The organism is Microcoleus sp. w2-18bC1 (assembly GCF_036700365.1).
Classification (GTDB): Bacteria; Cyanobacteriota; Cyanobacteriia; order Cyanobacteriales; family Microcoleaceae; genus Microcoleus.
The window spans coordinates 1-41,458 of record NZ_JAUBOS010000033.1 but is presented as its reverse complement, the minus strand read 5'-3'; the positions used below and the strand labels follow the sequence as shown (position 1 = coordinate 41,458).

Annotated in this window: 29 protein-coding genes and 1 tRNA gene; 15 read left to right on the top strand and 15 right to left on the bottom strand. The window is 46.6% G+C overall.

Going from position 1 to position 41,458, the window contains the following annotated elements; genetic code table 11:
- From QT979_RS17715 to QT979_RS17700, 4 genes are all read right to left on the bottom strand, one after another.
- Nucleotides 1–3,930, bottom strand: a 3,930-nt coding sequence (locus QT979_RS17715) for a DUF4347 domain-containing protein (protein WP_333311256.1), incomplete at its 3' end; no start/stop codon positions are given.
- Between the two features lie 456 nt (nt 3,931–4,386).
- Nucleotides 4,387–5,265 (bottom strand): inositol monophosphatase family protein, encoded by an 879-nt coding sequence (locus QT979_RS17710; protein WP_333311255.1) that lies wholly within the window; start codon nt 5,263–5,265, stop codon nt 4,387–4,389.
- A gap of 98 nt (nt 5,266–5,363) precedes the next feature.
- Complete coding sequence (locus QT979_RS17705) at nt 5,364–6,488, bottom strand: cupin-like domain-containing protein (RefSeq protein ID WP_333214619.1); 1,125 nt, start codon at nt 6,486–6,488, stop codon at nt 5,364–5,366.
- Nucleotides 6,489–6,720: 232 nt separating this feature from the next.
- The gene (locus QT979_RS17700) at nt 6,721–7,581 is read right to left on the bottom strand and encodes a sugar kinase (RefSeq protein ID WP_333311254.1); all 861 of its coding nucleotides are present in this window, start codon (nt 7,579–7,581) and stop codon (nt 6,721–6,723) included.
- A 69-nt stretch (nt 7,582–7,650) separates the two neighbouring features.
- Here QT979_RS17700 and rsmI point away from each other — a divergent pair, with 69 nt between their 5' ends.
- Both rsmI and QT979_RS17690 read left to right on the top strand, forming a co-directional pair.
- On the top strand, nt 7,651–8,532 hold the full coding sequence (gene rsmI, locus QT979_RS17695) for a 16S rRNA (cytidine(1402)-2'-O)-methyltransferase (protein ID WP_333311253.1): 882 nt from the start codon (nt 7,651–7,653) through the stop codon (nt 8,530–8,532).
- 78 nt (nt 8,533–8,610) lie between these two features.
- Nucleotides 8,611–9,828 carry a glycosyltransferase gene (locus tag QT979_RS17690; protein ID WP_333311252.1) on the top strand — a complete coding sequence of 406 codons (1,218 nt, stop codon included), beginning with the start codon at nt 8,611–8,613 and terminating at the stop codon, nt 9,826–9,828.
- 234 nt (nt 9,829–10,062) lie between these two features.
- Here the strand turns inward: QT979_RS17690 and QT979_RS17685 are convergent, their stop codons facing one another.
- A complete protein-coding gene (locus QT979_RS17685; RefSeq protein WP_333311251.1) occupies nt 10,063–11,055 on the bottom strand; it encodes a DNA cytosine methyltransferase in 993 nt (330 codons plus the stop codon).
- 78 nt (nt 11,056–11,133) lie between these two features.
- Here QT979_RS17685 and QT979_RS17680 point away from each other — a divergent pair, with 78 nt between their 5' ends.
- From QT979_RS17680 to QT979_RS17670, 3 genes are all read left to right on the top strand, one after another.
- Nucleotides 11,134–12,399, top strand: coding sequence for a folylpolyglutamate synthase/dihydrofolate synthase family protein (locus tag QT979_RS17680; protein ID WP_333311250.1), 1,266 nt, complete (start codon nt 11,134–11,136; stop codon nt 12,397–12,399).
- 327 nt (nt 12,400–12,726) lie between these two features.
- Nucleotides 12,727–13,458 carry a hypothetical protein gene (locus QT979_RS17675; RefSeq protein ID WP_333311249.1) on the top strand — a complete coding sequence of 244 codons (732 nt, stop codon included), beginning with the start codon at nt 12,727–12,729 and terminating at the stop codon, nt 13,456–13,458.
- The gene (locus QT979_RS17670) at nt 13,455–13,886 is read left to right on the top strand and encodes a type II toxin-antitoxin system VapC family toxin (RefSeq protein ID WP_333311248.1); all 432 of its coding nucleotides are present in this window, start codon (nt 13,455–13,457) and stop codon (nt 13,884–13,886) included. The genes QT979_RS17675 and QT979_RS17670 overlap by 4 nt, the downstream gene beginning before the upstream one ends.
- A 49-nt stretch (nt 13,887–13,935) precedes the next feature.
- Here the strand turns inward: QT979_RS17670 and QT979_RS17665 are convergent, their stop codons facing one another.
- Nucleotides 13,936–15,219, bottom strand: a complete 1,284-nt coding sequence (locus tag QT979_RS17665; protein WP_333311247.1) for a sugar ABC transporter substrate-binding protein — start codon at nt 15,217–15,219, stop codon at nt 13,936–13,938.
- A 380-nt stretch (nt 15,220–15,599) separates the two neighbouring features.
- Here QT979_RS17665 and pilM point away from each other — a divergent pair, with 380 nt between their 5' ends.
- The 7 genes from pilM to QT979_RS17630 all read left to right on the top strand — a co-directional run bounded on the left by pilM (nt 15,600) and on the right by QT979_RS17630 (nt 25,800).
- The gene (gene pilM, locus QT979_RS17660) at nt 15,600–16,694 is read left to right on the top strand and encodes a type IV pilus assembly protein PilM (protein ID WP_333214636.1); all 1,095 of its coding nucleotides are present in this window, start codon (nt 15,600–15,602) and stop codon (nt 16,692–16,694) included.
- Nucleotides 16,695–17,086: 392 nt separating this feature from the next.
- Nucleotides 17,087–17,983 (top strand): PilN domain-containing protein, encoded by an 897-nt coding sequence (locus tag QT979_RS17655; protein ID WP_333311246.1) that lies wholly within the window; start codon nt 17,087–17,089, stop codon nt 17,981–17,983.
- Nucleotides 17,980–18,774 (top strand): pilus assembly protein PilO, encoded by a 795-nt coding sequence (locus QT979_RS17650; protein WP_333311245.1) that lies wholly within the window; start codon nt 17,980–17,982, stop codon nt 18,772–18,774. Before QT979_RS17655 ends, QT979_RS17650 begins: the two co-directional genes overlap by 4 nt.
- 478 nt (nt 18,775–19,252) lie before the next feature.
- Complete coding sequence (locus tag QT979_RS17645) at nt 19,253–21,640, top strand: AMIN domain-containing protein (protein ID WP_333311244.1); 2,388 nt, start codon at nt 19,253–19,255, stop codon at nt 21,638–21,640.
- A gap of 726 nt (nt 21,641–22,366) precedes the next feature.
- The gene (locus tag QT979_RS17640) at nt 22,367–22,657 is read left to right on the top strand and encodes an HU family DNA-binding protein (protein WP_006634837.1); all 291 of its coding nucleotides are present in this window, start codon (nt 22,367–22,369) and stop codon (nt 22,655–22,657) included.
- Nucleotides 22,658–22,672: 15 nt separating this feature from the next.
- Nucleotides 22,673–23,938 carry a threonine-phosphate decarboxylase gene (locus QT979_RS17635; protein WP_333311243.1) on the top strand — a complete coding sequence of 422 codons (1,266 nt, stop codon included), beginning with the start codon at nt 22,673–22,675 and terminating at the stop codon, nt 23,936–23,938.
- A 383-nt stretch (nt 23,939–24,321) separates the two neighbouring features.
- Nucleotides 24,322–25,800: an NAD(P)/FAD-dependent oxidoreductase gene (locus QT979_RS17630; protein WP_333311242.1), complete on the top strand. Its 1,479-nt coding sequence runs from the start codon at nt 24,322–24,324 to the stop codon at nt 25,798–25,800.
- Between the two features lie 256 nt (nt 25,801–26,056).
- Here the strand turns inward: QT979_RS17630 and QT979_RS17625 are convergent, their stop codons facing one another.
- Nucleotides 26,057–26,224, bottom strand: coding sequence for a hypothetical protein (locus QT979_RS17625; protein WP_333311241.1), 168 nt, complete (start codon nt 26,222–26,224; stop codon nt 26,057–26,059).
- Nucleotides 26,225–26,394: 170 nt separating this feature from the next.
- On the bottom strand, nt 26,395–26,544 hold the full coding sequence (locus QT979_RS17620) for a hypothetical protein (protein ID WP_333311240.1): 150 nt from the start codon (nt 26,542–26,544) through the stop codon (nt 26,395–26,397).
- A gap of 353 nt (nt 26,545–26,897) precedes the next feature.
- Here QT979_RS17620 and QT979_RS17615 point away from each other — a divergent pair, with 353 nt between their 5' ends.
- Nucleotides 26,898–32,369: an AAA family ATPase gene (locus tag QT979_RS17615; protein ID WP_333311239.1), complete on the top strand. Its 5,472-nt coding sequence runs from the start codon at nt 26,898–26,900 to the stop codon at nt 32,367–32,369.
- Nucleotides 32,370–32,785: 416 nt separating this feature from the next.
- Here QT979_RS17615 and QT979_RS17610 read toward each other — a convergent pair.
- The 7 genes from QT979_RS17610 to QT979_RS17580 all read right to left on the bottom strand — a co-directional run bounded on the left by QT979_RS17610 (nt 32,786) and on the right by QT979_RS17580 (nt 39,766).
- Nucleotides 32,786–32,872 (bottom strand) — tRNA-Ser (locus QT979_RS17610).
- A 60-nt stretch (nt 32,873–32,932) separates the two neighbouring features.
- Nucleotides 32,933–35,548, bottom strand: coding sequence for a ComEC/Rec2 family competence protein (locus QT979_RS17605; protein ID WP_333213128.1), 2,616 nt, complete (start codon nt 35,546–35,548; stop codon nt 32,933–32,935).
- Between the two features lie 215 nt (nt 35,549–35,763).
- A complete protein-coding gene (locus QT979_RS17600; protein WP_333213129.1) occupies nt 35,764–36,243 on the bottom strand; it encodes a DUF4079 domain-containing protein in 480 nt (159 codons plus the stop codon).
- A gap of 695 nt (nt 36,244–36,938) precedes the next feature.
- Nucleotides 36,939–37,277, bottom strand: a complete 339-nt coding sequence (locus QT979_RS17595; RefSeq protein ID WP_015176985.1) for a DUF1815 family protein — start codon at nt 37,275–37,277, stop codon at nt 36,939–36,941.
- Nucleotides 37,278–37,594: 317 nt separating this feature from the next.
- Nucleotides 37,595–38,326, bottom strand: coding sequence for a RadC family protein (gene radC / locus QT979_RS17590; protein WP_333213130.1), 732 nt, complete (start codon nt 38,324–38,326; stop codon nt 37,595–37,597).
- Between the two features lie 122 nt (nt 38,327–38,448).
- The gene (locus QT979_RS17585) at nt 38,449–38,997 is read right to left on the bottom strand and encodes an excalibur calcium-binding domain-containing protein (RefSeq protein WP_333311238.1); all 549 of its coding nucleotides are present in this window, start codon (nt 38,995–38,997) and stop codon (nt 38,449–38,451) included.
- Nucleotides 38,998–39,523: 526 nt separating this feature from the next.
- Nucleotides 39,524–39,766, bottom strand: coding sequence for a hypothetical protein (locus QT979_RS17580; protein WP_333213132.1), 243 nt, complete (start codon nt 39,764–39,766; stop codon nt 39,524–39,526).
- 239 nt (nt 39,767–40,005) lie between these two features.
- On the opposite strand from QT979_RS17580, the gene QT979_RS17575 reads away from it, so the two are divergent.
- Nucleotides 40,006–41,022 (top strand): succinate dehydrogenase/fumarate reductase iron-sulfur subunit, encoded by a 1,017-nt coding sequence (locus QT979_RS17575; RefSeq protein ID WP_333213133.1) that lies wholly within the window; start codon nt 40,006–40,008, stop codon nt 41,020–41,022.
- A gap of 94 nt (nt 41,023–41,116) precedes the next feature.
- A complete protein-coding gene (locus tag QT979_RS17570; RefSeq protein ID WP_333106934.1) occupies nt 41,117–41,305 on the top strand; it encodes a chlorophyll a/b-binding protein in 189 nt (62 codons plus the stop codon).
- The last annotated feature ends 153 nt before the right edge of the window (nt 41,306–41,458 follow it).

Here is a 41,458-nt window from a genome sequence, read left to right as displayed (position 1 = left end):
AACTGGAGTTGGCGTCGGTGTAACTGGAGTTGGCGTCGGTGTAACTGGAGTTGGCGTCGGTGTAACTGGCGTTGGCGTCGGTGTAACTGGCGTTGGCGTCGGTGTAACTGGCGTTGGCGTCGGTGCAACTGGAGTTGGCGTCGGTGTAACTGGAGTTGGCGTCGGTGTAACTGGAGTTGGCGTCGGTGTAACTGGCGTTGGCGTCGGTGTAACTGGCGTTGGCGTCGGTGTAACTGGAGTTGGCGTCGGTGTAACTGGAGTTGGCGTCGGTGCAGTGTCGTTATCAGTAATCGCCACTGTCACGCCCGGAATCGCGATCGCACTATACTTACTATCAGCACTCGCAGCCGTATGAGAAATACTGCCTGTATGATTTCCTTCAACAACCGCATCGTCGTTAGCGGTGACAGTGACAGTTTTGGCAACATTCCAGTTAGTGCTGTCAAAGGTAATTGTCCCGATCGCATTTATTTCACTTCCGGCATTAAAGTTAATGGTAACAGGAGCGATCGGCTCCGACGTTAACTTAAGCTCATAACTGCCATTCGCCCCGCCTTCTGTAGCAGTTGTGCTCGTAGGTGTAATGCTGACACCTGCTGTGTCGTTGTCGGTAATCGCTACATTGACATCCTGAATTGTTGTGCCGTTATACTTAGTGTCGGTACTGGTAACAGTGTGAGCTATCGTGCCGCTGTGCGTACCTTCGGCTTTGCTATCGTCGGTAGCGGTGACTGTGACCGTTTTGGTAACATTCCAATTCGTGCTGTCAAAGGTAACAGGCGCGATCGCATTTATTTCACTTCCGGCATTAAAGTTAATGGTAACAGGGGCCATCGGCTGCGATGTTAATTTGATGTCATAACTGCCCGCCGCGCCGCCTTCTGTAGCAGTTGTTGCTGTGGGAGTAATAGAAATACCAGCGGTATCATCGTCTTTATTGCTAAGGCTAACATCCGCTGCATCTAGCTTATAATTCGGATCGTCGCTAACAGCAAGCGCTGTGACAATTTTGTAGTCAATATTGCCGTCAACAATGCCATCGTTAACCCCTGTTACTGTTACTGGTTGTGCTGTATTCCAGTTAGCCGAAGTGAAAGTTATGCTAGCAGGGGAAACAGTTCCCTCCGCAACCTTATCACTGCTCAAACCGATAGTCACATCAGCAGTCGGCTGAGTATTCAAAACCACAGTAAAGTTAGCCTTGGTGCCATCTTCACCAGTAGTTAATCCCGCCGTCGGATTCACCGTAATTCCCGGAGTTTCATTGTCACTGTTGGTGACGGTGACATCTTCAGGATCGAGGTTATTGTAATTAACATCGGTACTCACAGCAGCAGCCGTGACAATTTTGTATGCTAGAGGGCCATCAGCTACTAAATCGTCAACACCACTCACTGTTATTGTTTGCGGTTGAGCGTAGTTAGCAGGAGTGAAAGTTAAGCTATTAGTTGAAACTGTTCCTTCGGCAACATTGGAACTGCTCAAACCGATGGTAACGTCAGCAGTGGGTTGAGAGTTGAGTTTGACTGTAAATTCTGCCTTGCCACCAACTTCACTTGTAGTTAATGCTGTTGGGTTAATAGTAAAGCCAGCTTTGTCATCATTAGTAATAGTTGTGGTAGCGGTAGCAGTGGTAATTGTCGGTGTTACGCCCGGGCCTGTGGGATTTGAAAGGGTGACGGCTATGGTTTCGTCGGGTTCACCTTGGGAGTCGCCTAATACATCCAGAGTAATAGTTTTGGATGTTTCATCGGGGGCAAAATTAATTGTGCCAGTAGCAGCAGTTGCGCCTGAAGTGCCGCCGATGTTGTTGTAATCGCTGACGTTTGTAGCTGTTCCGGCGATCGTATAATTGACGCTACTTGCCCCGCCTGTGTTGCCGCTGCGAGTGGCGGTGAAAGTCAGAGGTTTTGTGCCAGTGTTGCCTTCAGGAATGCTGGGAGTACCGGCGGCAATGGCATAAGAAACTGTACCGTTGGCTGCAATAGTTAATGTTGTTTGTTTGGTTGTACCGGCAATGCCTCCGGTGATTGTGCCAAAGTTGAAAATTCCGGTTTCGGCGTTTTCAGCTATGTTGTCAGGTTTGATAGTAACTGCAACATTCTGGGTGAGTGCCGCACCTGTTGTACCTGCGGGGAATGTAATCGAGGTAGGTGAAAAAGTGTAGTCTGAATTAGGGGTGGCTGTGCTACTGGGGTCGATGACAATTGGTACAGTTACATCGGCAAAGGGTGTGCCGCCGCTGATGGTGACAGGAACATTAACTACTGTATCTGTTGTTCCTTCTGTACCAGGGTAGGTTGCCGCACCAAAATTAACTGTATTTGGTGTATTCAGAAAAACAGAAACGTTATTTGAAGAAAAGTTTGTCACCGCTAAATCTGGCAAACCGTCCCCGTTCAAATCTTTCGCAGTAACAGCACTAAGAGTCAAACCCACATCTAAATCCACAGTCTGGGTAAATGTGCCGTTGCCATTTCCCAACAGAGTTGAAACCTTGCCATTTTGCAGGACAGCCAAGTCTTGCTTGGAGTCACCGTTGAGATCCGCAACGGTGACAGAAGAGGGACTCGAACCCACGGGAATTTCCGTAGTAGTAAAGCCCCCACTACCATTTCCCAGCAGAATAGAGATGCTTTGAGACTCGAAATTCGTCACAGCCAAGTCGGGAAAGGAGTCATTGTTAAACTTACCCACAGCCATAGAATATGGCCGCGACCCCACTGTAATATTATTGGCAGCGCCAAAACTCCCACTGCCATTCCCCAGCAGAATTGAAACGCTGTTAGAACTACTAGGTTGAGTGCTCGTCACAGCCAAGTCCTTTATGCCGTTGCCATCAAAGTCATCAACGGCTATAGATTCAGGTAATTTTACTACCAAAAAGTTTTGAGGAGGTGCAAAAGTGCCATCAATATTCTGCAATAGAATTGAGACGATACCATTAGTATTGGTGGAACCCGTGGCGCGATAACTAGCTAAAGCTAAGTCTGTCCGGCCGTCACCGTTAAAATCTTCCGCAGCAATGTATTGAGCGGAAATCAGCGAGTCGAAAGATAGATTGACGGGAACCCCCAAACCACTGCTACTCCCAAAAAATATTGATAGAGAACCACCGCCATTGTCTACAACCAAGTCGTCATAGATATCTGTATTAAATTTAGCGACAGCGAGGGCTTTTTTTCCCTGTGGCAACAGAGTAGAGGTGCCAAAGCTACCCGTGCCATTTCCTAACAGAATTGATGTGCCAGGGCCGCTGCCGCCGCTGTTGGAAACGTTACTGTTCGCCACAGCTAAGTCTTTTTTTCCGTCGGCGTTAAAATCACCGGCATCCACAAAGACAGGATCTGAACCTACGGGAAAATTAGTCGCAGTACCAAAACTATTCAAAACGTACTCGTAACCCGCTAACACTTCGGCTTCAAATACCAGCGGCGTTTCAATTTTCCCGGTTTTGACTTCCAGTTCCCAGTCGCCGCCCTTTGCTACACTTCCGGTGAGGTGTTGGGAAGCCGCAACCGACGCCCCGGTTAACTCACTCAGGCGTTTGACAAATGCTTTACCTGTCTCGCCTGCTGCTACACAGCACCCGTAGAGGAGGATATTAGGTCGATTTTTGCCCAGTGAGTCGGTTTGTGGCGAAAACCATTGCTGTAGAGAATCCCGATCGCACTCTATATCATCTAAACTCAAGCTACCGTCGCCCAATTGCAAGCTACCCGGAGCACCGTGAGAAACGATGTGAATGCTGTCAATATTGGTACGAAGAGCTAAAATTTGAGTAATTTGGTCGATCGCATCTTTATTCCCATCCACAACGACTACTTCCGTACCCGGTTTTACCCCAGCGACTAAACTTTGATAATTTTCAACTTGAGTGTCGATAAAGGCGATCGAACTTGGAGAAACTTGATTATTGAAATTTGGCATATTGCACCTACTAATAGCTAAAAAAAGACAATAATTCCCCTGTTTCGCGACTTGCGTCCGAAACACTTTCTGAATGTTGTAGTAACAATAACTGTTTTTTCTAAAAATCTATATAAAGTTTTCTTTATAAACAGTTTTTTAATTAAAGTTTTGATAAAGATGGGGAAATTTATTAAGTAATATTACGGATGAGCCAGCGCGAGGTGGATGAAGTAACACAAAAGCACTTTAATTGCAAGTGTAATGAGACTCAAATATTAAGATCGGGATTTTTGATAGATATCTGCGATGTAATTGAGCCGCTTTTTTCAAGCCCTGGAGGACTTTCGGGCAAGGATGGGGGCGGGTTTACGAGATAATTGCCTAATACCAATTATCTCGTAAACCCGCCCCTAAAACTTATTCTTGACCATCTTTACGGGCGATTCCCTACGAGATAGCTTCGCACGCGCGGACTTACTTCAAACTCGCATCTATCCGTGCTAAAATCCCCTCAGCTTCCCCACACAAAGCAGCGTGACAACAGCCGTTACTCGCCAACAATCCCCCCCACTGACTGACATCTCCCCGGTTATATTGCAAAGTAGAACCGTCAAAACGAGTAAATTGACCGCCCGCTTCAGTCAAAATTAATTCGGGCGCCGCTAAATCCCAATCTTTAGGCGCAGACTTTCCCGAAAGCGCAATATAAACATCAGCCTTTTGTTCTACAATTGTCGCAATTTTACAGCCTATACTACCGACAGCCAGTTGATTTTGACAAGGCAGTTTTTGTAACAATTGATTAAAGCGATCGCCCCGGTGACTGCGGCTGGTTACTATAGATAAATCTGCCACTATATTTCGCGCCGAAACTTGCAATTTGACCGCAGAAGCGTCCCGACTTTCCATAAAAGCGCCCGCCTCGCGGATTGCGTAATAAATCTTTTGCTGTTCGGGCCAAGCCACAACTGCTAATACCGGTCTTCCCTCGAACGCTAAAGCAATGTGAACGGCAAATTCCCCTGTCCTGTCAATAAAATCTCGCGTTCCATCCAAAGGGTCAATAATCCAAACCCAACTTTGAGGTAAGGGAATTTGACCGTTTTTTTCTAAATAAGATTTGTAAGTTTCTTCGCTGAGATAGCCAAATTCTGCATTCCCTAAAGCCGACTGCAATTCGTCGAGAATGTAAGAATTGACAGCGACATCGGCAGCGGTGATGGGGCCATCTTTTTTCTCCTGGATGTCGAGGTTAGGAGTGTGGCAATCCTGGCGATAATAGGATTGTAGGATATCTGATGCACTCCAGGCGATCGATCGGGCAATTTCGCTGATTTCTTCGAGAGTTTTCATGAATTTCTTTTTTGTGAACCGCAGATGAACGCCGATTAACGCAGATTTCTGTAGAGGCGGTACCCCTGTGTCCGCCCCGGGGAACCATACATTAGCAATTACCAATTAATATGAGGATATTTCCATTCATAATAATTGGGAAACACAAAATTAGTAAAAGAAACCGAAATACTAACCTCCAATGATTTTACATGATGCCACCAACCGACAGGAATAAAGATAGCTTCTCCCGGTTCCAAAATCACTTCAATAATTTTCGCATCTCTGTAAAGCGGGTATTTGTCATAATCGGGATTTTCTCCGTCCACCTTGCTGAAAACCCCGACGTGATTATAAAGCAGAGGTGTTTGTTGCGGAGAAATCAATTTAATTAGTTTGCGACCAGACACTTGAGCTAAAATTAAATTAACTGGGTCATGGTGCAGCGGTGTAATCGTGCCTTTCGGCCCAAACCAAAAGAAAACTCTGCCTTTTGTATCCGTTGGATTTAGGTATTCTGGGAAAATTTCAATGTCGTTAAATAGGGGTTTAAATTCCTCTCTTTCCAGAGTTTGGTTGTTAGCCACCATGTAGTAGTCGTTGCTAGGCCCACCTTTGACCACCATGTCTACATATTTGCGGAACAAAACAATTTTTTTGTGATTTTCTATCTTAATTTCGTAATTCGGGTCAGAGTTGCGGTTGGCTTGAATTTGTACCTCTGCATCGCCGTATTTTTGCTGCAAATACTCCGGCGTCCACAACTGCAACGCTTTCCAGTTGTGCATAATATTGGTAATAATTACTGGAGTATTTTTGGCGTAGTAATTTTCGAGAAAATACTCTCTAGAAAGGCTGCTTTTGCGTTCGATTGTGCCAAACTTGGAAGACAATGCAGCTAATTGATTGCTAATCCTGAGATGCGATTCTAATTTCTGCAATAACTGCACGTACTGACTACCTGCTTGAAAGTAGGGATGAGATGATATTTCCCTAACTTCTGCGGTGGCTGTTTCCGCATCTAGGCCGGTACTTATTAAGGCTTGAATGATTTCTGCGTCGGGTTGATTTAATAATTTGTTGGCCGCCACCCACTGTTTCATATTGTCGGGGACTTCTTGTTTGCTTGGGGTGAGTAGATTGGGCAAGTTTTGTGTCAGCCATTCTAGGTTAACTTGCTGTTGTTCTGTGAGGGTAATCCGCAAAGGGGGAAGGGTGATAGTTAGGGGTTGGGTGTCAGCCATGATTCGGGTATGTTGTTTTGGGAGTGTTTTGTGTGACTTTAACTTGTCTTACTAATATAGCAATTTGGTTAACGAACCGCGAAGGCGCAAAGGGCGCGAAGGAAGAGAAGAGAGAAGTTCACAAATTTTGTCGAGGTTGCTGTCAGGATTTTAACTTAATAGGTGTTGCTAGTTCAACTTTTCTAGCTGGGAGGGGTTTTCCCCGGATACTTTGATTAATTTTTAATTAAAATTAACCCTTATTCATCCAGGCGCGGGTTCCGAAGTTTTTGCAGGAATCGGAAGCGATTTTAGCTGCTGCAGTGAGAGTATCTGTAAAGTTGTTATTTTGCAAAATGTAGTGACAGAAAGCGCCGTGAAAGATGTCGCCTGCGCCTAAAGTGTCTGTGGCTTGAATTTGAGGTACTTGTATCGTGCCGTAACTGCCATTGCTGAGGTATAAAATTGATTTTTCGCCGCGCGTGATGGCAATATGGGAAATTCCGGCTGCTGACAGGTAAGCAAAGACTTGTTCTGAATTGTCGCAGTTGGGCGGATGAAAATTCTCGGAACATACAGCCCATTCAACGAAAGGCAATATTTCCTCTAATCCGGGTTTCCAACTGCCACCGTCGAGGACAATGGGAATGTTTTTCGAGTGGGCAAGTTGAGCAATTTCTTGGCTGGCTGCGATTTGATGTCCGTCAAGCAGTACCATACTAACTGATGTTAAAATATCCTGGTTAATTGTTTGACTGTCAACTTGCGATTTCGTAGCATTGATGGAAATTACCGATCGATCGCCCGTTGCTTCAGTTACAATAATCGAGGAAACTGGCGGCGAGTGCGATCGCCCAGGTTCCAAATCAATTATCCTGACATTATACTCCGCTAAGTCTGCACGAATTAATTGGGCGATCGCGTGAGTGCCCAAAGCCCCAGCCCATGCCGCCGCATTCCCCAAATAGCTAAAAGTGACCGCAGCATTGGCCGCCGGCCCGCCCGCAGCAATGGTACAATCAGAAGCAACAACTTTCTGATTTTCACCTGGAGGCTTCCCGGCTAAATAAATTAAATCTAACGTCGCCAATCCCAAAAACAATCCTGTTTTCATATCTTCTTAAATGTGTGGCATGGGCGTCCCGCCCGTGTCCCATCTGCGGTTAAAAATCCCAATCTAAAAATGCAAGCAAATCCCACCACAGGAACACTTTACATCGTAGGAACCCCGATCGGCAACCTCGAAGACATGACATTTCGCGCCATCCGAATCTTGCAAACAGTAGACTTCATCGCCGCCGAAGACACCCGCCATACAGGCAAACTTTTGCACCATTTCCAAATCAAAACTCCCCAAATCAGCTATCACGAACACAACCAACACCAGCGACTTCCCGAACTCATCGACAAACTGCATTTAGGCAAAGATATCGCCCTCGTCACCGATGCTGGAATGCCGGGAATTTCTGACCCCGGTTCCGAGTTAGTTAAAGCCTGCGCCGATGCTAATATTAACATTATTCCGATTCCCGGCCCGACCGCCTGCATTGTTGGCATAACTGCATCAGGATTACCCACTGAAAGATTTGTATTTGAAGGTTTCTTACCCGTTAAAGGCCAAGAACGCCAACAGAGTTTAGAAGCTTTGCAAATAGAATCTCGCACTATAATATTATACGAATCTCCCCACCGATTGCGGCAAACTTTACAAGATTTAGCAACTACTTTGGGCAGCGACAGACAGATTGTGCTGGCGAGAGAGTTAACTAAAATGCACGAAGAGTTTTGGCGTGGTAGTATAGAAAGTGCGATCGCACTTTACACCAATCGCGAACCCCAGGGAGAATTTACCCTCATAATTGCCGGCATCCAAACAGCAGCCCCAATATTTTCCGAAGACGCCATTAAAGCAGAATTGCAAACATTAATTGCCGAAGGCATAAGTCGTTCCCAAGCCAGTCGCCAGCTAGCGCAACAAACATCCCTCCCCCGGCGCCAAATATACCAACTCGCCCTCACAATTGGCGACAATGAATCATTAGAACAGCCCGTGGATGACTTGTGAATATCTCTCTTCTTCTCTGCGGCCTCTGCGGCCTCTGCGGTTAAATAAAAAAAGCTAGATACTCACACTCAGAATTATATGGTACGCGGAAACTACGATCGACAAAAGCCATATTTACGCAACCCCCACATCAACAAACCAATCGCCGAAATTTATGCAGACTTAGACGCCTTTACCTGGGAGATATTTGAAGACCAACCCCACCGCTTCGATACCGTCAGTTTCTACGTCTTGCTTCCCCCACTATTTTACGAAGGGCGTTTCATCAAAGGAATTTACTTCAGCGAAGCAGTCGAACTCATCAACAAACTATTTCCCCAACTTTCCTCAGTATTTTTCTCCTTCACCTATTCCCCCGGAATCTCCTACTCCTGGGCCCCCATAGCTGACGCCTACTCCAGTTTATACAAAAACCCGCAGCGAGATAAATGGTTTCGCGAAACTTATGTCGATCGCGCCCACAAACCAATCATACCACTGCAAGACACCGACTTCATCAACGAATACTTAATTTCCCCTCGCAACGTCCCCGCCAAAGACATAGACTTGCTAGCCGTCTCCCGAATTTCCGAAGAAAAAAATTTGCCAATCATAGCAAAAGCCTTAAAAGTTTACCGCCAAAAATATCCGCAAAAACCGATTAAATTAACAGTAGTCACCGGCCACGAATTTGATGCTAGCAACCTGAAAACTCTCGACCAGTACGCCTTAAAAGAATGGCAACAAGTCGAGGAAATTTTAACCAATCCCTCGGACTACATTAACTTAGTGCCAAGAGTAGACTACTACAGCGAAATCCCCACATATTATTCACGAGCCCAAGCATTCGTCCTCGGTTCCCTCCTCGAAGGAAAAAACAGGGGAATTACCGAAGCCATGAGTTGCAACGTACCAGTAATTTGTTTTGAAGAATTCAACCAATACGCCAGAGGAAACTCGCCTGTTTTCCCCGAAGGTGCGGGTCTTTACGCCAAATTTGACCCGGAATCTCTCGCAGATACTATATATACAGTATTGGAAAATCAAACAGAATTCAAACCGCGATATCAGTATTTAAAGCATTGCGGGCGCAAGAACTTTTTCAATACTTGTATAGACAGTTTTCCTTACTATCAGCACAACATTCCCGACTACAAACCGGGAGATGCTATTAACAATTTGTGGCTGGATTTAGCAGTTCAGCAAAATTATCAAGTTAGTTTGAATAGCTTTTTGTACGGAGGTTCTCCCTTGTCTCATATTCGCGGGACAAATGCGATTCAGCACAATCTCGGTCAGTTAACCAAGTTTCAATGACAGATAATTCGGAATGATGAAACCACAGAGGACACAGAGGAAGAGAAGAGAGAGATGAATAATTCTAATGTCAACGGGATTTGAGATTAGTCTTCATAGCGAGGACTTTCGCTAAAAGCCCCGTGGAATTCATTCCCTAGCGACTGGTAGATGGTCGGCTTAAGTTGACACCAATGCCCGATGCCCGATGCCCGATGCCCGATGCCCGATGCCCGATGCCCTATGTCCTATGCCCTATGTCCTATGCCCTATGACAATATCCTCAAAAATCTTACTTGCCAAAACTCTAGCCAAATTCACAGGAACAGCATTGCCGACCATTTTGTATCCATCACCAATATACTTGTACCTAAAAATAAAGTCATCCGGGAAAGTCTGAACTCTCGCACACTCTCGCACAGAAAGCCGACGGTAAGGCAAAGGCGAATTAGGGTCAAAAATGCGTTTGTCTTTGCCAACCAAAATCATTTTACTAGCTTGAGGATGGAGAGGTGCGTGTCTGCCGCTTGCCTGAATTGTAAAAGAAGGTTCTGACCAACTTCTAACTCGATTGCGCGACATATAAAGGCTGGAAAACCCCAAATCCGCACATTCGTGATTTGGGACAGAATCGTGATAATTATCTAATTTACCCTTAACTGACATTGGCGCGATCGCCTGCAAATCAAAAATCGCATCTTTCAGCGTCAAAACCTCAGTTCCCGGTTCGGGAAACTCAAAACCAAAACCCAGAGTTTCCCGATAGCCAACAACAATCACCCTTTGCCTATCTTGCGGAACACCAAAATTTCTAGCATTCAACAACTTGTACGAAACCCGATATCCGATGTCCTCAAACTGCGATAATATATAAGTGAAAGCATCCTTGTTTCTGGCAGCTAAGATACCGCTAACATTCTCAGCTAAAAAAAACAAAGGCTGCTTGTCCCGCACAATTCTGATATACTCCCAGAAAAGTTGACCCCGACTGTCATCAATCCCCCGTTTCGCCCCTGCTTCACTCCAACTTTGACAAGGAGGCCCGCCAATTATCCCAATACAGTTAGGAATTTCATCAGATTTGATTTTCCTGATATCTCTGCGATCTAAAATAGTTTCAGGATGATTGAAATTATACGTATCCCAAATAGACTTATCATATTCATTCGCCCAAACCGGATTAAACCCAGCCAAGCGAAAACCCAAATCCAACCCCCCACAACCCGAAAATAGAGAAATAATATTCATACCTATCGACATCTATCTCCTCTCTTCCTTCGCGCCTTTCGCGCCTTCGCGGTTCGTTAAAAAATCCAATAATCCTCAATGAATGCAGAATCCATCCTTCAATCTTACCAACATTTCGGCGTCCATCTCGGCTTAGAAAGAATTCACCAACTTCTCCAAAAACTAGACAACCCCCACCAACAAGTACCCATTATCCACATTGCCGGCACCAATGGCAAAGGTTCCGTTTGCGCTTATCTCTCTTCCGTACTAACAGAAGCAGGCTATCGAGTTGGACGCTACACATCCCCGCATTTAATCGATTGGACAGAAAGAATTTGCATCAACCAAAAACCGATTTCCCCAACAGAATTGCAACAGTGTCTAGAACGAGTTGTCGCCGCTACCGAAAATAACACCGAAACTCCCACTCAATTTGAAATAATCACCGCAGCAGCTTGGCTGTATTTCGCCGAACAAAAAACAGACATCGCAGTCATAGAAACTGGATTGGGCGGTAGATTAGACGCGACTAACGTTTGCGAAACACCTCTCGTTAGCGTCATCACTTCTATCAGTCTCGATCACTGGCAAATACTCGGCCCCACCGTGGCAGATATTGCTGGGGAAAAAGCGGGAATTCTTAAAGCAAAATGTCCGGCAGTTATCGGAGAATTGCCAGAATCAGCTAGAATAGTAGTAGAAAAACGCATTCAAGAATTAGACTGTCCGGCAACTTGGGTAAAACCAGCAATAGATTTAGGACAAGGATTCGCAGAATATCAGTTAAATCAAAATGCGGTTAAAATAAAATATAAATTGCCGCTGCTGGGAAAAATTCAACTAATGAATTCAGCAATTGCGATCGCAACTTTGCAAACTCTCCAAAACCAAGGATGGCAAATTTCTCCAACCGCCATCGAAAACGGTATCGCCAAAACCCAATGGCCCGGAAGACTCCAGCAGACAACTTGGAAAAACCGCAATATATTAATTGACGGCGCGCACAACCCCGCCGCCGCGATCGCCCTGCGTGAATATGTCGATCGCCTGAACAATCACCCGTCACCGATTAACTGGGTAATCGGCATTCTTGCGACTAAAGACTGCGATGATATTTTGAAAGCATTACTCAAAAAGGGCGATCGACTTTACCTAGTACCCGTACCCGATCAAAACTCATCATCACCCGCAGAATTAGCCACCCTCGCTCAAATTATCTGCCCCGAATTAACTTTCTGTCAAGCCTTCCCCGACTTAACAACAGCTTTAGACGCTGCTGTTACAGATGACAACCTAACAATCCTTTGCGGTTCGCTTTATCTCGTAGGCTATTTTCTACAACAACAACAATCCCAAGCTTAAACGCATCCTGCCTTAAGATGAATTCTTCGGGTAAACTGGCAAGAGGTGCTTCATAGACACTGGGTTTCTTGTCGTAACCTCATGTCCGTTAGCAACGAATAGGAGAATAGAATCCGCGTTGTGAAGAGGCGGTAATTTCATCATTCGATAATAACTTAAAAGCTTATATATGCTTATATATGGCGACACAAATTCCCATTATTTAATAATACGTCAAGTAGCATAAAAAAGCAAGAGGTAATCTAAAAGAAAATTAATGCCCCATGCCCAATGCCCAATTTTTGTTACAATACAAGTGAGTTTAGAAAAATTTAGAGATAGAAGTTTATGAGCAGCCTTATATCGGTGCAAACGCTAATTGAATATATAGAAGCTTTGCCAGCCCAAGAGCAAACTTTACTATTTGACGAGCTTTTCAGGCGAAACATAATCAAGCAGCGTCAGGAAAACATCGATTATTCTATAGTCAAGGTATCTGGTGACTCGGCGAGGTGGCAAGAAGCACTAGAAAAGTTCCTCCAGGAAAACACCAAGGATAGAGTAAACATGGTCAAATTTTTGGACGCGGTTCGCAAAGCAGACCCGCTTATCATGGCAGAAAGAGAAAAGTCGCGCCAGGAAAACACCAAGGAGACAGTCAAGACAAAAACACTCTTAACAGGTAACGCTACCTGCGACATTCGCGCAGCCGATCGCACTAACTTTGGGGGCGAGTTCGACAGCTCAACGGCTCACGTAATCATTAAAAACGAATCAGACAGAACAGTCAGTGCAGCGTTGCTGGGATGGCCCGAATGTAAAGCTTTTGGCGAGACGCGATCGCAAGCACTGCAAAATCTTCACGAATTAGTAAATGCCCAGCTAGCCGAAGCAGAAATCGTCTCTGTCAAACTTACTTCTAGTCGATCGAACAATCCTTGGGTGAGGTTAGCTGGTAAGTATGAAAACGATCCGTATTACGATGAGGTATTGGCACACATAGAAGAATATCGCCGCGAACTCGATGCAGAAACCGAAGCTTATTACAGTCAAATTGACGCTGCGGTTGAGACAGAATGAGCCTATACATACTTGATACGAATTGTTTCTCCGAGTTGCAAAAAAAACATCCAGTGATGGTGCAGCGGGTCGAGGTTAACGCAGAAAACCTTGCTGTAACTATCGTAACCGTAGAGGAAGCAATTCGCGGCTGGTTCGATTTTATCAGAAAGGCTTCGACATCTTCGCAAGCGGACAAATTAGTATGGGGTTACACCAGGTTATGGGATACATTAGATGATTTCAAAAATCTCAACATTCTGAAATTTGACCAGAATGCTTTCACTATTTACACTGAGTTCCGTCGTCAAAAAATACGCATCAGCACGCAAGATTTGCGGATTGCTGCTATTGTACTTGCTAATAATGCTATCCTCGTTACGCGCAACAAACAAGATTTTGAGAAAGTGCCTGGTTTAGTGCAGGAAGACTGGACTATTCAACCTTAAAAGCAAGAGGCGAGATCAAAAAAAATCCCGCCCCAGCTTCAATTAAAAACTACCTTTGATCCCAAGCCTTAGCCGCATCAGCAACAGCTTGATCTACCGACTTCTCATCCAACATTGCCGCCTGCAAATTGTCATAAATCGCCTTTTGCAGCTTCTTAACATCCTTGAGAGGCGGAATCAATAGCTCGGCGGAACTCAACCCAGAAGCACTAACAACGCGAGCTCGATCGGCTGCGGGAGCATCAGTCGCAACGTTTTTAAAATAATCGTCCTGCAAAGCTTCAACCGTAGAAGGCAAAACATTAGCAGCCTTAGCAAAAGCCAACTGATTTTGAGAATTAGTCACGTACAAAGCAAACTTGACAGCATCATCAGGGCGCTTGCTGTCGCGAGGCACAACCAAATTCATCACCGCCACAGTCTTCTTACCTGTTTCCCCCGTAATTTGAGGCGCAGCAGCCGAAACAGCACCAATACTCGGAGCATTCTCAGCAATCGCCTTCAAAAACTGAGGGCCGGAAGCCAACAAAGTAGTTTCCCCAGCTTGATAAAGCTCGATCGCCCTGCGATGTCCCTGCACCAAAACATCCTGTGGCAAAAGTCCGTTCTTGTACAAATCCACCCAATACTGAAAAACCGCTTTGCCCTTAGCAGTATTAAAAGCCGCCTTGCCTTTAGCGTCAACCAAAGGCACACCCATTTGCACGAAAGATTGCAAAACTTCCGCCGAATCTTCCGGCACAAAAGTCACAAAAAAAGCAAACTTACCAGTCTTCTCCTTCACCTGCTTCGCAACAGTTGCCAACTCGGCATAAGTAGCAGGAGGCTTAGCAATTCCCGCCTTCTTCAACAAGTCCGTATTGTAAATTGTCACCCCAGTCGTGAGATACCAAGGAATGCCAAAAGTCTTGCCGTCGAGTACACTAGCTTTCCAGATATTTGGGAGATAGAGCTCACGAACTTGCTGCGGAATCCGAGAATCCAAATCCAGCCAAGCATTGCGTCCCGCCAACAGCGAAGCAAAATCCGGATTTAGGTTCACCACATCCGGCGCAGTTTTCGCCGAAACAGCCCCCAAAATTTTGCTTTCCATAGCCGACCAAGGAACGTCCACCCAACGCACCTTCACCCCCGGATTTTCCGCTTCAAAACCGGCGATCGTCTTGTTGAAATACTCAGTAAACTGAGGTTGAAGCTGCATGGTCCAGAACTCGATTGCCTGCGTATTATTTGCCTGGGAATTAACAGCCGGCTTGCTGCAACTCACCACCGCCGCCAGCAGCAGCCCCACCAGCCCAAAAACAGCAAAAAGTTGCCAAGATTTACGTTTCATAGAATAAAATTTGAGAGTTATGGGAACCGTCAGACAAAAAAGCGCTCGCCCGAATCAAGCGCGATGAGTCAGTAACAGAGTTTTGTACCTGGGTTCAGGAGCGAGATAGTCTGTTTTTGTGCAGAATCGGCGGGTTTTTGGTCGATCGAGCTGGAATTTATTGACATTCTCCGCAGAATAGCTATTGTCAAGTAAATTGGATAGCATAAAATCGGAACTAGCGATCGCGCAACACAGACGGAGCTGCGTAGCTACGGCGGGATACCGAGATTACAGCACTCTGGTGGCAGTTGGAAACCAACCCTCCAACAAGCCTGCGCGCTGAATCAGGCTGGCCAACTACAAAAGAAAAAAATAGCAATTATCGGCGACCCAATCACATGGTTAACTTTTTCAAAGGTCTACTTTCCCAACGCCAGCCAGGAATCGGGCTCGAAATAGCCCCAGACCGCATCAACATCATTCAGCTCGAAAAGAAAGCTCAGGCATTAAAATTAGGCATCCTAGCCTCAATAGAAGTTCCAGAAGACTATATACAAGAAGGACAAATAGTCGATCCGCCGGGAATGGCAGAACTAATAAAAGCCGTCCTCGCCGAAAACAAAATCAAAGCCAAGCGAGTAGCCACAGCCATTCCCGGCCGCGAAGCTGTCATCCGCTTAATCCCTGTTCCCGCAGAACTCAACGAAGAAGAACTGCGGGATTACATGAACGCAGAAGCAGGACTGTACTTGCCGTTTCCCAGAGAAGACGCCGACGTAGACTATCAAAAAATAGGCCTATTTGTAGATGACGACGGAGTAGAAAAAGTGCAAGTCGTGTTAGTAGCAACCCGGAGAGAAGTTACCGATACATACATCGAAACCTTCAAAGAAGCCGGACTGATTATAGACGTACTAGAAGTAACCAGTTTTGCCCTAATCCGCACCCTCAAAGACCAACTGCAACAATTTTCCTCCCAAGAAGCCGCTGTTCTCACCGCCATAGAATTTGACAGCACCGAGTTAGCTATAGTAGTGGACGGCATACCTCAGTTCAACCGTACCATCCCGATCGGCACCTACCAAATCCAGACTGCCCTCAACCAAGCCATGAACCTGCCGCCAACCAGAGACACCAGCGAACTGCAAGGCATGACCCTGCCCGTCACAGATACAATGGGCGCATCGGGAGACGCCAATCCGGGAACAAATGCGATGATAAAAGTATTGGGAGAACTAGCAGACGAACTGCGCCGCTCAGTAGACTTTTACCTCAACCAGAGCGAAGAACTCGAAGTAGCGCAACTGCTGCTAGCAGGCCCTGGAGCTGCGATCGGCAAACTAGACGAATTTTTTATGCAAAGATTAAGCTTGCCCGCATCTCAAGTCGATCCCATCGAAACCCTAGGACTCGAAATCAGCCAAGAAATTACCCCAGAACAGCGAGCAGGTTTAGGAGTCGCCCTAGGTTTAGGACTAAGGGAGGTTATGTGACCTAACAGTTTTAGATGAGAGAAAAACCGATTTGAGAATTTTAGGTAAAAACCCCTTCCAAAAGAAGAAGGCAGAAAGCAGAAGGTAGAATATTACAGGTAGAAGGTAGAAGGTAAAAGGTAGAATATATCTGAGGTAGAAGCAGCCCCTTCCTTCAGTAGAAGGCAAAAAGTTGTTTCTTTCTTCCCTAAATAAATCCTTCACTTGTACCAGCAATCTTGGGCTCTGTCAAAAATCTAAAATTTCCCATTTAAATCTATAGCAACAGCCAAGACTGTGAGGACATTCTTAATTGCTCAAACATAAGCGGTAAATCACTTTTTCCTTCTTCCTTGTCTGTTTTACCTTCTACCTTGTGCCTTCTACCTTATGCTATAAAATCGAGTGAAGCCATGTACAGCCTAGATATTAATTTTCTCAACGACCGTCCGGACTACAAACCCGTTGCAACCAAAAGTCCAGCTAAAAAAAGTTCCGGTGGAGTCAAAGACCAACTGCCCATATATGGAGCGGTGCTGTTTGCCCTTGGCATCAACGCCGCAGTCATGGGAGCCTGGTGGTGGGCGACTAACGAAAATACCAACTTGGCCACACAACAAGCAGCCATCGACCAAGAACTGGCAACGTTAAATACTCAAGCCAACACCATCAAAGCCATCAACGCCGAAACCGACCAAGTTACCGCCGAATACAAAGCATTAGCCGGAGTATTCGACCAAATTAAACCTTGGTCGGCGATGCTGCAAGACCTGAGTGCCCGTACTCCGGCGGGAGTGCAAATTGGCAAAATCGAGCAAATCGACCCGAGTCCCTCCCCCGTTGCAGCAGCACCCCCACCCGCTGCAGCAACTCCCGCCGCCTCCCCAGGGGCGAGTCCGTCTCCAGCCAGCCCCGCCCCTGCTGCTGCTCCCGTCCCCGTCGTCCCGCAGCAGCCAGCAAAAGTACAAATTTCAGGAATAGCCAGTACCTTTGCTCAAGTTAACGACTTTATGCTGCTAATCCAGCGCTCTCCTTTCTTCCTTAACACCGATACCAAACTGATAGCGGCCACATTAAAAAACAACCCCGCACAATTACAAGTGCGAAACCAAAACGCAGCACCACCAGAACTTCCCAAACTGCGACCGGTGGTGGAATATAAAATTGAAACGACGCTCAGCCCGACGGGGGCCTCCGAGTTGCTCTCCGAACTGCGAAGCAAGCAAGCAGACGGGCTCGCAATACGGATAGAAACACTTCAAGAAAAAGGAGTGCTAGAACCACAAAAAGGAGAAGTGAAAAAACCATGACAGCAGAGTTTATTTCTAGCGGAAAAGCAGAAGAGACAGGGGCTCAGGAAATATTCGGCATTAAGCTGACACCCCAAGTCCAAGCAATCGGCATCGCGGTTCTCGGCCTCCTCATTGCCGGCGGCCTCGGCTACCAGTTCGTACTGCCCGAATTCCAAAAAAGCGGCGAATTCAAGCAGAAACTTAGCGAAAGCAAGCAAACGCAAGTGCAATTGCAAACTCAAATTCAAAAAAAGGCAGAAGCAGAAGCAAAGCAAGAAGAAGCAAAACAGCGCCGGGCCAACGTGACGGCAATGTTTGCCAGCGACGCCAGCGCCAACACGCTTTTGCTTGACATGACCCAACTCGTTAATAGAATCAACGCCGGCGTGCAAGGAGATGACCTCAAGGCTAAAATTACCAAATTTGAGCCCGATATGCCGCCAGCAGCAGCAACCGCCGCGCCGGGAGCTCCAGACCCTGATATTCTGGCCGATACCTCCTTCGGGCCGTCCCTGGCTGGCAAGCTCAGACGCAAAAAATTCAAGGTAGAGTTTGAAGGCACTTTTGCTCAAACCCGCAATTTTATGCGTAACTTGGAATTGATGCAGTCGCTATTGGTAGTTAGGAATTTGAAATCTGAATTGCTAGCATCAAATCAGCCAATTGAAGTTGACTTTTTGAAAGGGAAAATAGTTCCTGTGGAGCAGCCACCAACTAAAATTAAAACTGCTTTTGACTTGCACGCGCTGCTGCCGTTAAAGCAAGAAGAAAAACCGCCAACTCCGGCTCCGAGTCCTGGTGCTAAGTAGCGGTAGTTGGGCGGATAGATATTAGCTATTGTTCCCAAATGGCTCTTTCACAAGAAGTCAGAAGGCAGAAGTTTGAAAGGGGAAGATTGAAGGTAGAAGTCAAAAAAGTATGAAGGTCAGAAAAATATTTTTTAGATGGCAATCAAAAATTGGCTCTAAAATCTAATTTCTTCTAATACCAGTTTCAAAAAGTAATGGAACTGTATGGCAATCCTTGCAGGAGTCGTAATTTTTTTACCCTACCCCAACCCTCCCATTTGTAAGGGGGGGAGTAAGAAATCCACAAATGATGCGAGGATTGCTGTAGGATAGCTTCTAACCCTTATGTCATCTGTTATTCCCAATCGAAAATTAAAAATCGAAAAGGGCATAACTGCTTCCTTTAAAAAGGCTCGAAGCGAGAATATTTTAGTCAGTTTAGCAGCTAGCGACAAAAGACTGCGAACAACAAATAACAAAGTGTAGTGGAGGAGAGAACGTGAAACAGCATCTACGGTTAAGTGGAGGACTCTTATGCAGTGTTGCAGGAGTTCTGATCGCCCAAGCCCCTGTCTTGGCATTGCCGACTCAGGTCACAGGAGTGCAAGTAAGTCAAGGTAATAATGGCGTAAATATTGTTCTGGCGACAGAAAAGGGCGATCGCCCGCAAGTTTTCGCCATCAATAACGGCAATACTTACCAAGCCACAATTATTAACACCCAGCTCCGCTTGCCACAAGGCAACAGCTTCCGTCAAGATAACCCCGCTCCGGGAATTTCTTCAGTAGAAATCAGCCAGGTAGAGGCTAACAGCATCCGCGTTGTGGTAGCCGGCACCAACGGAGTTCCCAACGGACAAATTGTGCCGGGACAAGGCCAAAGCATCGTCCTTAGCGTTGCCGGACAGGGTGGCACAGCACAGTCTGCCCAAACTCCACCCCCGCCGCCTCCGGGACTGCCACTGAGCCAAACAGCTCCCCCCCCGGCTCCCCAAGTCCGCACCTCGCAAAACCCAGGCGTGCTGCTGCCAAATCCCGAAGTTACTGTTACCAGGAACGATCGCCCGCCCCTCCCCAGCGAAATACAATCCCAGACAAATCAGGCTGCGCCTTTCCAACCGCGGGCAGTTGCTCCGCCCTTGGGAGATATCGCAGTGTCTAACATCGCCCCCGGCGCGGGAAATATTGAACTGAGTTCGGGAGAACGCATCCCCCGCTTGGTATTGCGGGATGCCCCAGTCCGAGACGTTTTAGCTCTGCTGGCCCGCGCTGCAGGATTGAACATTGCTTTTACAGGTGGCGGGGCCCCTGCTCAGCCGGGCCAGCCCGCAGTGCCTGGTCAGCCGGGAGCCACCGGTTCAGATGAAGGGCCGAAGATTTCTTTGGACATCGAAAACGAGTCCGTGCAAGATGTCTTTAATTACGTGCTGCGCCTCAGCGGACTGCAAGCTAACCGCCAGGGGCGGACGATTTTTGTAGGGACTAGCTTGCCGATCGACTCACGCAATATTATCATTCGGACTCTGCGGCTCAATCAAGTTCGCTCTACGGATGCAGCTAACTTTTTGAGCGCTCAAGGGGCGGAAACTCAACTGCCGATTACTCGGGTGACGATTCAAAGCGTCGGCCAGGGAAATGCGGCGCGGGATGTGGAAATTAGGGAACCGGACATTAAGGCGATCGGCGCTAGGGAAGGCACCGGGCCGCTCTTGCTGAGGGGACTGTCGGTGCTGGCGGATTCTCGACTCAATTCCATCACTTTGGTGGGAGACCCGCGCAAAGTTGACATGGCTGTGGCTTTCTTGACACAGCTAGATTTGCGCCGCCGTCAAGTGGCTGTGAACGTCAAGGTGATCGATATCAACTTGTTGGGAAATAACGACACTAGGAGCAGTTTCTCTTTCGGAATTAATAACAATTTCTTTGTCAATGACAATGGGGCGGCAACTCTCAATTTTGGCGGCATCAATCCGCCCAATACAACGCAGCTCGATCAGAGCTTGACCGGTAGGCCGATCATCGGCAACCCTTTAGCAGAACTGGAGCCTTTCTATGATGCGAACGGCCGACGTATCGTGCCGTTTACAGGTCAAGGTCTCGAAGGCCCCGCCAAAGGTGTGTTCCTCCAGCCGACAGCCCCAGTTACTAATGACCCTACGCGAGTTGGAATTACGGATTACGAGCCTGGATCGAGGACAGGCTCAGGAATTGCAGAGTTCGCCCTGTTCCCGGCGTTCCAGTATCCGAGGAGGTTCCTGTCGGCTTTGCGGGCAACTATTCAGAGCCAGAATGCCAAAATCCTGACCGATCCGACTCTGGTGGTTCAAGAAGGAGAAACGGCGAATGTGAATATTACTGATGAAGTGATTACTAACATCACGTCCGACACCGAGACTACCGGAAATACAAGTACCACAACGGTGACGGCAGTCAAAGATAGGGCGGGTTTGCAGTTGGGGGTGGCGATTGATCGAATTGACGACAACGGTTTTGTCTCTCTGCGGGTGAACCCGATTATCAGGACACCCGGCACCACTCAAAACCTTTCGACTGGTCCGAGCACCAATACTATCACTCTGCTGGGCGAGCGTTCGTTGCAATCCGGGCTAATTCGCCTGCGGGACGGTCAGACTTTGATTGTTTCGGGGATTATCCGAGACGAAGAACGGACTACAGCGAACAAGATTCCGATTTTGGGAGATTTGCCGATTATCGGTTCGCTGTTCAGGAGAACCAATAAGACCAACCAGCGGGCGGAGTTGATTGTATTGCTGACTCCACAGATTTTGGATGATAGCGATCGATCGAACTTTGGCTACCAAAACAACATCAGTCCCGACGCCCGCCAACTGTTGCAGCGCAGTCAGCCCGTCCAGCCGAGACAGTAGGAACGAAGGAAAAATGCCTTGCTGTCAACTTTCCACGCTCTTTCCCCTGAGTCCGACAGTCCGACAGTCCGACAGGGGTTGAAACCCCTGCCTCAAAGCTAAAGTCCTCGCTTCAGAGGACTAAAGAACTGATTAGTCCTCTGAAGCGAGGACTATAAATCACTCTTTCAGTCGTCTTCAGACGACTTCAGCTATGAGACAGGGACTTCAGTCCCTGGCTGGCGGGTTTCGGGAGAATGAAACAGCCCTGGCCCACGGGGAAAAGAAAGAAGGAAGAAGGAAAAAACTTTTCCTTTAGCCCTTGACAAATTACATTTTATTCCTTCTATTTCTATTTTTTTTTCGATCATAAATCCACCGAGGCGAGAAATCTTGTCTCCAAGGTGGTATTTTTTTACCTAAATTTTGGGATTAATTACAAAAATTAGCAAGTTCCATATAAATTAAAGGTTCCACCGATCCATAACGGTCGGCAAGACTTTAGAATAATGCAGTGAAAATTAGATGCTGTGGGGTTTTCAGCAGTTAGAAACAAAAATTCCTTCTCTGACCAATTACCCTAGGGTAATTGGTATTCAGCAGGAGTTGTGATTCGCGGAAGCGGACGGGAGCAATCGGGAACCACCCAAACCTCCCAATCCACACCTCAATCCAGTTGATAACTCACAGCTAATAGTTGAACTAACTCTGTTTAACGTAATTTTGCAAATCGAGAAGGACTTCGCAATGAACAAAGGTGAATTGGTTGATGCAGTGGCGGAAAAGGCTAGCGTGACGAAAAAACAGGCAGATGCTGTTTTGAGTGCGGCCCTGGAAGCAATCATGGAAGCTGTCTCCGATGGCGACAAGGTGACGCTGGTCGGTTTTGGCTCGTTTGAGTCGCGGGAACGCAAGGCCCGTGAGGGTCGCAATCCCAAAACTGGAGACAAGATGGAAATCCCGGCAACCAGAGTTCCTGCATTTTCCGCAGGGAAGTTGTTTAAGGACAGAGTTGCACCGCCGAAAAACGCAGAATAGCTGGCGAACTGAGTCTTGATTAGACCTTTACACGGTGGGAATTTAGCTTGGGCAGCCGCACTGGCAGGCTGCCCTGCCTCTGCTATTGTCGATTTTTCTGCGAGTATCAGTCCTTTGGGCCCTCCTGAGTCGGCCTTGAATGCGATTCAAGCTCACTTGAGCAGTCTGACGGCTTACCCAGACCCGGATTATGGAGAGCTCAGGACTGCTTTGGGTGAGGCTTTGAATGTTGACCGGGATTGGATTTTGCCAGGGAATGGTTCGGCGGAATTGTTGACTTGGGCGGCTTGGGATTTGTCCAAGCTGGAGGCGACTTATTTGGTAACTCCGGCTTTTGGCGATTACTCGCGGGCTCTTTCGGCTTTCGGCGCGCAGGTGCTCAAATACCCTTTGGATCTTCAATCTTGCACCATTGTCAAGAACGGCCAAGATGCCCATTCCACAAGAGATGAATTTTGTGGAACAGGCATGATGCCTGTTCCTAAACAAGTAATTGAGCATGGTGCAACCTCTCAGTTGGATCTGAAATCGTCCGACGCGGAGGCTGGAAGCCGGTTAGTAACCGATGATTTGTCGGTTTCTAACCGTTCCCTTGTATCCCCTTCTTTTCGTATCCCAGTTCCTCTTGGTCTCGATGCCGCCTCTCGACGAGGTTTGCTACTGAACAACCCGCACAATCCTACGGGTTTGCTGTTTGCTAGGGAGGCGATTTTGCCTTATGTGAAGCAGTTAGGTATGGTGGTGGTGGATGAAGCCTTTATGGACTTTCTACCGCCTTCTGAGCAGGAAACTTTGATCGATGCTGTTGAGGAGTTTCCGAATTTGGTGATTTTACGATCGCTCACTAAATTCTATTCTCTGCCCGGACTGCGGTTGGGCTGCGCGATCGCCCATCCCGATATTCTGCGCCGGTGGCAGTTACTGCGCGATCCTTGGCCTGTGAATGCTTTGGCTGCTGCTGCTGCTGCTGCTGTGGTGCGAGATACTGTTTTTGAGCAGCAAACCTGGGATTGGCTGCCTGTGGCTCGCCGAGAGCTATTTGAGGGTTTGGCTAATTTGCCGGGTTTGCAGCCAATTGCCGGGGCGGCTAATTTCTTGTTGGTTGAGTCGTCGATGTCGGTTTCTTCGATTCAAAAAAGTCTGTTGGAACGACACCGGATTTTGATTCGGGATTGTTTGAGTTTTCCTGAGTTGGGCGATCAATTTTTTCGGGTGGCTGTGCGCTCAAGGGCGGACAATCTGCGGCTGATTGCTGGACTTAAAGAAGTCAGTAGTCATTAGTCATTAGTCATTAGTCATTAGTCAGTAGTCAGTTGTCCGTTGATAAACCGATTTTATTGGTCGTTTGAGCGCACCTACCCAAGAAACCCGGTTTCTCTGATAAATCTTGGGTTTTACAGCGAAGTATCTAGGCAGAAACCGGGTTTCTGACCCCGCGCGCCGATCGCCCTAAACTACTAACTAATGACTACTGACTAATGACTAATGACTACTGACAATCAAGCATCCAGGATACAAGCTCCCGGATTCATCCGTCCCGAAATAAAAAACCTGTATCAGATGAAACTTGCCCCCCGAATTTATCCGTGGTCAATGCTTCAATTCTAAAATCTAAAATCTAAAATCTAAAATCTAAAATCTAAAATTGATTGACTTCTTTATTTATGCTTGACTATGATTTAGTGATTATTGGTGGAACTCCGGCCGGACGTTATGCTGCTTTGACTGCAACTAATTTCCCGGCCCGCGTTGCTTTGGTGGAACCGCTCAGTAATTCCCAAGATTTGCCGACTGGGGGGAAAGAGTCGATCGACCTTGGTTGGAGATACAGCCAAACTTTGAGGGAGGCTGCTCGTTTTGCTCAGCAGATCAGCCGCCAGCAGTTGGGGGTGCGCTGGGAAGTCGCCAATTCCTCCATGCCGATCAAATTGGGGTTTGACGGGGTTCTCAAGTGGGCCGAGGGTGTTGTTTCTAATTTGTCAGAAATTGATTCTCTCGGCCTTTTGGCTGCTCGCGGGGTGGATGTTATTTTTGGCAACGGCGAGTTTGTTGCGAAACCGGATTTGGCTTTTGTTGTCGGCGGGCGAAAATTGCGATCGCTCTGTTATTTGCTAGCTTGTCCAACTCTGCCGGCGATTCCCAATATTGAAGGACTTTCGTCTGCTGGCTTTTTTACTTCGGAAACTGTTGGGGAATTAGCAAAACTTCCCCAGTTGCCTAAAAGTTTGGCTGTAATCGGCGCAGATCCCAGCGGTGTCGAAGTGGCTCAAACTTTTGCTCGCTTGGGGGTTGCTGTCACTTTGGTGGTGAAAAGTTCGCACATTTTGGCTAAAGAAGACCGGGAGGCTGCTGGTTTGGTGCAAGCTGGAATGGAAGCTGAGGGAGTGCGGATTCTGACTGCTACTGAGGTGACTCAAGCGAGGGTGATTGATGGTAAAAAGTGGATTCAAGCTGGGCCAAGGGCGATCGAAGCTGAGGAGATTTTTCTGGCCGCCGGTAGAGGACACAATTTTTCTTCGTTAAATCTCGAAGCGGCTAAGGTTAAATTCAGTGATCGGGGCGTGATTTTAAATGAAAAGCTGCAAACAACTAATCACCGCATTTACGCGATCGGCGATGTTGCTGGGGGTTATCCGTTCCCTCACATCGCTAATTACGAAGCTGCCGTTGCTGTGAAAAATGCTTTGTTTTTGCCAATGTTTCAAATAGATTATCGCGGGATTCCTTGGGCGATTTTTTCTGACCCGCAGTTGGCGAGGGTTGGCTTGACTGAAGCGCAAGCAAGACGCCGTTTTGGAGACGATCTGATTGTTTGTCGGGAATATTTCAAGAATGTTGAAAGAGCTCAAATGTCGGGGGATACCACTGGTTTTTGTAAGATTGTCGGGCGTCGCAATGGTGAGATGTTGGGAGCGAGTATTGTCGGGCCGCAAGCTGCTGAGTTGATTCACGCGATCGCTTTGGCGGTGCGTCACGGGATGAAGGTTGAGGCGATCGCCCAACTTCCTTATATTTGGTCGAGTTTTTCGGCAATTAACGGTCAAACTGCTGCTGTTTGGGAGTCGCAGCGCTTGGGCAGCAATACTTTTTCGCGCAATTTATGGGAGAATTTGTTTCACTGGCGCAGGTATTGGAATAAGTAAAGAAATCAACTGTTTGTAGTAGGATTTTTTTTAATTTCTATGATGAGCGCAAAGTTAAAAAGTAACTTGCTAATCACATTGCTCCTCATTAAAATTGTATGTAAATAAATAATATCAATTCCGGTAACACTCATACATGATGGGGAGTGCGGAGTGGGTAGCCGTCAGTGGGAGAATGTGGAATTGTGCGACCTTGACTTGATCATTCCCATCCAACTGGAAACGATATCAGACGCTCAGAAACCGGGTTTTTAGCTCACCGAAATGAAAACCGCGATCGGAAAGCGTCGGGGCGATCATCCGTTGGCGTAGGGATATACAGCACTTTCCAGGTAAGTGAAGTACAGAGAAACCAGGTTTCTTGAATAAAACCGATTTCTGGCGAGAAATCCAGAAGAAACCGGGTTTCTGGGGTGTACTTCATAAACCTGGAATCCGCTGTAAGTAAAAAAACTTGTAAAAAAACTTAGCCGACTGCCTCAATTGCCCGATTCCGCGAGGATCGCTGACTAACCCTAATCTGCGGTTGCAGTGGCTGATTGACTTGGGCTAGTTTCATTGTCCGCTTCTGAACTTTGGCATTTAATGCCTGATTCACTTCTGAGAGGGGGCAACTTGTTGTGGCATCTGGGCAAATAATTCAGCTTGCGATCGGGCGACTCCCAAGAGTTCCGCAATCTGGCGCAGAAACTCGATTTCCTCGGCTTCCGGCTTTAAATCCAGAGCCTCCTGAATTGTACTCATGACATTAAATTATGATCTAAACTAGATATTAGATGCTTGAAGGCGATTGCCTTCAAGCATCGATTTCAAAAACACTCTTAAGTACCTGATTAGCGTCTTAAGTTCCTCTGCCATGAACTGCGATCGTTCAATCAGCCTTAGCCAATCCATTTTCTACTTAGTCTCAACTCAAGTATTAACAGCTCTTACATAAAATATTAAGTCGGGTTTTTAAAATCCCTCTTTGATAATTTGAACTCCCCAATATGTTAAGAAAAATGTAATTAATGAATAGCAAGGCAGATAGAGGGACAATAGTAAATATCAACTATAAGAAGCTTCAGCCTTGACAGAAGCAGTAGGAATACGTAGATATGGCTAGCATAAAAAATCTTTTTCTAGGATATCACATTAACGAGCAAATTTACGCAGGCACTCGAACTCTAGTTTATCGCGGCCTTCGGTGTTCAAATGGGCAGCCAGTAGTGATCAAACTGCTGCGAAATGACTTTCCCCGCTTCCACGAACTGGTTCACTTCCGCAACCAATACGTCATTGCTAAAAACTTAGAGATCCCTGGCAGTGTCAAGGCATACAGCCTGGAGACATACCATAATCACTATGCTCTGGTGATGGAAGACTTTGGGGGAATTTCCTTATGTAGCTACCTCGCTCGTCTAGCATCCGAGAGCAACGAACCCCTAGAAGGCTTGCCCGTTAGCGAGTTTCTGCCTATTGCGATTCAAATTGCCAACTCCCTCGACGGACTATATCGCCACCACGTCATCCATAAAGACCTCAAACCGGCCAACATTCTCATTAACCCCAGCAGCAAACAAGTCAAGCTGATTGACTTCAGCATCGCTTCCCTACTGCCTCGCGAAACCCAAGAAATTCAAAATCCCAACGTGCTTGAAGGCACTTTACCCTACATATCTCCCGAACAAACTGGGCGGATGAACCGAGGTATTGATTACCGCACAGATTTCTACTCGCTGGGAGTCACATTCTACGAATTACTAACAGGAAAGTTACCCTTCCAAGCGGATGACGCAATGGATTTGGTACACTGCCACCTCGCCAAACAGCCCCTCCCAGCCTCAAGTGTAAACCAGAGCGTTCCATTGGTGCTGTCTGAGATTGTCGGCAAGCTGATGGCAAAGAATGCTGAAGCTCGCTATCAAAGCGCCCTAGGACTAAAGTTTGATTTGGAAACTTGTTTATTCCAGTGGAAAGAAACAGGGAGGCTAACTAACTTTAAAATAGGGGAGCGAGATTTGTGCGATCGCTTCATCATCCCAGAAAAATTATACGGTAGAGAAACCGAAGTATTCTCCCTGCTATCGGCCTTCGAGCGAGTGAGTGCCGGCAGCACCGAAATGATGCTCGTTGCCGGTTTCTCCGGCATTGGTAAAACTGCTGTTGTCAACGAAGTTCACAAACCAATTGTGAGACAGCGTGGCTACTTCATCAAAGGCAAATTCGACCAATTTGCGCGCAGCCAGCCCTTCTCAGCTTTTGTACAAGCTTTTCGCGATTTAATGGGACAATTGCTCTCGGAAAGCGATGCTAAAGTTGAGGAGTGGAAGACTCAAATCCTGGCAGCATTGGGCGAAAATGCTCAGGTAATCGTTGAGGTAATTCCCGAACTAGAGCGGATTATTGGCTCGCCACCCCCGGCACCAGAACTCCTCGCCAGTGCTGCCCAAAATCGCTTCAATCGGTTATTCGAGAACTTCATCTCTATCTTCGCCACTAAAGAACATCCCCTCGTTATTTTCTTAGACGACTTGCAATGGGTAGACTCAGCCTCATTGAAGTTGATTCAACTCCTGACGAGCGATCGCGATCGGCGCTATCTCTTTTTAATTGGAGCGTATCGAGATAACGAAGTTTTTCCCGCACACCCTTTGATGGTGACATTAGCCAACATTCAAACAAGCGGATCTACGGTAAACACCATTACTCTAGATCCGCTTGAGCGCTTCCATTTGAATTGTCTGATTGCCGATACCTTAGCTTGTTCTACAGCGTTGGCTCAGCCTTTGACAGAACTCGTTTATCAGAAAACCCAAGGCAATCCATTTTTTAGCACACAATTTATCAAATCTTTGCATGAAGATGGGATAATTGAATTTAATTTTGAAGCTAGGTATTGGCAGTGCGATATTGCTAGAGTCCGAACCTTGACACTAACGGATGATGTACTAGAATTTATGGCACTTCAGTTGCGAAAGTTGCCAGCCCGGACACAGGAAGTTTTAAAGTTAGCTGCTTGTATTGGCAATCAGTTCGATTTGGCTACATTAGCAATTGTTGATGAGAATTCACCAACAGAAACAGCAACAGGTTTGTGGAAAGCATTGCAAGAAGGGTTGATTTTACCAGTTAGCGATGTTTATAAATTTTATCAAGAATGTGGTAACAGTTTATCAACATCAATCACTGGAGAAGAATCCGAGCAATCACCAGTTAACAATGACCAATTAGTTAAATACAAATTTTTCCACGATCGCGTCCAACAAGCAGCCTATTCCCTCATTCCTGAAGACGAAAAGCGCTCTACTCACTTAAAAATCGGTCAACTGCTGTTAAAGAATACGCCCGAAGCCGATCGAGAAGAAAGAATGTTTGATATTGTCAACCACTTGAATGTGGGAGTAAATCTAATTACCCACGAGCTAGATAGGGAGCAATTAGCAGGATTGAATCTCGTTGCTGGAAAAAAAGCTAAAGCTGCTACTGCCTATTCTGCTGCGGTTGAATATTTAAATATTGGCACAGAATTACTGGCAGTAAATAGTTGGGATAATCAATACGAACTAACATTAGCGCTGCATACCGAAGCAGCAGAAGCGGCATATCTAAGCGGTGACTTTGACCGGATGGAGACATTAGCATCACTCGTGGAAAGCTGCGCCAAAACGCTACTGGACAAAGTGAAGGTATATGAAGTACAGATAGAAGCTTATATGGCGCAAAATAAGCTACAGGAAGCCCTGAATACAGGGTTGCCAGTCTTACAGCAGTTGGGGGTAGAGTTTCCCTCCGAGCCAAATTTCTCTGATATTGGACAGGCACTAGGAGAAACCGCGTCAATTTTGAGCGGAAAGGGAACTGAGGACTTAATTGATCTTCCTCTGATGACAGATCCTCAACAACTAGCAACTATAACGATTCTGTCAAGCCTATTTACTCCTGCCTACATAGGGCTGCCACCACTCGCGCCTTTGGTAGTTTGCAAACAGGTCAATTTATCTGTCCAATATGGCAATGCTTCTTTGTCTCCCTATGCTTTTGCCATATATAGTTATCTTCTCTGTGGCATGGGAGATATTGAGAGGGGCTATCAATTAGGTGAACTTGCTTTACGTCTAGTGTCAAAGTTGAATGCCAAAGAAATCCAAGCGAAGACATCCGCAATGGTTCATTCTAGTATTCAAATTTGGAAAGAACACCTCAGAAATACCTTACAACCTTTGCTGTCAGATTATTTTTGTGGGCTGGAAACCGGAGAGTTAGAATTTGCTGGTTATGCTATCTTTCAATACAGTTATTACTCGTATTTTATTGGTAAGCAACTAACGCAACTCGAACGAGAGATAGCAAGCTACGCAGATGCCGTTAGTAAAATTCACCAAGAAGCAGCACTTTCTTATCTAAAAATTTGTTGGCAAGCCGTTTTTAACTTAATAGGAATATCACCATATCCCTGCCATTTAAAGGGAGAAGCCTATGAGGAAGAGATAATGTTACAACTGTATCAGCGAACCAATAACTACCTGGGAATTCATTACTTATACTTGCACAAACTTGTGCTTTGTTATTTGTTTGAACATTACCCAGAGGCCTTGAAAAATATGGCTCAAATAGAAACTTATTTGAGCGCAGCTTCAGGGCAGATAACTGTTGCCATATTTTATTTCTACGATTCTCTAGTGAGATTGGCGGTGTATTCTGATACTCCAGAGTCAGAACAACAGGAACTTCTCGATCGAGTACAAGCTAATCAAGAAAAAATGCAAAAATGGGCACATCATGCCCCCATGAATCATCTGCATAAATTCTATCTAGTAGAGGCAGAACGGCATCGGGTTTTAAACCAAAAAATAGAAGCGCTTGAGATGTACGACAAGGCGATCGCACTCGCCAAAGAAAACGAATACCTCAACGAGGAAGCTCTAGCTCACGAACTCGCTGCTAAATTCTATTTAGAATGGGGGAAAGAAAAAATCGCCAAACCCTATTTAATTGATGCTTACTATGCTTACGCTCGTTGGGGAGCAAAAGCAAAGATTGACCATCTAGAACAGCGTTATCCCCAATTGCTTGCTGTGATCCTGCAACAGGAGCGAACTCGCCAGAATCCGAGCGAAACAATTCACACCTCCACCGATAGTGAATCATCCGTATCTAACACGAATAGAACAATTATCGGTAGCACCAGCAGTTGGGGCTTAGTAGATTTGCCGACAGTGATCAAAGCTTCTCAAGCTCTATCGAGCGAAATTAAACTCGATCAATTGCTCACTACCCTCATGCAAGTGGTGGTAAAGAATGCCGGAGCACAAACCGGAGCATTAATTTTGAAGGAAGAGGGAAACTGGAGGATAAACGTCCACTGCACCAACCGTCAAGACTGCCTTCTGCAATCAATGCCGGTTGAGGAGAGCGAAGTAATTCCTCTGACCCTGATCAACTACGTCAAACGTACAAAAGAAACCCTGATTTTTGATGATGCTAGCAATCAACCAAGATTTGTATCTGACCCCTACATAATCCACCACCAACCTCAAAGCCTGCTGTGCACTCCGATCAGCGAGCGAGGGAAAATGATGGGGATTTTGTATTTGGAAAATAATTTAGCAACAGGGGTATTCACGGGCGATCGCGTCGCCATCCTCAATATCCTGTGCTCCCAAGCAGCAATTTCCTTACAAAACGCCCGACTGTATCAACAATCTCAGGAATATGCCCAAAAACTAGAGCTTTATCTTCAGGATCTCAAACAGATGCAGTTGCAATTGGTACAGGGTGAGAAAATGTCGGCTCTGGGAAATTTAGTCGCTGGTGTAGCCCACGAAATTAACAATCCCGTAGGCTTTATCGCTGGCAATTTGCAACCTGCTCAAGAATACGTGGGGGATTTATTCAATTTGATTGATCTCTATCAAGAAAAATTTCCCAATCCGGGAGTGGAAATTGAAGCAGAAATAGAGGATATGGACTTGGAGTATTTGCGAGAAGATTTGCCCAAATTGATTGGCTCGATGCAGGAGGGAGTCGATCGCATCCGCAATATCAGTACGAGTCTGAGAACGTTTTCCAGGGCAGATAGCGATCGACCAGTTGCTTTCAATATTCACGATGGACTTGAAAGCACTCTGCTAATTCTCAAGCACCGTTTAAAAGCCAGCGAGTTCCGCCCTGCCATTGAAGTTGTGAAAGACTATGGTAACTTACCCCTCATAAAATGCTTTCCGGGACAGTTAAACCAGGTATTTATGAATGTGCTGGCGAATGCTATTGACGCTCTGGAGGAGTCAAATAAGGAACGCAGTTTTAATGAAATCAAAGCTCTACCTAATCAAATCATGGTTCAAACTGCTCTGAGCGAATCCAACAATCAGGTTTTGATTCGGATTAAGGATAATGGAGTGGGGATGTCAGCCGAAGTCAAGGAAAACATCTTTAACCACTTATTCACCACCAAGTCTGTAGGTCAAGGAACTGGATTAGGATTGTCGATAGCCCACCAAATTGTTGTGGAAAAACATGGAGGTACATTAGTGGTGAATTCTTCCCTCGGTCAGGGTTCGGAGTTTGTGATTTCTATTCCGGTGTGATCCTTTCGTAGTAGGGCTTGAGGGCAATTAGTGCCGCCTCGCAATTACAGGCCACGTTATTAGAAGAAACCAGAAACTGGGCACGGGGAACGAGCAACAGGCTAGGGGTTTTCGTGGTAGGAACTAGCGACTATGGACTAGGGAAACAAAGAATCTAGACTAATTCCCCCATCCTTCGCCCGCACCTTATTAGTGATGGAGACAGCGGTTTGCAACCGCCCGCTTTACCAACTCTCTTCCCTTTTTTTGTGCCCGGTTTTGAGTTAAGAGTTCCCTGGAGATTTTCAGCCTCTACCTTACCGAAATGAAAGCAGCTATCATGCTACTGAGATTGTGGAGTTGAGTTTCATAATATGATACGCAGCGCGCACCCTACGTTAATAAGGTGCGCGCTTGACGCTTGACGCTGAGATGTACGGAGAGGGTGGGATTTGAACCCACGTTAGAGTTACCCCTAAAGTAGATTTCGAGTCTACCGCATTCAACCGCTCTGCCACCTCTCCAATTGATTTGAGATGTGAGCTAAAAGTATTTTACCGCACAGTGTGCCAGATTGTAAATCTTTATAAAAAAGAAGTTTGATTTTCTTCAGATTCCAAAGTGGTCTTAAATCCCCCTGCTGGAGTCCACTGCAGGGCTCCGTCGCGGCCTGTCCAGAATATCTGAGTTTTGCTTTGGCGCAGTTGGGCTGCGGTTTCTGGGTCGATTTCGTTAGCAGATGCGATCGCCACTTGTGGCCCCACTGCGCTTAATAACTCAGCCGTCAGGGCTTTTCCTGACCACCACAGCACTTGAGCCGGCTTCAAGGTTCCCGTTGCTGCCAATTTTTTTTGCATTTCCGGTGTCATTTCACCGACGAGCAACCAAGTTCGATTTCCCACCAGGAATTCTACCACCGGAATCTCCGCATTCACGAACTGTAACCGCGTCGAACCCAGATCAACTGTACTGTTAGTTTCTAAAGGAAAGTAAACGCCTTGGCGAGATTGCACAGCCGTCATAAATTCCTGATTGTTGCCACGGTGAATTTGTTTCGGAGCGTTGTTATCATAAAATGTTTTAATTGGCAAGCGTTCGAGTAATTTTCCCCAACCACCGCTCAAACCTAAATGACCGTGAGAGGCGATCGCAAAATTCACAGAATTAACTCCTTGCTGCTGCAAAAAAGGCAACACTGTAAACCTTACAGTATTTTCATCACCGCTATTAATTAGCGCCACTTTTCCCCTATCTTGAATTACTAACACTGGTTCGCCAGATGTCGCCAGCAAAGTAACTTGAAATAAAGAGGATTGAACGTGCCAAGCTGGCAAAACTATGATACTTACTCCCGCCACAAGAGCCAGCGGTAAAATCCAAGCCGATGAAAAACTCGGCAGCGCAATAACTCTACTTTTCCCCTTTTTCCCTTTCCCTTTTTCCTGGCTTTGCCCTCTGACTGCTTCCGCTTCCGGCTTCCGTCTTTTTTCTTCCTTCCTCCTTCTATCCTTTACATCCGTTACAGAATCCGTTGCCGAACTTCCCCCGATCCAAACCCAGCAAATTAAACTGTAAAGCGCGATTAGCTGAAACACCGATACTTGACCGACAGCTACCGAATTACCGGGTAATTGCGAGAAATATTGGGCGATCGCAATTAACCCCTTTGCCGGATAATCGAGCAGTTGCGCTAAAACACTGCCAGCGGGCGGAAAAATCAATCCAGCTAAAGCGCTAACCATCCCCCCAATACTCAAAATCCACAGCAAAGGAGCCGCAATAATATTAACTAAAATGCTGTAAGGTGATACCACGCTAAAAACGTAAAGTAGCAGTGGTAGCACCCAAACTGAAGCGGCGATCGGAACCACAAGAATCGAAGCAATCGCGGGCGGCATCCAGTCCAACTTTGCCATCAGTGGCGGCGTTGTCACGATTAACCCCAAAGTCGCCAAAAAACTCAGTTGAAAACCTAAATCCCAAATCCACAAAGGGTTAACCAGCAATAAAATAGTAGCAGCAATTAACAGCAATCCCAGCGGCTTAACTTGGCGGCTCAGCACCAAAGCAAATAGTGTTCCAAATCCCATCAAAGCGGCGCGGCATACTGATGGTTCAAAGCCAGTTAGCCCCACAAGCAAAAATAAAGCACCGACGCCAAAGCTAAATTGTAATTGTTTGGAAAAACGCCTGGTTAAAGCTAGAACTAAAGCCAAAACCATCGAAACTTGAGTGCCGGAAGCTGCGATCGCGTGGGCTAATCCAGCCTGCACAAAATAGTCGCGGATGTTGTAAGGTAAATCTACTGCTTGTTTGCCGAGGGCGATCGCACTGATTAAGGGCCCTTCGGGAACATTTAACTGCGATAGTTGCGATCGCACGATCCGCTGCCGCATCCCTTGAATTTTCGATGGCTGCATCCCGCTTGGCTCCAAGAAAGCAGCCGTTTGACTGTTAACTCGATTTACATCGGCGATCGCATTTTCTCTCCTCCAGTCGATTTGACGGCCTTTGAGCCCTACAAAAGCCCCTTCTCTGGCTAAATATGCTTGAAAATTAAAAGCCCCTGGATTCGACGGTGGCTGCGGTTTGTACAAGGAGCCCACCACTGCGATCGTATTTTCGGCGTACAAACCCGTTGCTTGCAGCAGTGGCAGTGTAACGTAGAGCTTGCCGGATACTGGGCGGTTTACGACTGCTCCTCCCTCGCCGCCGTTGATTTCGCTAACTAAATCTGTTTCTAGCCAAAATTGCGATCGTCCCGATCGAGTCAATCGAGGCGTACTGACAACTCTACCGCGAACCGTCACTGCCACTTCTTGAGTGTTCCCAACCGCCGGAATCAGTTTGCTGATGTCATCTATTGCCGGTTGGGGCGATCGAACTGCAAAATAAACGCTAGCTAGAAATGCCAGCAAACCAGCAACCGCCCACACCCATTTCGCTCTCGGCAGCATCTCCAACAAACTCAACTCTTCCCTCGCATCTAAGGGTTCTTCAAGAGCATTTTCTTTTTGTCGGCTGCGTCTTTTCTTAGTAATTTTGACAGAAGTTTTAGTAAAATTTCGCAACAATTTCGGCAGGGCGATCGCCACCGCTATTCCCAAAGCAAGTATCGCGTATCTACCCCAAGGAACCGCTGTAGAAATCAATCCCAAAATGTATGCAAGACAGAAGATGACACCCGTTACTTGATTCATTAATTAATTAGTAATTTAGAGGGGGAATATTTCAGGGAAACCTATGCCGGACGTATGCACTCCTTACCCAAAAAAACGGGTTTTTAAACCTAGATAAAAAGCTAAACGCTGTGTATTTAGATAAAAAACCCAGTATCTCGCTACCCGTGCGTAAGTTAAGGCAAAATTTCTTTCCTTACATTCTTTCCCTTCCCCTTCCCCTTCCTCTTCCTCTTCTAAATAGACAGCCCCAATTTTAAACCGAAAGCCGCGTGCAGCACCATAAGTGCAAGGGCTGTCGTGCCTAAATAAGCGTGAACCGCGCGCAGTGCCAGCTTATTGCCCCCAAAACCCGTTAGCGAAATCAAGCTACCAACAGCCAGCAAAACCAGCACTGCCGAACCTGTCCAAAAATGCGGACTTTCCATGACTGGCTGGTGCTGCATCACCAGTGACAGCAAGCCGCCTGTATAGCCCAAAGCTAGAAACAGAAACATCCACGGTGCAAGCTTGCGGTGATCCGAGCGACTTTTGAGTGCGACATCTTTATCGGTGGCCAAACGTCCCTGCCATCCCGTATACCCGACAAAACTGCCCATCGCCACCACCACGATCCCCATCATTACAGGGTGTCCCCAGTGGGTAATTGGTTCGGGAATTCCCAGAGTGCGAAATTGACTGGCGATGGGTTCTAGTAGTTCGCTGAGATTGATCATTTGCTTGAGATTCCTAACTTGGCGATAAATATTTGAGGACTAATCATTAAAGTATTATAAAATTAGTTTAGCAAGTGCGAGCGTGCACTTCAAAGAGCCGTTTAACCTAACAGCCAAACATTGGCCAGAAGCTTAGATATACGCAAAACTTAGCCGGCTGAAGCCGGCTGTGAGATTTTTACAGCAATGATGCTGTTTCAAGTTAATTGTTACCTTTATCGGCTAAATCGAAATGCTAAAATAAATGCAATTCGCCCGCACGTCACACCCCGTGGGCTGCCGCCCAATCTTCACAGCCTCATCCTCACTCTGGATGTTAAATTTTACCTGCCTGCTCAAAGTTAATTTCAATTCCTTGACTTTTCAATGGCAAAGTGAGAAATTAACATCGCAGCCGACGATCACTCACACTTCTACATTTTGCTAATCGTTCTCAAGGGAGAATCAACTATTGAAAAAAAACTAGAGGTTCCAAGTTTGAGACTTCTGGCATAAAGTATGCCGTCTGCCCAGGCTCACTTCGATCGACTGAGCGCTAAACCGTCTGAAGGTACCCTGATAGCACCCTTGTCTGTTGAGCAGCCATCGCTGTGCACCTAAATGAACCCTCTCAACTAACTCGCTGGGGATTCGGTTTTAGCAGACAAGCAGCCATTTTCGTTGTCGCCTTCCTCGGAACCGTGCAATCGCTACACTCACTGAGCCGTCGCTAAAGTAGCTTCCGAAGGTTGGATTTGATACTTTACGAGATTTGCCAGTTCTTGTAACTGATTAATCGCTTCCGCACCTTCTAGTTTCATGAGTTCGCGGTCGTCCCGCATCTCAGTCCAAGTGATACCGTAATCTGACACTAAGAATCGAATCAGATGGTTGTCCGTCAAACTGACCATAAATGAGGCACTGTTCATCTGACCCCCGCAAGTGTAGCAGGATGCCAGGTAACCCCGATGCTCTAGCACGATCGCTAAAGCTTGGAGGTTCATTACCAAATCTTGAACGAATTTACGGTGTTGTTCTGCAAGTCTCAGAAACACAGTTCTCCTCCTATCACCACACCGTGTATTTTACATCCCATTTAATAATTTCTTAATAAGTGGGTATTTAGGTGCTGGTTTAGTATACGTTTAGTATGCTCAAAAAAAATCGGATTAGCGACCTCTTCAGCCTACCTATACTACATTAACCGAGTTGTGCTCGAAACGCAGTATCAGCAGCGACATTCAGCCAAAACAGGCTCTAGCGGGGGACTCCAGCCGGAAAATTTGCCTGCTGTAAAGGGTGATTCAGCCGTTGGATAGCCCAAAGATACAAATAACTAATGATAGTAATCAAATTAGTTAAGTATAAGAGTTCAATCACCCTGGGGATACTCCTCCCAAAGCGTCGTCGTCTGCCGCAAGCTCCGAAAATCGCCATTCCCCAAAATCAAGTGATCCAGTAGCGGAATCGACAAAAACTGCGCTCCCGCCAGCAACTGTCGCGTCAAAGCAATATCCTCCGGGCTTGGTTCCACAATCCCGGAGGGGTGATTGTGCGAGATAATCGCCCGCGTCGCCCCCTGGCGGATCACCTCGCGAAAAATATCCCGTGGGTGAGCCAAAGTTTCCGTTGCTGTGCCGATAGTAATTACCTGAGTACCCAGCAGCCGATTTTTCACATCTAGCAGCACCACAGCAAAACGTTCCTGAGACTGCCACATCAAATCCTGACTCAGGGCATCCGCCGCTGCTTGGGGAGAGTCAACCACAGCCATTTCCGGCGGCCGCGACTGAAATACCCGCTTCCCCAACTCCACCGCAGCCAAAATCGAAGTCGCCTTAGCAGGGCCAATCCCGTGAATCTGCGTCAACTCCTGCACGCTAATGGTGCGTAGCACAGCCAGAGCATCACGTTGGTGCAAACTCAACTGATTTAAAATATACTGTCCGAGCCCGACGGCGGAAAGTTTGCCGGGTCCTTGACCAGTACCCAGGAGAATCGCAATCAATTCCGCAGTCGCCAAACTTTTTGGGCCGCCGGCCATCAACCGTTCCCGTGGCCGTTCACTCGTTGGCAAATCGACAATTCTCAAGCTGTAAGTCATAGCTGCACCCGCACCGCAAGCTCAACAATTAGACAATTTTAGCTGATCGATTTGCGTTCTTCAATTCGTACAATCACCGAAAAAAGCCTTGATCATTAACCGAGGCTGTTGGCAGATAAAATCTAAGGCAACGTTTCACAAGCGATCGAGTCTCGATCTCGATCGAGCTTAAACGGATCGCCCGGATATGCCTCTAACACTCGCTGCGCTTCGGCTTGACTCGCAAAGTCAGAACAGTCGCAATCCGAGTTAACGCAGCTCGGAAAATCGGCACTTTTAACCTTCGGTTGAGAAGACTCATAAATAACTTTCTTGGTATCTTTCTTTGGCTGCTGTGCATCAATAGCAATCTCTGCGGTTCGCTCAACAGATTTGACTGAAGATGGCAATTTGCGATCTGGCCCTGGTTTGGCAAGTGCAGGTACCTTCGCAGAAATTGCAGGTTTCGGTGTTGGTGTCGGCGTTTTCACAGTCTCCGGCTTGGGTGTCGGCGCTGCCGAAAGCAGTGACGGCTTAGCGGTTTGAGATGATACTAGCGGATCGCTTGGGGCCGTAAGCGCCACTGAAACTTCCTGAGACGGAGGGGGTACGGTGACGCGAACAAGCACAAACGAAGCCGCCATCAACCCGCCGTACATCGCGATCGATCGCTTGCGGGTTGGTGCGACCACCCATTTCGGATTAACAATACCCAGAAAGAAGGTCGGGATAGACAATAGAAAGCTTAGGACGAAAAAATTAAACATAGCGATTTTTAGCAGTAAAAAAGAGAAGTCACCCAGGACGCAGAAACCCGGTTTCTTTTACCAAAATCCGAGGTGAAGCACAAAGGATATCTGTTTATTAAAGAACCTGAGTTATTTAATCCCTGTGCGTAATTCCTGACAAGTTAACTTGCTTATTTATCTGCCGACCAACTCACAAATCCCTATGATTTACGAAGTAAACTAGAACGTTGGACACCTGACCCTCGTGTAACCGGGTTTCTGAGTGTATCTCTCCTTACTAAGCCTACGATTTTTTCCTACAGTTCGCGATCGCACTCCGACGCCTATAAACCGGGGTTTTTAATTGCAGTAAATGATGAGAACCAAGTATTTTTCTTAAAAAACTACGTTTCTAGCCCCAACCGGCCGTAAGTCCTGGTAAAATTTCTTGTAATGCTGCCAAAAAAGTGAAATGCATACCCAGCTACCTTCAGCGCAAAGGTGCGCTTACCCTAAATTCTGGCCATTCAGTTGAGGCCAGCAGCCCCGATGAAACTGGTTGTGGCGCCTTAGGTGCTGTCACCCCAAGCAAAAGGAACGAAACTGCCATCAAGCCGCCGTACAAGGCAGCCGATCGCTTGCGAGTTCCCAGTCCCACCCATTGAGGATTTAGCAGACCCAGACAAAAAGCCGGTGTGGAAAACATGAAAGTTAATACAAACAAGCTGGACATCACGCACCTCCGACTACCGAATTGCAGCGATTAATTACTTTTATCTCCAATTAATAGCTCAAAAATCCGCTTAAAAAAGTTGCAATTTTAGGATTTATAACTTGAGAATTATTGCTGTTTATCAAACAATAATAAAATTTTAAAAATCTCTTACTTTAGGTAGTTGTTAAAAAAATAAGAGCTTTCTAGACACTCCAAAAAATTAGCTTAAAATAAATACTAAATTCCTTAATCAAAATATGAAAGTCCGCTTTAATGTAGTACGCCAAAATCAAAACGAGGCTCCCCGGGTTCACACTTACACCCTAGACGTGGAAGAGAGCAATACCATCCTCGACTGCCTCAACAGTATTAAGTGGGAACACGACGGCACTTTAGCTTTTCGCAAAAATTGTCGCAATACAATTTGCGGCAGTTGTTCTATGCGAATTAACGGTCGATCGGCATTAGCTTGCAAAGAAAATGTAGCCAGCGAACTCGCAAGACTGCGAAAAATAGCTGATTCCAGCTCAGCAGAAATGCCTACCGATTTCATCCCAGAAATCACCGTCGCCCCAATGGGAAATATGCCGGTTATTAAAGATTTGGTTGTTGACATGACCAGTTTTTGGGACAACCTAGAAGCAGTTGAACCCTATGTCAGCACCGCCTCGCGAGCAATTCCAGAACGCGAATTTCTGCAAACTCCAGAAGAGCGATCGAAACTCGACCAAACCGGCAACTGCATCCTCTGCGGCGCGTGCTATTCTGAGTGCAACGCCCGCGAAGTCAACCCGGAATTTGTCGGCCCCCACGCCCTCGCCAAAGCTTACCGCACGATCGCCGACTCCCGCGACAGCGAAACCGAAAATCGACTGGAGAAATACAACGAAGGCACCGCAGGCGTCTGGGGATGCACCCGCTGTTACTACTGCAACTCGGTTTGTCCGATGGAAGTCGCGCCGATGGATCAAATTGGTAAGATTAAACAAGAGATTCTCGATCGCAAAGACGACCAAGCCAGTCGATCGATCCGTCACCGCAAAGTCTTAATCGATCTCGTCAAAGAAGGCGGCTGGATAGATGAGCGGAAATTTGGCATCGAAGTAGTAGGAAACTACTTCCGCGACGTTAAAGGTCTGCTGAGTCTGGGCCCGTTGGGTTTGAGAATGATCGCTCGCGGCAAGTTCCCGCTGTTTTTTGAGCCTTCCGAAGGTACTGAAACCGTGCGAAATCTGATCGAATCGGTTCAAAGTTTAGAAAAGTCAGCAGATTAGCGATCGGCTGTCATTTTCCTGGTAAATTACAAGTTGTGCGATCGCAAAGCTTCCCCAAAATCATCACTCAAAACTCGAAACTTAAAACTTTTAAATGACTGCTCAAACTCCTCCATCCCCAAAACCGACAACCCCAAATACCCCAAAACCAGAACCAGCCTTTGGGTGGAATGCCTACGCCGAACAAATCAACGGACGATTTGCGATGGTGGGGTTCGTGGGACTTTTGCTGCTAGAATTCTTCACCCGTCAGGATTTTTTCACCTGGCTGGGTCTGCGTTAAATTAATCTGAATTAAGCAAAAAAGGAAGCTGAAAAATTATTGAGATTTCAGCTTCCTTTCTATTTTTAAGAGTTATTTAGGGCTTGCTGAATAATCGATAGCCAACCAAGAGCAGGAGCGATCCATATATTCAAGCTTGGTTAAATATAAGTT

Coding starts and splice junctions, on each gene's coding strand:
- QT979_RS17620 (WP_333311240.1), bottom strand. CDS start 26,544: ATGAGTACAATTCAGGAGGCTCTGGATTTAAAGCCGGAAGCCGAGGAA.
- QT979_RS17700 (WP_333311254.1), bottom strand. CDS start 7,581: ATGAAAACAGGATTGTTTTTGGGATTGGCGACGTTAGATTTAATTTAT.
- rsmI (WP_333311253.1), top strand. CDS start 7,651: ATGCAAGCAAATCCCACCACAGGAACACTTTACATCGTAGGAACCCCG.
- QT979_RS17675 (WP_333311249.1), top strand. CDS start 12,727: ATGAGCAGCCTTATATCGGTGCAAACGCTAATTGAATATATAGAAGCT.
- QT979_RS17670 (WP_333311248.1), top strand. CDS start 13,455: ATGAGCCTATACATACTTGATACGAATTGTTTCTCCGAGTTGCAAAAA.
- QT979_RS17710 (WP_333311255.1), bottom strand. CDS start 5,265: ATGAAAACTCTCGAAGAAATCAGCGAAATTGCCCGATCGATCGCCTGG.
- QT979_RS17570 (WP_333106934.1), top strand. CDS start 41,117: ATGACTGCTCAAACTCCTCCATCCCCAAAACCGACAACCCCAAATACC.
- QT979_RS17650 (WP_333311245.1), top strand. CDS start 17,980: ATGACAGCAGAGTTTATTTCTAGCGGAAAAGCAGAAGAGACAGGGGCT.
- pilM (WP_333214636.1), top strand. CDS start 15,600: ATGGTTAACTTTTTCAAAGGTCTACTTTCCCAACGCCAGCCAGGAATC.
- radC (WP_333213130.1), bottom strand. CDS start 38,326: ATGACTTACAGCTTGAGAATTGTCGATTTGCCAACGAGTGAACGGCCA.
- QT979_RS17615 (WP_333311239.1), top strand. CDS start 26,898: ATGGCTAGCATAAAAAATCTTTTTCTAGGATATCACATTAACGAGCAA.
- QT979_RS17625 (WP_333311241.1), bottom strand. CDS start 26,224: ATGAAGTACACCCCAGAAACCCGGTTTCTTCTGGATTTCTCGCCAGAA.
- QT979_RS17665 (WP_333311247.1), bottom strand. CDS start 15,219: ATGAAACGTAAATCTTGGCAACTTTTTGCTGTTTTTGGGCTGGTGGGG.
- QT979_RS17580 (WP_333213132.1), bottom strand. CDS start 39,766: ATGTCCAGCTTGTTTGTATTAACTTTCATGTTTTCCACACCGGCTTTT.
- QT979_RS17690 (WP_333311252.1), top strand. CDS start 8,611: ATGGTACGCGGAAACTACGATCGACAAAAGCCATATTTACGCAACCCC.
- QT979_RS17680 (WP_333311250.1), top strand. CDS start 11,134: ATGAATGCAGAATCCATCCTTCAATCTTACCAACATTTCGGCGTCCAT.
- QT979_RS17705 (WP_333214619.1), bottom strand. CDS start 6,488: ATGGCTGACACCCAACCCCTAACTATCACCCTTCCCCCTTTGCGGATT.
- QT979_RS17685 (WP_333311251.1), bottom strand. CDS start 11,055: ATGAATATTATTTCTCTATTTTCGGGTTGTGGGGGGTTGGATTTGGGT.
- QT979_RS17575 (WP_333213133.1), top strand. CDS start 40,006: ATGAAAGTCCGCTTTAATGTAGTACGCCAAAATCAAAACGAGGCTCCC.
- QT979_RS17605 (WP_333213128.1), bottom strand. CDS start 35,548: ATGAATCAAGTAACGGGTGTCATCTTCTGTCTTGCATACATTTTGGGA.
- QT979_RS17655 (WP_333311246.1), top strand. CDS start 17,087: ATGTACAGCCTAGATATTAATTTTCTCAACGACCGTCCGGACTACAAA.
- QT979_RS17640 (WP_006634837.1), top strand. CDS start 22,367: ATGAACAAAGGTGAATTGGTTGATGCAGTGGCGGAAAAGGCTAGCGTG.
- QT979_RS17600 (WP_333213129.1), bottom strand. CDS start 36,243: ATGATCAATCTCAGCGAACTACTAGAACCCATCGCCAGTCAATTTCGC.
- QT979_RS17630 (WP_333311242.1), top strand. CDS start 24,322: ATGCTTGACTATGATTTAGTGATTATTGGTGGAACTCCGGCCGGACGT.